At 58.7% G+C, this 57671-nt stretch carries 51 protein-coding genes (2 of these 51 cut by a window edge); 34 read left to right on the forward strand and 17 right to left on the reverse strand.

The annotated features are described in order from the left end of the window. From JOE65_RS05230 to JOE65_RS05240, 3 genes are all read left to right on the forward strand, one after another. Positions 1–464, forward strand: partial view of a hypothetical protein gene (locus JOE65_RS05230; RefSeq protein WP_205162231.1) — the 3' end only. The gene continues 472 nt to the left of window position 1, outside the view; the window shows 464 of its 936 coding nt (coding positions 473–936); its start codon lies off the left edge, out of view; its stop codon occupies positions 462–464. 63 nt (positions 465–527) lie between these two features. Continuing rightward, entirely contained in the window at positions 528–671 is a 144-nt protein-coding gene (locus JOE65_RS05235; protein ID WP_205162232.1) for a hypothetical protein, read from the forward strand. A 472-nt stretch (positions 672–1143) separates the two neighbouring features. Further along, complete coding sequence (locus tag JOE65_RS05240) at positions 1144–2862, forward strand: AIPR family protein (RefSeq protein ID WP_205162233.1); 1719 nt, start codon at positions 1144–1146, stop codon at positions 2860–2862. Between the two features lie 413 nt (positions 2863–3275). On the opposite strand, the gene JOE65_RS15445 is transcribed toward JOE65_RS05240, so the two are convergent. Both JOE65_RS15445 and JOE65_RS05250 read right to left on the reverse strand, forming a co-directional pair. Beyond that, a complete protein-coding gene (locus JOE65_RS15445; protein ID WP_205162234.1) occupies positions 3276–3596 on the reverse strand; it encodes an IS3 family transposase in 321 nt (106 codons plus the stop codon). Positions 3597–3721: 125 nt separating this feature from the next. Then, a complete protein-coding gene (locus JOE65_RS05250; protein WP_205162235.1) occupies positions 3722–3955 on the reverse strand; it encodes a hypothetical protein in 234 nt (77 codons plus the stop codon). A 235-nt stretch (positions 3956–4190) separates the two neighbouring features. Between JOE65_RS05250 and JOE65_RS05255 the strand changes: the two genes are divergently transcribed. From JOE65_RS05255 to JOE65_RS05305, 11 genes are all read left to right on the forward strand, one after another. Continuing rightward, complete coding sequence (locus JOE65_RS05255) at positions 4191–5480, forward strand: ISL3 family transposase (protein ID WP_205162236.1); 1290 nt, start codon at positions 4191–4193, stop codon at positions 5478–5480. A gap of 616 nt (positions 5481–6096) precedes the next feature. Beyond that, complete coding sequence (locus JOE65_RS05260) at positions 6097–7110, forward strand: DctP family TRAP transporter solute-binding subunit (RefSeq protein WP_205162237.1); 1014 nt, start codon at positions 6097–6099, stop codon at positions 7108–7110. 7 nt (positions 7111–7117) lie between these two features. Further along, complete coding sequence (locus JOE65_RS05265) at positions 7118–7618, forward strand: TRAP transporter small permease (protein ID WP_205162238.1); 501 nt, start codon at positions 7118–7120, stop codon at positions 7616–7618. 3 nt (positions 7619–7621) lie between these two features. Beyond that, positions 7622–9058: a TRAP transporter large permease subunit gene (locus JOE65_RS05270; protein ID WP_205162239.1), complete on the forward strand. Its 1437-nt coding sequence runs from the start codon at positions 7622–7624 to the stop codon at positions 9056–9058. Positions 9059–9086: 28 nt separating this feature from the next. After that, a complete protein-coding gene (locus JOE65_RS05275; protein ID WP_205162240.1) occupies positions 9087–9851 on the forward strand; it encodes an SDR family NAD(P)-dependent oxidoreductase in 765 nt (254 codons plus the stop codon). A 530-nt stretch (positions 9852–10381) separates the two neighbouring features. Continuing rightward, entirely contained in the window at positions 10382–10828 is a 447-nt protein-coding gene (locus tag JOE65_RS05280) for a PCC domain-containing protein (protein ID WP_205162241.1), read from the forward strand. Beyond that, positions 10829–11056 (forward strand): lipoyl domain-containing protein, encoded by a 228-nt coding sequence (locus JOE65_RS05285; RefSeq protein ID WP_205162242.1) that lies wholly within the window; start codon positions 10829–10831, stop codon positions 11054–11056. A gap of 10 nt (positions 11057–11066) precedes the next feature. Continuing rightward, a complete protein-coding gene (locus tag JOE65_RS05290) occupies positions 11067–12047 on the forward strand; it encodes a thiamine pyrophosphate-dependent dehydrogenase E1 component subunit alpha (protein ID WP_205162243.1) in 981 nt (326 codons plus the stop codon). Further along, positions 12044–13042, forward strand: coding sequence for an alpha-ketoacid dehydrogenase subunit beta (locus tag JOE65_RS05295; RefSeq protein WP_205162244.1), 999 nt, complete (start codon positions 12044–12046; stop codon positions 13040–13042). Before JOE65_RS05290 ends, JOE65_RS05295 begins: the two co-directional genes overlap by 4 nt. Before the next feature lie 100 nt (positions 13043–13142). Continuing rightward, complete coding sequence (locus JOE65_RS05300; protein WP_205162245.1) at positions 13143–13937, forward strand: SDR family NAD(P)-dependent oxidoreductase; 795 nt, start codon at positions 13143–13145, stop codon at positions 13935–13937. Positions 13938–14000: 63 nt separating this feature from the next. Beyond that, positions 14001–14798, forward strand: coding sequence for a FadR/GntR family transcriptional regulator (locus JOE65_RS05305; RefSeq protein WP_205162246.1), 798 nt, complete (start codon positions 14001–14003; stop codon positions 14796–14798). 251 nt (positions 14799–15049) lie between these two features. Here JOE65_RS05305 and JOE65_RS05310 read toward each other — a convergent pair whose 3' ends face one another. From JOE65_RS05310 to JOE65_RS05335, 6 genes are all read right to left on the reverse strand, one after another. After that, positions 15050–16027 (reverse strand): AEC family transporter, encoded by a 978-nt coding sequence (locus JOE65_RS05310; RefSeq protein WP_205162247.1) that lies wholly within the window; start codon positions 16025–16027, stop codon positions 15050–15052. Between the two features lie 1044 nt (positions 16028–17071). Beyond that, positions 17072–17365, reverse strand: coding sequence for a transposase (locus JOE65_RS05315; protein WP_205164030.1), 294 nt, complete (start codon positions 17363–17365; stop codon positions 17072–17074). Positions 17366–17552: 187 nt separating this feature from the next. Beyond that, positions 17553–19877, reverse strand: a complete 2325-nt coding sequence (locus JOE65_RS05320) for a putative transposase (RefSeq protein ID WP_205162248.1) — start codon at positions 19875–19877, stop codon at positions 17553–17555. Then, positions 19874–20908, reverse strand: coding sequence for an IS30 family transposase (locus JOE65_RS05325; RefSeq protein WP_205162249.1), 1035 nt, complete (start codon positions 20906–20908; stop codon positions 19874–19876). Before JOE65_RS05325 ends, JOE65_RS05320 begins: the two co-directional genes overlap by 4 nt. Positions 20909–20948: 40 nt before the next feature. Beyond that, complete coding sequence (locus JOE65_RS05330; protein WP_205162250.1) at positions 20949–21305, reverse strand: hypothetical protein; 357 nt, start codon at positions 21303–21305, stop codon at positions 20949–20951. Between the two features lie 625 nt (positions 21306–21930). After that, positions 21931–22425, reverse strand: coding sequence for a transposase family protein (locus JOE65_RS05335; protein WP_205162251.1), 495 nt, complete (start codon positions 22423–22425; stop codon positions 21931–21933). Between the two features lie 346 nt (positions 22426–22771). On the opposite strand from JOE65_RS05335, the gene JOE65_RS05340 reads away from it, so the two are divergent. From JOE65_RS05340 to JOE65_RS05360, 5 genes are all read left to right on the forward strand, one after another. Continuing rightward, positions 22772–23698: an Ltp family lipoprotein gene (locus JOE65_RS05340; protein WP_338021549.1), complete on the forward strand. Its 927-nt coding sequence runs from the start codon at positions 22772–22774 to the stop codon at positions 23696–23698. 1312 nt (positions 23699–25010) lie between these two features. Further along, positions 25011–25415: a hypothetical protein gene (locus JOE65_RS05345; protein ID WP_205162252.1), complete on the forward strand. Its 405-nt coding sequence runs from the start codon at positions 25011–25013 to the stop codon at positions 25413–25415. A 91-nt stretch (positions 25416–25506) separates the two neighbouring features. Then, a complete protein-coding gene (locus JOE65_RS05350; RefSeq protein WP_205162236.1) occupies positions 25507–26796 on the forward strand; it encodes an ISL3 family transposase in 1290 nt (429 codons plus the stop codon). Positions 26797–26883: 87 nt separating this feature from the next. Then, positions 26884–29616: a DUF3427 domain-containing protein gene (locus JOE65_RS05355; RefSeq protein WP_205162253.1), complete on the forward strand. Its 2733-nt coding sequence runs from the start codon at positions 26884–26886 to the stop codon at positions 29614–29616. 392 nt (positions 29617–30008) lie between these two features. Beyond that, the gene (locus tag JOE65_RS05360; protein ID WP_205162254.1) at positions 30009–31235 is read left to right on the forward strand and encodes an IS110 family RNA-guided transposase; all 1227 of its coding nucleotides are present in this window, start codon (positions 30009–30011) and stop codon (positions 31233–31235) included. A gap of 593 nt (positions 31236–31828) precedes the next feature. Here JOE65_RS05360 and JOE65_RS05365 read toward each other — a convergent pair. From JOE65_RS05365 to JOE65_RS05385, 5 genes are read right to left on the reverse strand one after another with little or no spacing between them, the layout of a single operon-like run. Beyond that, entirely contained in the window at positions 31829–32617 is a 789-nt protein-coding gene (locus tag JOE65_RS05365; protein ID WP_239536624.1) for an amino acid ABC transporter ATP-binding protein, read from the reverse strand. Between the two features lie 14 nt (positions 32618–32631). Then, the gene (locus JOE65_RS05370) at positions 32632–33600 is read right to left on the reverse strand and encodes an amino acid ABC transporter permease (RefSeq protein ID WP_205162255.1); all 969 of its coding nucleotides are present in this window, start codon (positions 33598–33600) and stop codon (positions 32632–32634) included. A gap of 55 nt (positions 33601–33655) precedes the next feature. Further along, positions 33656–34585 (reverse strand): ABC transporter substrate-binding protein, encoded by a 930-nt coding sequence (locus JOE65_RS05375; protein WP_205162256.1) that lies wholly within the window; start codon positions 34583–34585, stop codon positions 33656–33658. A 10-nt stretch (positions 34586–34595) separates the two neighbouring features. Further along, positions 34596–35438, reverse strand: a complete 843-nt coding sequence (locus JOE65_RS05380; protein ID WP_205162257.1) for a nitrilase-related carbon-nitrogen hydrolase — start codon at positions 35436–35438, stop codon at positions 34596–34598. Then, complete coding sequence (locus JOE65_RS05385; protein WP_205162258.1) at positions 35435–36409, reverse strand: substrate-binding domain-containing protein; 975 nt, start codon at positions 36407–36409, stop codon at positions 35435–35437. The genes JOE65_RS05380 and JOE65_RS05385 overlap by 4 nt, the downstream gene beginning before the upstream one ends. A 296-nt stretch (positions 36410–36705) precedes the next feature. Here JOE65_RS05385 and JOE65_RS05390 point away from each other — a divergent pair, with 296 nt between their 5' ends. Further along, entirely contained in the window at positions 36706–37149 is a 444-nt protein-coding gene (locus JOE65_RS05390; RefSeq protein WP_338021550.1) for an ISAzo13-like element transposase-related protein, read from the forward strand. Between the two features lie 21 nt (positions 37150–37170). Here the strand turns inward: JOE65_RS05390 and JOE65_RS05395 are convergent, their stop codons facing one another. Both JOE65_RS05395 and JOE65_RS05400 read right to left on the reverse strand, forming a co-directional pair. Then, positions 37171–38118: a carbon-nitrogen hydrolase family protein gene (locus JOE65_RS05395; protein WP_205162260.1), complete on the reverse strand. Its 948-nt coding sequence runs from the start codon at positions 38116–38118 to the stop codon at positions 37171–37173. 17 nt (positions 38119–38135) lie between these two features. Further along, positions 38136–39374, reverse strand: coding sequence for a M20 metallopeptidase family protein (locus tag JOE65_RS05400; RefSeq protein WP_205162261.1), 1239 nt, complete (start codon positions 39372–39374; stop codon positions 38136–38138). A gap of 146 nt (positions 39375–39520) precedes the next feature. Between JOE65_RS05400 and JOE65_RS05405 the strand changes: the two genes are divergently transcribed. From JOE65_RS05405 to JOE65_RS05445, 9 genes are all read left to right on the forward strand, one after another. Continuing rightward, on the forward strand, positions 39521–40879 hold the full coding sequence (locus JOE65_RS05405) for an aminotransferase class I/II-fold pyridoxal phosphate-dependent enzyme (RefSeq protein WP_205162262.1): 1359 nt from the start codon (positions 39521–39523) through the stop codon (positions 40877–40879). Between the two features lie 145 nt (positions 40880–41024). After that, a complete protein-coding gene (locus tag JOE65_RS05410; RefSeq protein WP_205162263.1) occupies positions 41025–42107 on the forward strand; it encodes an IS630 family transposase in 1083 nt (360 codons plus the stop codon). A 276-nt stretch (positions 42108–42383) separates the two neighbouring features. Further along, the gene (locus JOE65_RS05415) at positions 42384–42836 is read left to right on the forward strand and encodes an amino acid permease (RefSeq protein WP_205162264.1); all 453 of its coding nucleotides are present in this window, start codon (positions 42384–42386) and stop codon (positions 42834–42836) included. Between the two features lie 155 nt (positions 42837–42991). Further along, positions 42992–43765, forward strand: a complete 774-nt coding sequence (locus JOE65_RS05420; RefSeq protein WP_205164033.1) for a cyclase family protein — start codon at positions 42992–42994, stop codon at positions 43763–43765. Positions 43766–43823: 58 nt separating this feature from the next. Further along, a complete protein-coding gene (locus JOE65_RS05425) occupies positions 43824–45482 on the forward strand; it encodes a thiamine pyrophosphate-binding protein (RefSeq protein ID WP_205162265.1) in 1659 nt (552 codons plus the stop codon). A 244-nt stretch (positions 45483–45726) separates the two neighbouring features. Beyond that, positions 45727–46908: an aminotransferase class V-fold PLP-dependent enzyme gene (locus JOE65_RS05430; protein WP_205162266.1), complete on the forward strand. Its 1182-nt coding sequence runs from the start codon at positions 45727–45729 to the stop codon at positions 46906–46908. A 225-nt stretch (positions 46909–47133) separates the two neighbouring features. Continuing rightward, complete coding sequence (locus tag JOE65_RS05435) at positions 47134–48597, forward strand: Na+/H+ antiporter NhaC family protein (RefSeq protein WP_205162267.1); 1464 nt, start codon at positions 47134–47136, stop codon at positions 48595–48597. Positions 48598–48851: 254 nt separating this feature from the next. Continuing rightward, entirely contained in the window at positions 48852–49274 is a 423-nt protein-coding gene (locus JOE65_RS05440; RefSeq protein ID WP_205162268.1) for an acyl-CoA thioesterase, read from the forward strand. Then, on the forward strand, positions 49271–50176 hold the full coding sequence (locus JOE65_RS05445; protein WP_205162269.1) for a PaaX family transcriptional regulator: 906 nt from the start codon (positions 49271–49273) through the stop codon (positions 50174–50176). The genes JOE65_RS05440 and JOE65_RS05445 overlap by 4 nt, the downstream gene beginning before the upstream one ends. Before the next feature lie 52 nt (positions 50177–50228). Here the strand turns inward: JOE65_RS05445 and JOE65_RS05450 are convergent, their stop codons facing one another. Beyond that, positions 50229–50645 (reverse strand): RidA family protein, encoded by a 417-nt coding sequence (locus JOE65_RS05450; protein WP_205162270.1) that lies wholly within the window; start codon positions 50643–50645, stop codon positions 50229–50231. A gap of 122 nt (positions 50646–50767) precedes the next feature. Between JOE65_RS05450 and JOE65_RS05455 the strand changes: the two genes are divergently transcribed. From JOE65_RS05455 to JOE65_RS05475, 5 genes are read left to right on the forward strand one after another with little or no spacing between them, the layout of a single operon-like run. Beyond that, a complete protein-coding gene (locus JOE65_RS05455; protein ID WP_205162271.1) occupies positions 50768–51667 on the forward strand; it encodes a fumarylacetoacetate hydrolase family protein in 900 nt (299 codons plus the stop codon). Next, positions 51664–52143 (forward strand): cupin domain-containing protein, encoded by a 480-nt coding sequence (locus JOE65_RS05460; RefSeq protein ID WP_205162272.1) that lies wholly within the window; start codon positions 51664–51666, stop codon positions 52141–52143. The genes JOE65_RS05455 and JOE65_RS05460 overlap by 4 nt, the downstream gene beginning before the upstream one ends. Positions 52144–52145: 2 nt before the next feature. Further along, positions 52146–53048 (forward strand): acyl-CoA thioesterase, encoded by a 903-nt coding sequence (locus tag JOE65_RS05465; RefSeq protein WP_239536625.1) that lies wholly within the window; start codon positions 52146–52148, stop codon positions 53046–53048. A 42-nt stretch (positions 53049–53090) separates the two neighbouring features. Beyond that, positions 53091–54749 carry an AMP-binding protein gene (locus JOE65_RS05470; RefSeq protein WP_205162273.1) on the forward strand — a complete coding sequence of 553 codons (1659 nt, stop codon included), beginning with the start codon at positions 53091–53093 and terminating at the stop codon, positions 54747–54749. Positions 54750–54764: 15 nt separating this feature from the next. Further along, complete coding sequence (locus JOE65_RS05475; RefSeq protein ID WP_205162274.1) at positions 54765–57143, forward strand: bifunctional salicylyl-CoA 5-hydroxylase/oxidoreductase; 2379 nt, start codon at positions 54765–54767, stop codon at positions 57141–57143. An 89-nt stretch (positions 57144–57232) separates the two neighbouring features. Here JOE65_RS05475 and JOE65_RS05480 read toward each other — a convergent pair whose 3' ends face one another. Continuing rightward, on the reverse strand, positions 57233–57671 hold the 3' portion of the coding sequence (locus tag JOE65_RS05480) for an ABC transporter ATP-binding protein (protein ID WP_205162275.1). 272 nt of this gene lie beyond the right edge of the window; 439 of the gene's 711 nt are visible here — the last part of the coding sequence; its start codon lies off the right edge, out of view — the gene reads right to left on this strand; the stop codon is at positions 57233–57235.

The following is a 57671-nucleotide window of genomic DNA, read 5'->3' on the forward strand; positions in this document are numbered from 1 at the left end:
GCGGTGATGACCGTGGTGGCGTCGTCGATGGTGCCGGCCGCGGTGATGTGCTTCATGCCTGCTGCGTCGAGACTGTTGCGGAACATCAATGCGTCCGGCTGGAGTTCGGTGCCGAGCATGAACCCGATCACCGTTCCCAGCCGCTTCTGCACAGCAGGTTCTTGAAGCTTCTCGGCGGCAATCGTGAAGGCTTCGTGCTGGGTGTACCAAATGGTGTGCAGGGCGTCCGCTGCTGCGCGGTGGAGGCGGAGGACTTCCTGCGTCAGCTGGGGGAGGGCCTCGGCTTGCTGCGTTGTTTCTGGGTGGTTTGTTGTCGGGTATGGCTGAACGGAATCGAGGACGACGGCGGTCCGTGCGATGGCGCGGGCGGTGGCCGGTTGGTCTGCGACCGGGGCGAAGATGCCGGGTTGTTCGGTGAGTGCTTTGCTGATCGCGCCGAGTCTGATGGTTGGCGGCAGCGGTGAGCGGCCACGCATTGCTGGGTGCGCTGCGATGAGCTCGGTTGCGAGGTCGTGCAGCGTGTAGGCGTGAACGGCTGCGCTTCCCTCGCCGTCGTTCAGCGTGCGGCCGAGGTAGCGGGTGACGTCCAGACCGGAGGCGTGCGAGGGGACCATGACGGTGACCGGTGCGAGCGGGTTATTGGCCTGGGCTTCCGTGACGATGCGGGCTAGTTCTGCTAGCGCATCGCTAGTTGCAGACCAGTGCGAATCGCTCAATCAGTGCCCCCTTGTTGACGTGATCTACAACATAGCAGTTGGGAGTTCTAGAGGGCCTGGTGAGCAGTAGGAAGTCGCGCGGGATAACGCTCAAGGGAACAATAGCCCGGATACATCAAAGACGAGACCACCTCCACCGTGGGACGAATTTAGACCACTACGCAGACTGCTTCGGAGCCAGCGGACGTTCTCTCGTGCGAAGCAGGCGACGTACTCAAACTGTGATTACTGTTCGAAGATGCCCCTCCTACGTGGCGAACGCCACGTCGACCCCCTGTATAACGTAAGCGCTGTCATCGCGTAGCGTGGCAGGGACCGTTCTGGTGCTCAACGCCTTTTGCGGATCATGTTACCTCTCTGCCGTAGAATCATGCGATTGGCCTCTACAGTGAAGTGCCATTCTGAAGAACTGTGACTTGGGGAAGTAATGACAACAAATGACGTCGTCTTATTGGCAGACATGCTCGCTCGATCGAGAGGAGAAACTGTTCCGGTCCTAGAGGACGCTGAACATGAGACCTACTTCAGTGCGAAGCAGTATCTTCGTCACTTCAACACTACGCACGACGATCTTCTATCGGGCATTGTGGACGGTGCTCAAGACGGTGGCATTGACGCGCTGTATATGTTCGCCAATGGATTCTGTATCCGAGACGACATACCGCTAAAAGGGCTAGGTCGGAACGCTCAACTGGACCTCATCGTCCTCCAAGTGAAGAACACTAAGGGATTCGGCGAATCGGCGATTGACAAGCTCGTTGTCAATCTTCCGCGTCTCTTGGACTTCGGTAGGGATGAGGAGGTGCTGGCGAAAACTCTGAACCCACGAGTGATTGAAATTACTCGCAGGTTTCTCAGCGTCTATCGTACGCTTGAAATGCCAACGCTTAGAATTCTTACCTGCTTCGTCGCTCTCAAAGCGGATCAGCTGCACCCAAATACTGTCGAAAAGTCGAACTTGATCGCTGATGTTCTTCGTCATTCGTTCGCCTCCTGCAGTCCTACCATTGATTTCATCGACGCTTCAGTGCTGTCTGACATGGCTCGTGAAAAGCCGTCGGTGATGAGATCTATCGCTCTCGCGGAGAATCCCATTTCAACCGATACTGCAGGTGGTTACATAGGCGTAGTACGGCTGGACGAATACGAGAATTTTATCACCGATGACAGCGGGAACCTTGATGCTTCGCTTTTTGAGGCAAATGTGCGTGACTACGAAGGTGAAACGATAGTTAACCGAAGCATTCAAGCGACATTAGAGAAGCATGACGAGAACGTCGATTTCTGGTGGTTGAACAATGGCGTAACTATCGTCGCCAATCGCGTGCAGCCCGCTAACAAGCTACTTGAACTCGAATCACCGCAGATTGTAAATGGCCTGCAAACCTCGCACGAGATTTATAAGCGTAGTCGAGGAGCTGCCTCCGGTAGCGAGAACCGGAGTGTCCTAGTCAAGATCATCCAAGCGGAGGACGATACAGTCCGCGACCGAATAATTCGTGCAACTAATAGCCAGACCAACTTAAGCCTTAGCTCGCTTCGCGCTACCGACAAGGTGCAACGACAGATAGAAGAGTATCTACTCAAGAGTGATCTCTACTATGAGCGTCGGAAGAACCTGTACAGCAACAGGGGCATACGAGTCGATGATCTTGTATCGATTGATCAAATGGGACAAGCGCTTCTAGCAGGTCTCGTCCAGATGCCGCACGTTGCGCGCGGTCAAGTGAGCACGGTGTTTGAGGACGAGGTATACGACCTCCTATTCGCTTCTACGCACCCAATTGGTGTTTATCTGGCGGCAATTCGCATGCAGAGACGGTGTGAAGGTTTTTTGCGTGCGGAGGCCACCACTCGGGGCCAGGTTGAAGATTTCTCTTTTCACCTGTGCATGCTGGCAACAATCGCCGCGACGAGAAGAAATCGGCCTTCAGCAGCCGAAATTGCGCAGATCAGTGACGTTCCCAGTGAAGGAGTCTTGCAGGATCTCCTGCAGATGGTTCGGGAGGAGTTCGCTGAGGGTGCACGTCGGAGGCGCGAGGTTTTGTTCGACCGTGTGGCGAAAGACGGAGTCGTAACTGAACAGCTGCTACTCAGAGCGAAGAACTATCTTTCGTCGAGCTCAAAGCGAGCTGTCGTCATTTAGAGGTTCCTCGAGGTGTTCGGTCGAAGAGAAGTATACCTTGGACGAAGCGGAACGCAGTAGATCTGGCGACTTTGAAGAGTTCAGTTATTTCGGTGCTAGTGTGCTGTCCTCCCTCGTTTAGGGAGAGCAAGTGCGCTTCCTGAGACTTGCTGAGTTTAGGTTGCTTCCCGCGGAGCCTACCCTTGGCTTTGGCGCCTGAATGCCTTCTCCGGTGGGGGACGGATGAGATCAGATTCGAATTTCGCGACCATGGCCAGAACGTGGAAGAGGAGTCGGACGACGGGGTCAGTGGGGCAGGGGATATTCCCGCCGATACTGAGTCATTCTCCTTTTGGTGATGCCTTCGATGATGCCTCGGGCGTCCGGCAAGGATCGTGCCAGCCAGTCGAGCTCTGTCACGACGAGGGTAGCGACTACCCGGCAAGCAGCGAGGCTTCGCGCGGACCGGGACGTTCGCGGTTGGTGCCAGTCAGCCCATGGTCAACATTGATCGGGTTTGGCCCGTCAGCGGTGAAGATCCGATTGACAAGATCGGTGTCAACGCGTTTGTCTGCCAGCGGGTTACGGAACACGCTGGCCCGCGGAACTCCGGCGATGTTGTGCTCGACCATGATGGCCTTGATGAGTTTGCGGTTAACGATCATCTCGTACTCATCCAAGAGTCCGGCCCTGATTCGGCGCCACCCGTAGGTACCGCCGGATTGCCGGTGAATGAGGCGCACGTAGTCAGCCACGATCGCGCATCGGATCGCCCTAATAGAGGATCCCGCACGGAGGTGTTCAAAATAAGTAGACCGGTTCAGGCCTGCGGTAACGCAGGATCGGCGGGCGGAGAATCCTTGGGCGTGGTGCCCGTCGACTACTGCGGTTTTTCTTTTGGGGGCACCACCGCCGTTTGGTCATACAACGCGCTGACGGCCTTGACGATGGCCAGTTCGTCTTCGAGGGCCCGGATTCTCTTGCGAGCAGAAACGAGGTCACCGACGTCCGGACTTGGTGTCCCGTCCTTCATCCCGGCGTCCACCAGTGCTTGGTGTTTCCACCGGTAGAGAGTTCCTTGACAGATGCCAGTCTCCGCGGAGACCGAAGCCACTGACTCGCCCTGCCACAGACGGATACTGATGCCGCGCTAGATGGAACGTGGGTATTGGAAAGGCATGAGGTGACCTCCTGAAGTCACTATGCCCTACTCACATAAAAACGGACCACTAAACAGGCTCTTCACGGTTGGTGGTGAATCCGGGGTTCGTGTCGTAGCAAAGTAAGGGCCCGTGGCCCTGTTGAGATGGATGTGTCTAGCATTCTTCTCAAGTCAGGAACCACGAGCCTTGAACCAGCCTACCCAGTCGTGCCCGGATGCGGCGACGACACTGTTCAATCTGCCCGACTACCGAATCGTCACCGCCGTTACGAACGGTGACGGTATCCGTGTTGTCACCATCGCCTCGGACTTCCCGCCGGGCTGCCCTGGCTGCGGCATGATTTCCACCCGGGTGCATTCGAGACGGAGACAGCGGGTTCGCGACATCCTTGTCGCCGGGCTGGTGAGCGTGTGGTGGGCCAAGCGCCGGTTCTTCTGTGACGAACCTGCCTGCACCCGGAAGACCTTTGCCGAGTCGACCCCGCAAGTGCCCCGCTTCGCCCGGTCTACGGCCAGACTCAAGGACACGCTCAAAGACGCCGTCGTCTCCTCCGGCAGAGCGGCCAGCGAGGTCGCGGCCGCGTTCGGGGTCTCCTGGTGGCTGGTCAACACTGTTGTTGTCGCTGCCGCCCTGGCGCTGCCATCGGTGGACCTGCTGACCCCGGCACGGCTGGGGATCGATGAGCACCGCTACCGATCCGTGCGCTGGTTCAAGGACCAGCAGAGCGGGAAATGGTCCCGGTTCGAGCCATGGATGTCCACCATCGTCGATGTCGATTCCGGCCAGGTACTGGGCATCGTGAACGGCCGCGACAGCCACGGCGTCGGGGCTTGGCTCAAGTCCCGACCCGCCGCCTGGCTGGCCGGCATCGAAACGGTCGGGATCGACCCGTCGGCGGCGTTCCGCAAAGCCCTGCGCGAGCACCTGCCCGACGCCGCCGTCTCAGTGGATCACTTCCACCTCGTCTTGCTGGCCAATGACATGCTCACCGGGGTCCGCCAGCGCGTCGCCCGGGAGCAACACGGGCGCCGCGGCCTGAAAACGGACAAGGCCTGGGCCCACAGGCGGTTGCTGCTGCGCGGCTACGACACGCTCTCCGACGCCGGCAAGAAACGACTCGATGATGTCTTCGCCACCGATGATCCGACCCAGGAACTCGCCGCCGCCTGGGGAGTGAAGGAAGCACTGCGACTGATGCTTTCCAGTAGCAATCCGGCCAGCGTCCAAGAGCGAAAAGAGTTCTTTGAGCGCCAGGTCAAGTCGGCGGCGATGATGGAAACTGATCGGCTGCTGACCACCGTGACCAAGTGGTGGCCAGAGATCCAAACACTGCTCGACACCCGGGTCACCACGGCGAAAGTCGAGGCAGCCAACACGATGATCAAAAACATCAAACGGATTGCTCGAGGGTTCCGCAATCCGACCAATTACCAATCACGTATCCTATTGAGAAGTGCTGCCCGGACGGTGGCATGAAATTCATCTCAGCGGGCTGATATTCACCACGAAACGCGAAGAGCCACTAAACAGGGCCATGCCAACCGGGCTCCTACCTAGGGACCCAATCACCCTGGTCCAGGTCAAAGCGCCGGGCATCAGCGCCGGCAGATCGTTGACCCGATCGATAATCCTCCCCGGTCTGCTGGTCCGTATGGCACGCCCGGCACCCCACCGCAATGTCCGTCCGATCAGAGAACGTCGCCAATCTTCGAGCCACCAGCAACTCTCTCTGTGTAACTGAGTTTGTTGCTAGGAAGCTGTGACGCGAAGCGTGATGTGCATGGGAAATGCGGTACAGCAACAACCTTTTCCGACGTCAGAGGACCTTTCAGGACTTGAGTACGCCTTCGGACCACATACTCATGAAATTGCAAGGTTAGCCAACCCCAACAACTCTGGGCCACCAGAGTCCCATACTGGGCGTCCAAAAGTTCATCTGAGTCGTCCAGACGGTTGCGCTGGTATGACCTGGGGTACATACTGAGTGAACTGCATCACAAAGAGTTGTCAAGCAACGAACCGGTCATTACCCGTTAGTTTGTAGCTAGACGCCGGAACAGCCGGCGCCTATCCGTTCAAGGGAGTATTCAGGATGAAAGCTAAGTACATTGTCCCGTTTGCAGGGCTCGCCGTCGTGTTGGCCGGCTGCTCGGGAGACCCGGGCGCAAGTAGCGAGACGGAGGCTAAGGGCCAAACCTATGACTGGGATATGACGATTACAGTCGGCGAACAATCTTCTTGGTATGAGGGTGCGGAGAAGTTTGCGGAAGTTCTAGACAAGGAATCTGATGGCCGGATGCAGCTCAATCTCTACACTAATGAGCAACTCTCGGGTGGGGACTCGGTCGCTAGTCTCGAGCAGCTAATAAATGGGGAGAAAGCTTTCTCTTACCATTCAACTATCATTTATGCTGGCATTGACGAACCGTTTGGTGCTATCAATGCACCGTTCCTCTATGACAGCTACGAGGAGGCCGACGCGACCATAGAGGCATCGGCGCTGGAGGCGTACAAGAAGCTTGGAGATGATCTCGGAGTTGAGGTTTTGGGATTTGGCGAGAGCGGTTTCCGGCAAATCACTAACAACGTTCGGCCAATCGAATCTCCCTCTGACCTTGAAGGAATCAAGATACGAATTCCTGAAATTTCTCTCTTTCAGGACATTTATCAGGCATTGGACGCCAACCCGATCACCATGACCTTCTCGGAGGTCTTCACCGCACTGCAACAGGGCACCATTGATGGTCAGGAAAATCCACTGGACGTGACGTACTCGTCAGGACTTACTGAGGTGCTGGACTACATGACTATGTGGAATTACGTTTACGACCCACTGATTCTCGGCATGAACGACGACCTTTACGAGTCGCTTTCACCGGAAGACCAGGAGATTGTGCAGAAGGCGGCTGACGAAGCCAACACCGTCCAGAAGGCAAGCAATCGGAGCCGGGAGGATACCCAACTGGAAGAGATGAAGAAAGTCATGGAAGTTAGTACGTTGAACGCTAAGCAACGCGACGCATTCAATACGGCAATGGAACCGATATACGACAAATACGAATCGGTCTGGGGAGCGGAAGTCGCCGACGCAGTTCAACCAAAGTGATCTAGTCTTGAAACAGCTACGTTCCCTCGACATAGTTGAAAATACTCTCGCTGTAGCGACTTTTAGTGTCATCAGTATTGTCGCCTTCGCCAACGTTCTGTCGCGCTACCTACTCAACGCGTCACTGGCATTCACAACTGAGTTAACCGTCAATCTGGCTGTCCTACTGACAATGGTTGGTGCTGCCATCGGTATTCGGGAGAGCAGTCACTTGGGCTTCACTTTGCTGCGGGATAAGGCGACTGGACGAACACATCAAGCGATCGTTGTGTTGTGTGGCTTGGCCATCGTGCTTTTCTATGCGGCGTTGTTCAAATTTGGACTCGACATCTCCCTTGAGCAGTTTGGGCGGCATCAGACGACGCCAGCGCTGGGGTTGCCGAAGGGTCTGTTGTCTGCAGCGCTCCCATTGGGAGCGCTGCTCGGAGTTATCCGCGCCGTCCAAGCAACCATTGTCGGGGTCGGGAGCGCACCAAAAAACCCCACTGCCACAAGAATGGAGGCGTAGCCAGTGATTGAAGCTGTTCTTTTTGGAGCGTTCTTCATTCTTCTGTTTCTGAGCGTCCCCGTTGCCTTCGCATTAGGCTTGGCGTCCATCGTGACCCTTGTTTTCCTTGGTGGTATCGACAATTTGGCGACGACACCGAGCGTCTTCTACGCCTCGTTGTCGTCGCCCACGCTTCTGGCCATCCCGTTCTTCATCCTGGCCGGAGTGATTATGGAGTACGCCGGCATATCGAAACGCCTCATAGATCTCGCCGATGCCTGCGTTGGTCATCGCAAACATGGTCTCGCCATGGTGGTAATCATCGCAGCGTTCTTTTTCTCCGCCATCTCGGGATCCGGTCCTGCAACGGTGGCTGCAATCGGCGCCATTTTAATTCCGGCTCTGGTTCGCAACGGCTACTTCAAGCATGATGCCGCCGCCATGCTGGCAAGCGCCGGTTCGATGGGTATCATCATTCCGCCGAGCATCACTCTGATCATATTTGGCGTGGTCGCGAGTGATTACGAGCGGGTCTCTATCGCGCGGCTGTTCATGGCGGGGGTGGTCCCCGGTTTTCTCATGGCCCTCGCGTTGTACATAGCTGCACGAACGGTCCCACGTATCGCTGCCACCCGTGTCCCTGCTCCGGTTCCAGTAGGCGGGGCAGCTGGTCATGGTCTTGGTGGTAGCGGAGGGTCTGCGGGCCTTTTCATCGATGGCACCCCGCATTCTGGTGAGGCGGATGAAATCGAAAAGCTGTCGGCACACGCTACCCACCAGAGGGGGCGAGCATCGCTGCAAGACGTGGGAGCGAGATTCGTGCACGCCATTCCAGGCCTCTTGGTACCTGTCATTATTTTGGGCGGCATATATGGGGGCATCTTCACCCCTACAGAATCTGCAGTGGTGGCCGCATTCTATGCGTTGGTAGTAGGACTCTTCTTCTACCGGGAAATCAAGGTCGGCCATATTGGAAGAATATTTATCTCAGCGGCTGTGCAATCCTCTGTGGTAATGATCATTGTCGGATGCGCTTCTATCTTCGCCTACATCATCACCGCCGAACGAATCGCTCGGCGGATGTCCGATGCTATCCTCGGCATCACGGACAATGGCATCGTCATCATGTTCCTGGTCGTGGTTCTGCTGCTGATAGCCGGTGCATTTATTGATGCGATTTCCGCTCTGTTTCTATTCATACCCATCTTTGTACCAATTTTGCTGTCTGTGGGATACGACATCACCACCATCGGAATAATGATGACAGTGAACCTGGCTATTGGACTAATTACTCCGCCGGTCGGCGTAAACCTGTTCGTGGCGGCGGGGATTGCCAAGTCTCCACTAACGCAAGTCGCAAAAGGCATTGTGCCATTCCTCATCGCGTCCTTGGTCGTACTGTTGCTGATCGCATTCATCCCGGGCCTATCCAATTGGCTGCCCGATCTGTTGGGTATGTAACAGCGAAGTTGAAAGAGAGAACCGCTTTATGACTGAACAGCTAGCCGAACGGGTCTGCCTGGTAACCGGAGCAGCCCAAGGTATCGGGACAGAAATTGCGCGTACTCTCGCGAGCCGCGGCTGCGTCGTCGTGTTAGTCGATCTTTTGGAGCCGGCGGAGGCGATTGAAAAAATTCGACAGGATATATCCGGAGCACGGGTTGAGGGCCGGGCTGTCGATGTGCGTGATGCTGTCGGAGTAAAAAACACAGTCGACTGGGTAGTCGCAACTTTTGGACGCATCGACGTCATGGTCAATAATGCCGGCACCTGTGCCCGCGTAGGGTTGGGCGAAATGACAGAGGAGCTGTGGCAGCGCGATATTGACACTAATTTGAAGGGAACGTTCCTTTTCATTCAACACGCCGTCCATCCACACATGGCGGCCCAAGGTTTTGGTTCGATCGTCAACATCAGTTCCATTTCCGGCATCATGGGCGGTCCTTTCTCCTCTGGAGAGGAGGACAGCCGATCCGGCCCCGCCTATGCCGCGTCGAAGGGTGGAGTCATTGCGTTGACGAAGTGGATCGCCAAGGAGGTGGGGCACCTAGGAATCACCTGCAATTCGGTGGCCCCAGGCCCAATCGAAACACCGATGACGAGTTCCGTCGCCTACGACTTCGGCAACCAGCCGATTAAACGAATGGGGACGCCAGCTGACGTGGCAGAAGCAGTGGCATATCTGGCCTCTCCGGCATCATCTTTTGTGACCGGACAAGTACTGAAGGTCTGTGGCGGATCGGCGATCGGCTAACCGCCGGATGGGAAGGAAATATGGTGAAAATTACCCACCCAGGTCCCTTGCAAAAGGAACGGCTGCAAATGGTCAAGGGTACGTCCAAGACGACGCTCAAGCGTTTGCCAGGCGGTGGACGGCTAATAGATGGGCTTCATAATCTGTTGGCGGCCAACGGACACCATTCAGGGGTAGCCGAACTTCTGGGGGGGGTCCTATCGCCCATCAGCTACTGCGTCCCGGCTGACGGCCAATCAGGGCGGGCCGTTAGCTACAGCGAAACTCGTACCGCGGCGTACGTTAAGTTGATCTTTGGAACGGCTGTGCTGGGCCGGAGGAATGGCGATTTCTTCATGCACTGCCATTGCATCTGGTGTCTTCCTGACGGAACCTTGGCGGCAGGACATTTGTGGCCAGAGACCCACATCGGTGATCCGGGGCCGTCGGTCGCACTGATTAGCTTCGACGGTATTGAGCTGACGAGTGCTGATTGCAAGGAAACTCTCCTCCCCGTTTTCACCCCGCAAGCTAAGTTTGGAGGACAGACCATGAGTTCCGATATGGCAGGCCCCACCTGTCGGACCGTAGTAGCGAGAGTGCTGCCCAACGAGGATATCACTGACGCTGTATTACGGATTTGCAGTGACAACGGCTTCAGCACGGCGATAGTCCGTGGAGGCACCGGCAGCTTGATCGGTGCTCTTTTTGAACCGAATAGCGGCGGTCCACCACAAAAGGTCGACGGTCCTGCGACTGAAGTGGTCACCCTCGTCGGTCACCTTGAGTCAAACCAACGCGGGCGGCCAGTCGTTCACTTAAGCTGCACGCTCGTCGACAAACACGGCAACGTGCATGCTGGACGGCTGGTCAAGGGCGCGAATCCAGTCTCGGTCACGTTCGAGTTGGTTGTCCAAGAAGTCAACCCGGTTCCTTTTATAAACGAATCTCACGACCGTGCAGCGTCCACAGACGCGCTAAGACTGAAGGAGAAGTAGATGAATATTGTCCTGACCACGGAGTTCCTAGGAAACGAGACAGAGGCGGATCTTGTTGATTGGCTCGTCAGTGAGGGCCAAAGTGTCGTCAAAGGGCAGGCGTTATGCCAGATCGAGACGTCGAAAACGACCAACGAATTTAGTTCTCCTGCTGACGGACGCATTAGTCTGCGCGTTGATGAAGGCGATCTAGTTGAGCTCGACACCATCATCGCGGTTATTGAATAGAGGGAAAATTATGGCACATTTTGATTTCAACCAACAGGGTCTTGACGGGCTGAAGATGATGTCAATGATCCGTCAGTTTGAAAGCCGGATGCCGATTCTGTCTGAAGAAGGATTGATTCGCGGCTCAACTCACCCTTCGGTCGGCATGGAGGCGGTGGCTACCGGTGTTTCATTGGCTTTGGGGCCGCAGGACTCCATTGCGTCTAACCACCGGGGACATGCGCATTGTCTGGCACGGGGCGCGGATCCGGCCCGGACAATGGCCGAAATCCTAGGTAGACGTGACGGCTATGGGGGCGGGAAGGGCGGTTCGATGCATATTGGCGTCTCGGAACTCGGCATCCTTGGGACCAACGGCATCGTGGGAGCCGGCATAGGACTTGCGACTGGAGCTGCCCTCGCAGCGCAAATCCAGGGTACGGATGCTGTCTCTGTGGTGTATTTCGGCGACGGAGCCTCCAACCAGGGGGTAATGTCTGAGGCCTTCAACTTGGCGGCGATCTGGCAGCTTCCGGTGGTTTTCGTTTGCGAAAACAACCATTACGCACAATCTGCTCCAATCGAGAAGATGATTGCGCAGCCTGATCTTAAGCAACGCGGTTTGGCCTATGGAGTCCCATCCGTCGACGTTGATGGCATGAGCCTTGGTGAAACCTATACGGCCGCGGCTGAAGGCGTCGAGCGGGCGCGGCAGGGTCGGGGCCCTTCGTTCATCATCGCAGACACCTACCGCTACCTCGGACACATGGCGGGAGACACCGAGATATACCGGAAAAAAGACGAGGTAGAACAATGGAAGGCTAAGGACCCAATTGCCCGCCTTGCCGCGGAACTACTGGACGCCGGTGTCCTGACCATGCCGGACTGGGAAGAAATCCAGATTGAAGCGGTACGCATAGTACAGGAAGCGGAAGAGTTCGCACGGAATTCGGCTTTCCCCGATCCGGCTGAGGCTACCCAAGACGTCTATAAGAAGGAAGTTCCAGCATGAACACTAAAACTCTGACGACCTGGAGGGCTCTTAACTCAGCGTTGACCGATATCTTACGCGATACGCCCGAGGCCTTCATCATGGGCGAGGACATCACATCTTGGGGCACCGGTGGCGGTATTCACGGTGTGACGAGGAAATTGGCCAAAGAATTTGGCGCGGAACGTGTACGGGACACCCCGATTTCCGAGGAAGTCCTTATATCCGCCGCTGTGGGGGCAGCCATGCGTGGTAGCCGACCGATTCTCGAAATCATGTACTCAGATTTTAGCTTCCTAGGCTTCGACGGCATCATTAACCAGGCGGCGAAGAGCCGCTATATGTTCGGCGGCCAGTTTGACTGCCCACTCGTCATCCGTACCAACGGTGGTTCCGGCGTCGGCAAAGCAGGCCAGCATTCGCAATCGCTGGAGACACTGTTCGCCCATATTCCTGGTCTGGAAGTCGCGGTGCCGGGCACGCCCGCAGACGCATATGGTCTACTGCGCACTGCTGTGAAAAGCGATAATCCGACCATCTTCTTGGAACACAAAAATACCTATTACGATAAGGGTGAGCTGGATTTCCGACCAGTGCCGTTTGGCCAGGCGAGGATCGCACGGGAAGGCACTGATGTAACGGTCGTGGCAACACAGCAGTTGCTCACCCGATCTCTGGTTGCGGCGGAACGGCTCCAGGCCGAACACGGGGTCAGCGCTGAGGTTATCGACCCGCGTACCCTCTACCCGTTCGACATGGAAACTGTGCTCACGTCAGTTCGGAAAACCAGGCATCTAGTCGTGGCCCATGAAGCCGTCAGGGATTATGGGTGGGGCGCCGAAGTCGCCTCCACAGTCGTCGAACAGGCATGGGCGGAACTTGATGCGCCGCCTGTTCGCTTAGGCGGTGCACGGACGCCTATTCCTTACAGCGAACCTCTCGAGAATGCTGTGATCCCAGGAGTGGATCAGGTCTTCGATGCCCTACGCGAGGTCCGCAAAGCAGGGAAGTTATAGCAGATTGCAAGTGCGGCGACTAGCACCGCCGATGGGCGGTATTTATCGGCGCCAGCATACGAAAACAAGAAAGCGTGGAATGAAGCAAATGGGACACCGAATGACGGGCAAAACGGTGCTGATATTCGGCGGCGGATCCGGAGGTGGGGTAATCAATAATGGGATCGCGGCGGCCCTGACATACGCGAGAGAGGGCGCACGCCTTTTCATAGCCGATAACGACGCTGTCGCGCTCCAGGACGGTCTGGCCCTTCTACGGAAAGAGCAGCCGGAAGCGGTGGTAACGGGGACAGAGGCCGATGTCACAGACTCCAGAGCAGTTAAAAAGGCCGTCGATGCCTGCGTCGCCGCGATCGGTGCCCCAAATGTTCTGCACAACAACGTGGGTATTGCACCCATGGGGGGTCCATTGGAGATGACTGAGGAGGAATGGAATAAGGTCCTTGCGGTGAACCTTTCCAGTGCCTTCATTACCACTAAACACGTCCTGCCGCATCTGTTGCAGACAGGTGGAGCGATTGTGAACATCGCCTCAATTGGTGGAATGCGATATTTGGGCTACAATTACCCGGGTTACGCAGCTTCCAAGGGCGGACTGATCCAGTTCACCAAGAGCATTGCCTTGGAGTACGCAAACCGAGGTGTGCGAGCCAACTGCGTAGCACCTGGCTTCATAGAAACGCCTATGATGTACCAGCAGATAGCGGCGAACTATTCGTCGACTGAGCAGATGCTCAAAGCACGGAACGCAGTCTGCCCGACCGGCTCTATGGGCAATTCCTTCGATGTAGCAAATGCCGCATTATTTCTTGCATCGGACGAATCGAAGTACATCAACGGTGTGTGTCTGCCGGTCGATGGGGGACTGGTGCATTCAGTCCCAAGCCCGACTTAGGAGAGAGACTCTAGCCTGTTGGGTATTGGTTGAGTCCGGCACTGGAGGAAGGGTCTGAAGATAATGAGTCGAGACGAAGGCACCAGAATGATTCTGGGCAAAGACCCCATTTCCCATGCGTTGATCAGGCGTATCAGAGGCATGAAACCGGGCGACAAGTTAGCCAGCGAACGTCAGCTAGCCGAGGAGCTCGGAGTGAGCCGAACCGCTCTTCGTGATCGCGCGGGCAAACTGCAGTCCATGGGAATCTTGGAGCGGCGGGGCCGGATGGGAACTTTCGTCGTAGGCCTCCGGCCCGAAACCATCAGTGAGGTTCTGACGTTGGGATTAATGGCGTCGGATCTCACCCTTGAATCTATAGTTACCGTGCGCATGGCGCTGGAACGTCAAGCTGCCCTCGAAGCGGCTAGCAGGCATGACCACGTTAGTGTTGCGCATATGGCCGTGGCGGTTGACATGATGGACGAAACAAACGACGGCGAGCGGCTCAGACAGGCGGACATGGACTTCCATCGTGCGCTTTTCGACGCGTCCGGATCCCCGGCACTGCGTTTCTTCTCTCAGGTTCTTTCCCAAGTGTTGGCGGAAACTGTCCAGAGTCTCAGTTTGAGTGAAGACCGAGTTACTATGCGGAAAGTCCATCGCGATATCTTGGCCGCTGTGCAAGACCAAGAATACGATGCCGTCCTCTCCGCTATCGACCAGCACTTCGAATGGCTGGACGTTCTAATCAATAATCATCGATCCGACGATCGAGCTCACAAGAAGGAATCGGAAGAGCATTTGGATTTCCCGCCGGGATCGAATCAACTAACCGCTGTGGCCGGAACTTCAAAAGCCAGCGCTGAATTAGCGCCATGAAGGAGTGCAGACTCGAGGCCGCTCGAGTCAGATTCATCTGGCTGCACATATACAACCGGGGACATTACTGAGGGAAGTCGGCATAATCCTGAGATCGGCATAATTAGAGTTAATCGTTAGACCGGGAATAGTAAGATGGTGATGGCTTCGCCGTCCAGGACGGAGGGCCACACCTAGGTCCTGGATTCGATCGAACGATAGGGAAAGCTCCGGCCAATCCTTGCGAGGCTGTCGAGCCGCAGACGCCGGTTCTATGCACTAACAATGAATAACTGTGCGATTAATGGAAGAGTTATAATGGACGCGGCAGTCGTAACAACAATCGTAGCTGCCGCCGCTCTTCCATCACCGCCGTCAGCCTGTGCCAATACGAATGCCGTTGCCGACGTCGGCATTCCTGCCGCCAGTACAAGAGCGACAAACCAAGGTTCGGGAAGTTCCGGCGCTAACCACATCGCAGTCCCGGCAGTAATTGCCGGCAGCAAGAGAAGCTTTGCTCCCGCGGCAGTAAACAGAGGTAGAACATTCAATTCTCCCCCCGAAAAGTTTAGAACAGCATTTCGCAAGCTCAAGCCGATGGCAAACAACGCTCCTGGAGCCGCGGCCCCGGCGAGGATGTCAATATAACTAGTGACTGGTGCGGGTACTGTCACATCTGTCAAGCCGACTAAAACCCCCAACCCGATTCCCCAAAAAACTGGACTGGCAAATATCGCTTTCCGCATAGCTGTATTGACTATCGCCCATCGGTTCATCCCTGCTGTCGGTCTAATCAACAGCAGACCATAAAGAATGGGATATCCGAGCATGAAGAGGAAGTTGTGAAACAGCTGTGCCATCCCGGCTGGCAAACCTCCTGCCTCGCCTAAGACGCCGATAATCACGGGAATTCCGAGGTACGCAACATTCCCGTAACTTGCCGCCATTGCCACAGCTAGAGTGCTCTTCACGTTTCGCCCAACCAAAAACCAGATCAAAACGAAGACGGCACCAGCAAAGGCTGCTGTGGTCCCAAGAATAAGTATCGGGAATGCCAGGGGGAAGCCGGCAGCAAAATCTGATTCCGCTGCTATCTTAAATAGAAGCGCAGGAAGCGCAACGTAGAAAACAAAAGCACTAATGGAAGACTCAGCAGCACCGTCGCGGAACCTACCCCAATAGCTGGCCAGGTATCCGGAAAAAACGACCAAAAATAGAGGCAGTACTTTAATTAGTACTTCAGTGAACATTAGGAATCGTGCCGTCCAGTCCTGCAGTTGTGTACACAACAGGTGTGAATGTTAGTGGCGATCTTGGGCGTGCGCGTAGATGATGGAGGGCAACGAAAGCTAGCCAGAGGGTAGCGCCATGCGTGCAGGCCAACCCGGGTATGTCGAAGGGACAGCTGGCTAGGTGGCCCAATCTTCATTACTCGCCTCGTCTTTCATGTAGGTGGGCTCGGACCGGCGATTTAAAGTCTAAAAGGTGCCCTGATGTGGGAAAATGTAGTTACCACACCATATTTTCGTGATACATCAGGAGCACCCTGCAGGTGAACTACTTTAGCGGTTTCTAGCCGTCCATTCGAGTTGATGACGCCGGGTATGGGTTGGTGTCCCAAGGCGGTGGTGCGATTCTGGCGTCGATGGCAAAGAGTTCTGGTATCACAGCTGGTCTATCGGACGCCCTGGTGCCTTGGCGCCAACCGTTCACCATCCATAACTAAGAGCTTGACCGATCTGGCACTCTAGTTGGCGACGGTCGGGGACTGCATTTTGGAGGTAGACCGGCTCCGTAACTAGCCAGAGGTATACTGACGCGTGGCATCGGACCCGACTATCAGTCGGATATTCACCATCCTGTCGCAGGTGAAGCTGGTCAAGACGTTGGGAGCGATCAACTGCACACGTGCCGCAACGCGGGCCCATGTGTGGGCGCGCGCTGGGGAGGAGTCACGCCCGCACCTGAACAGTGTTGGAGAATCCTCTGACTATCGACTTAGAAGCGTCCCTTTTGAACTCCCACTCGGAGAAGTAGGACGCTCGCCTGCCTTGGAAGAAGGGTTTCGGACTCCACGCACTGATTTCGTTCCCGGACCATGGCGTCGAGGCACAGGTGAACCTCTCGCGATCTTGCTGCGGCCCGGTAATTCTGGGTCCAACTCTGTTTCCGATCATACCCGGCTCTTTTCAATTGACTCTTTTATATTTGAAGTCAAGCGGCCAGGTGCTGTAGCTGACGGTAGAGGTCTCGGGCAATATAGCGTTTCAGGACGCGTTTAATTTCCCTGGAGCTCAAGCCTTCGGCGGTACGACGTTCAGCGTATTTCCGGGTTTCTGCATCACATCGCATTCGGGTTTGGCGATCACGTCCAGGGCGTTGTTCAGTTGCCGGTCACCGTGGCGGTTGAGCCGGTGGCGCACGGTATTTCCTGAAGATGTCTGTAACGGTGCGACACCAGCCAACGCGGCGAGAGCGGCGTCGGAGCGGATCCAGCCATGGTATGAGTCGGTGATAAGGATGGCGCCGGTGGTAACTGGTCCGATTCCGGCCTGGTTCGGCAGTCTAGGGGTGAGTTCCTCTCCCAGACTTTGCCAGCTGCTCTTTGTTCCGTTTCAGCTGCTTGTCGTCTCGGCAGATGGCAGTGGTCAGCATGACAGCTTCATCACGTGCAATGCGCTGCTCCGTCGTGTTGCCGGCACGTTGGCGCCATGCACTGATTTCGTTGAGGTATCCCTCAGGGCTCCTGACATGGTGAGTTAATGCGTGTGGGTCTCAGGTATGGTTTTTGATGTTGTAGCGCAGGATGAGTTCGGTGCCGGGGTATCGGGTCTGTGTGGTGGTGAGTTGTTGGCAGAGTTCGGCGATTGCCGTTGTGGCGCGGGCTGTTGGTAAAGGGTCCAGTGTGATGGTCAGGTAGCCGGCGGTGGTGGTGTCGATGTCCCCGCTGCTGGTGAGCGCCTGCCGGGTGAGGGTGTGGGCTTCCTTGGTTGCGCGGGCGTATCCGGTGTTCGTGCGGATTTCCCGGGCGAGGGTGGTGGCGGTGTTGAAGGCTGCCATCCGGATCGCGTGGGTGATTAGTTTGACGTCGGTGTCCAGGACCTGCTGGCCGGGAGCGAGTTCCCCTAACGCCACCCTGGCGGGGATTTCCTTGTGCACGGTTTCGGCCTGGTCGAGGGCGGCACTGGCGTCTGAAAGCGGGGCGTTGACCGTGTTCTGCATGGCGTTGGTGATGAGGACTTCGCTGGTTCCCGGGTCCGGGGTTCTGATGGCGAGCATCGCGGCGTGCGTATCGGCCAGTACCTGGGCATAGTGGGTCCGGGCGGTGAGGACTTTTTGGTAGGCCTTCTTTTTGGCGGGGTTGGGTACCGAGCGGGCGGGGTCGTCATCGGTGCTGGTGTAGGCGTCGTGGGAATCGAGGTCGAAATGGATGCGGGCGTAGCGGAAGTAGTTCTCCTGCCGCCAGCGGGACCCCATCCGGTGGATCACCTCCCCGGCGGGCAGTTCGGTGTTGGTGGTGAGGATGTGGATCTGCCGGGTGCCCTCGCCGCTGGCGGCCACGATACGGCTGATCTGCCGCATCTGGAAGGCTTCCCCGGTGCTGGCCAAGGGCAGGTCAACGACCGTGTCCGCGGCTGTCCAGGTTCTGGTTTCACCGTGGGCGTCAACATGGGTGACGGGTGCGAACAGGCCCCCGGTGATGTTCTCGGTGGCGCCTTTGCGCCAGGTGAGCACGTCAAAGCCGGTTTCAGCCATGTGTTTGAATAGCGCCGGTGACCAGCCTCCGCGATCAAAGCCAACCATCACCGGCCGAGAGTCACCGATAATGGTGCGCAGCTCTGGCAGGAGCCGGCGCAGTTCCCCGGTCAGGGCGGCACCGGGTTCGGCCATCACCACCATCACCGGGGAGCCCTCCGCGTCAGCGACCCAGGTTTCCTCGGTGGCCGGAGTCGGGAACTTCAGCCTCGTGGAGTGGATCTTCCCGATTTTTCTGCTGCCCTGGTACGCGCGGACGTGCCCGTCAACGTAGAGAACGGCGGCCAGGTCCCCGCCGGGTTCACCGGTGTTGTTCAGGTGGTGGGTGGCCAGGACGGTGATCAGTTCCCCGGCTTTGCCGGTTGCGGCCAGGTGTGTGATTTTACGGCGGATGGTTTTTACTTCTGGCCCCCGGTCCAATCCCAGCACCCGCCCCAGGGCGGCAGGGTCGAAGCGGGTCGCGCCCTCAGCCCGCGGCTCGCCGGCCAAAGCCCGCAGCACCGCATCGAGAAGAATGGTTTCCAGTCCGTAAAACCCGTCCGGCAACGACCCGAAGGTTGCCATAGAGCAGGCCAGCAATCCGGTCTCTTCCAGTGCCGGCAACGCCAGAAACAGACCGGCCAGGGGTACCCGGGCCGCTGGAGCGAAGACGGGGCCCGCGGATTCGAGCAACCCGGCCCGGGCCGCTGCCCGCTCCCCGGTCCGGTCCACCGGTTCCGGCAACACCGGCAACACCGGTTCTGTTGGGACGGCTGAGACTGCGGGGGCGCCGGCCGGCGAATCCGCCATGTCCACTGCCGGTTCGGCGGGAGCCGGCTCGATGGAGGCCAGTGCACGCCTGACCGTGTCGGTGGAGACTCCGGCAGCGAGGGCCGTTGCGCGCAGGCTCGCCCCACTGGCACGGTGCCCCCGGATGTCGATGATTTTCGCCCCGGTGAGGACCGTCGGGCCCTTGGGCCCCTTTTTCACTGACGCCAGCGCCGCAACGCCTTCACCGCTAACGCTGATACGCCAGCGCCGCAAGGATTCCGGGGTGACGCCGAACCCGGCAGCAACCTCATTTACGCGCGCGGCTCCTACCTGCACCAGTTGCACGGCTGCTAGGCGGCGCAGATCATCCTGGCCGGCATCCCAGACCCAGCACAACTGGCCGTTGAGGAAGACCTTGCCACCATCGGTGGCGTTTTCCAGCAACGCCGCCGACGAACCGAGGACTTCCTGCGTCAGCTGGGGGAGGGCGTCCGCTTGCTGTGTTTCTGGATGCTCTGCTTCGGGCTGCGGCTGGACCGATTCGAGGACGACGGGGGTCCGCGCTATGGCGCGGGCAGTGGCTCTTGGTGTCAAGCGGTGGTAGCAACATTGTCGTTGAGTAGTTTGGTGAATACTTCTCGTGGCGTGAGGTAGCCCAGGGTGGCGCGTGGGCGGTCATTGATTTCATCGGCGATAGCGTCGAGGTAGGGCTGGTGGCTGGTGATCTCGATACCTTTGGGTAGATACTCCCTGATCAGTCCGTTCGTGTTCTCATTCGAGCCCCGCTCCCAAGGAGAGTGGGGGTGGGCGAAATAGACCGGCAGGTCCGTGGCGACGGTTAGCTGGGCGTGGCGGGCCATCTCGGTTCCCTGATCCCAAGTGAGGGAGCCGCGCATCAGTGCCGGCAGATCATTGACCCGATCAATGAGCACATCAGCCAGGCCAGTGGCCTTCTTGCCCTCGGGCAGGCCCAGCATGATCAGGAACCTACTGGAGCGCTCCACCAGAGTAGCCACAGCGGTCTTGCCTGCCCTGCCGACCACCAGATCCCCTTCCCACGACCCAGGAACACGACGATCCGATGCGGTTTCGGGCCGGTCATCGATACTGACCATCCCGATGATCCTCCCGCCAGTACGCTCACCAAGGGGCTTGCGACGCTTCCTAGCGGTGCGCTTGGATTGCAGCAGGATCCCTTCCCGTGCGAGCTCGCCTTTAGGCATCGCGTAAATCCACCGGTAGATCGCTTCGTGAGACACAGTCCGGCCTTGCGCGTCGGGAGATTTCACCATGGTCTCAACGCTGGAGTCAGCGGCCTCCAAAAGCAAACGCCCAGCTACTTGACGTGGTGTCCTGGAGCGGAACAAGTCCGCTTTCACCCGGGCAGCGAGGACCGGGTCCGTACCGATCTTGCGGGTCTGAGGGCGCCTCCGGCGATCCTCTGCCTTACAGTCCGCGGTCACCGGCTTGTAGCCACGAGTCTTCGTCGAGTTTCGGTTCCGTTCCCGCCACACGATCGTATGGTCCCTGCCGATCTCCACCCCGATCTGTCGGTCCGTATGACCAGCCCGGATCCCCACCGCAATGTCCGCCCGATCAGCAAACGTCAACAACCTCCGCGCCACCAGCAACTCCCTCTATGCAACTATGTTTGTTGCTACGACGCTATGACACCAAGGCTGGTTGGTCTGCGACTGGTGCGAAGATGCCGGGTTGTTCGGTGAGTGCTTTGCTGGTCGCGCCGAGTCTGATGGTCGGCGGCAGCGGGGCACGGCCACACACTGCTGGGTGCGCTGCGATGAGTTCGGTTGCGAGATCGTGCAGCCTGTAGGCGTGAATGGCTACGCTTCCCGTGCCGTTGTTGAGTGTCCTGCCGAGGTAGCGCGTGACGTCCAGGCCGGAGGCGTGCGAGGGGACCATAACGGTGACCGGTGCGAGCGGGTTGGTGGCTTGGGCTTCCGTGACGATGCGGGCTAGTTCTGCCAGCGCGTGGCTCGTTGCAGACCAGTGCGGATCGCTCAATCAGTGCCCCCTTGTTGACGTGATCTACAACATAGCAGTTGGGTGTGGTTGGGTCCCTAGGTAGGAGCCCGGTTGGCATGGATCACTAAACAGGGCCCATGCCAGCTGGGCTGCTAATAGGGACCCAACCAGGGGTTCTGTAGGGCGGGCTGAATAAGAAGTCAGTTCTACGAACGGTCGCCTTCGAATCATAGAGGCGAATCCTAGAGACACTCGGCGACGTGCCCGATTTGGTGTACCCGGTATATTCCTTCGGTGCTCGATGTGTTGTTGAAAAGATGAGGCGACGCCAACAAACTTTGGTCACTGTTCGAAGGCACTTGTCTGAGCGCGGCCGATATTACGCCGTCCGGCCAGCTTGACCTAACAGCCCCTTGTCGGCGTTTCGTTGAAGCAGGAAGAAACGTCGGCCATGTGCCTCGTCAATGTCAAAAAGCTTTGTAATGACCAAGTAACTGGCTCTTCGCGTTTCGTGGTGAATACCAGATCGCTGAGATGAACTTATGACGCCGTCGGGGAGGCACTTCTTAGTAGGATACGTAATTTATGGTTGATCGGCCGCAAGGCTTCCTATAAACCACAGACGGCAGCGACATCCTAAGTCGGTTCGTGGGTGGCGAAGACATCATCGATGTCGTTTTTTTCCGGCGTCGGAGAGCGTGTCGTAGTCGCGCAGCAGCAACCGCCTAGTCGAGTCCGCTGACGGCAGGGCCGCGGCTGCGGCGAGTACAACCGCGTTGACCAGCCACCACGGCACCCCGAGCGGGTCAGCGACCTCGCTTGCCGCTCTGCCGGAGGAGACTACGGCGTCCTTGAGTCTGGGCGTAGACCGGGCGAAGCGGGGAACCTGTGGGGTCGACTCGGCAAAGGCCTTCCGGGTGCAGGCAGGCTCGGCACAGAAGAGCCGGCGCTTGGCCCACCACACGCTAACCGGCCTGGCGATAAGAATGTGACGAACCCGCTGTCTCCGTCTCGAATGCACCCGGTCGGAAAGCATGCCGCAGCCAGGGCAATCCGTGGTGAAGATCGAAGCGACCCTGACAACACGGATACCATCACCGTCCGTAGCGGCGATGGCGATTCGGTAATCGGGCAGGTTAAGACAGTGTCGTCGCCGCATTCGGGCACGATTGGGTACGCCGGATCAATGCTCGTGGTTCCTGACTTGAGAAGAATGCTTAGACGCGCATCTCTCCAGGGCCACAGGCGCTTAATTTACTTTGATACGAATCTCGGAATCACCACCGACCGGGAAGAACCGGTTTACGTGTAGCATCCGTTGTACGGGCAATATCGCCCGTGACGCTATTGGGGGAAGCGATCATGATCATAACTGTCGGCAGGTGCAAGCGAGCGCCTCTGCGGCCCGCGCTCTTCGGCGAGTTCCCTCCATGCACGTCCATCACCGCACCCACCCCGCATGCTTCGGTTCGCACGTTGGTCGGGTGTCCTATGGAAGGACTCTTGTGAGCCAAACTCCCTATACATCCCCCTATCCTCCAGCCAATGGTTATGGACAGATACAACAAAGCAATAAGTCCTTCCTCGTAACATGGCTGCTGTCCCTCCTGCTCGGCATTTTAGGCATCGATCGGTTCTACCTGGGCAAAGTCGGAACTGGCATCCTGAAGCTGATCACCCTTGGTGGGCTGGGCGTCTGGGCCCTCATCGACCTCATCTTGGTGCTTGCCAACAAGACCAGGGACAAGCAAGGTCTTCCGCTGGAGGGCTACGACAAGAACAAGAAGGTGGCGCTGATTGTCACAGGCGTTCTGATTCTTCTGAGCATCGTCGTCAACTCAGTCCAGGCTGGCTCCTCCAACTCGGTTGCGCCCGCTGCTTCCACTCCTACGGCAACCCCGACAGCACAGATCGCGACGGCTACTCCAACGCCCACAACGGATCCTGCTGTTGCAGCGGCCGAGGCGAAAGCGTCTGCCAAAGCGAAGTCCGAGGCTGACGCTGCTGCCAAAGCTAAGGCTGACGCGGACGCCGCTGCTGCCAAAGCTAAGGCTGACGCGGACGCCGCTGCTGCTAAAGCCAAGGCAGAGGCCGATGCGGCAGCTCAGGCAAAAGCCGAGGCCGAGGCGGAGGCGAAGAGAGGGACGGTCAGCCAGCAGAACGCCACGCGGAAGGCTGCTAGCTACCTCGATTTCAGCGCCTTTTCGCGCAGCGGCTTGATCTCGCAACTGGAGTACAACAAGTTTTCAACTGAGGATGCGACGTGGGCCGTTGACCACGTGACCGTCGACTGGAACGCACAGGCAGCCAAGAAAGCCAAAAGCTACTTGGAGTTCAGCTCCTTCTCGCGCTCCGGACTGGTCGACCAGTTGCTCTACAACAGCTTCACCCCGGAGCAAGCCGAGTACGGAGTGGCTCAGACAGGTCTCTAGCGGTCTGTCTCAGTCTTATTTCTAGTCTCGCCTGGGAGCAGCCCGAGAGCCCATCCGGTGATCCTCGCGATGGGGCTCCCGCTCAAGAAGACTCGTCTGCCCTGTGCACGCTTTTCTAAACGTATCCCCTCGTGTGCGCTATTTGTGTGCACTGTGTAGATGCCAAAGAGACAGAACAACGCTCATGCGCATTACAGATGGTTCATATCATCAGGTCTACTGCGCCGCTATGCCGTCCTAGAGTGAAACCCAGCAAACGTCCCTCATCGGGCCGCCCGGGCCGGTTTGTTATCGGCTGGAGGATGCGCACGACGAGAAAAATATGGAGAGAACAAGCACGCGATTCGCGGATCCAGTTTAACGTGGGACAGGATGGCTTTCCTCTTAGAGCGTCCGCTAAACTACGACAAGGATTGAATACCGCGGGTGCGAATAGTATTTACTTTGGGGAGACGGTATCTGGCGCTTCGAGCTCTGGCATCGTCATGTTCAGGGATGGGCTCGGGGTGGAAGCAGAAGTCGAATCCGCCCTCGTTTTTCCGTTTATCATGCGAGAAAACATGAAGAAGAGGCACGGGGGAGCCTCTTCGGTTCGTGCTGGCCCCTCATGCACCGACCTCAGTAAGGCCTCTTTCAACCGATGAGCTGATTCTATTCCCGAATACTGCGCAGTACTTTGCGGCGTGGGCCGATACGCGCAGGGAAAGGCGGGGAGCGTTGATTCGCGCGCAAATAGCGTCAGAGCGCTACTAGAGCCTTTTGGGAGGTGGTCCTTACAGCTTCACCGCGGCGAAGCTGCTTTGGCTCACGGCTGGTTAGAGTACCTTCGCTCGGCAAGTGTTTTCAAACATAGATAGTCAATCTTGGCGGGCCAACCAGTCGCTCCCGGCATTCATTCCACTTGACGATGTCGCTTCCGGGGATGAAATTGCTCAGGGATTAAGACTATGTGTTGAGCAAGCGTAAGCGGAACTGCTCGGACGCCCGAAGTCACTGGGCTGGGCTCAGCCTGGACGCGTTAAGAAGGTGCTAGTTTTTGGTGATTGATATGTCCCGCAGGCGATCATCACGTGCAGGTGAAGCGGCCCGATACTGTAGCTCCGTGTTCCTCTCCACCGCGAATCCGACACTCATCCTCGTGAGCTCGCTTGGCCTGAGTAACCCTTCACTAGCTGCCCGCCATGATGAAGGAGGCATTGAGGCTTGGTGTCATAGCGTCTGCCATCCCAAGCGTGCTGACAATTCGAAACTCTCTGTCCAAGTAAACCGTCTATTGGGAAGGCTTACCGCGACAGTGGATTACCCTGGGTGAATGAGTGAACTAAATGGGGAAAAGGCTGCGGGAAAATTGCCGGAAGGTCTCTATGAATCGCTGGTTACGGAGCTTCTTAGGACTCGTCTGGCCAAGTCGCCCGAGCTGCAGCCAGGGATAGAAAGCGTCGATTTGGATTATGCGGTGGACCTATTGTCCCGGCATATCGAGAAGGCCGTCCGAGCGGGCCTGCAGTCTACTAAGCCCGAAGAACGTCTTCCGCTAGCGAACCGCATTCTGCGTGAGCTCGACTCAGGAAATCGACTCGAGGACGGCCCTAAGCAACTTCGATCGCTCTACGTTCCGGACACCCTCAAGCGCCGGAACCTGCGGAGACCCACCACCAACCTTTCCGATTCGGCACTTCTGACAAATGGTAAGGAGGCTCTTCACGGTTGGTGGTGAATCCGGGGTTCGTGTCGTAGCAAAGTAAGGGCCCGTGGCCCTGTTGAGATGGATGTGTCTAGCATTCTTCTCAAGTCAGGAACCACGAGCCTTGAACCAGCCTACCCAGTCGTGCCCGGATGCGGCGACGACACTGTTCAATCTGCCCGACTACCGAATCGTCACCGCCGTTACGAACGGTGACGGTATCCGTGTTGTCACCATCGCCTCGGACTTCCCGCCGGGCTGCCCTGGCTGCGGCATGATTTCCACCCGGGTGCATTCGAGACGGAGACAGCGGGTTCGCGACATCCTTGTCGCCGGGCTGGTGAGCGTGTGGTGGGCCAAGCGCCGGTTCTTCTGTGACGAACCTGCCTGCACCCGGAAGACCTTTGCCGAGTCGACCCCGCAAGTGCCCCGCTTCGCCCGGTCTACGGCCAGACTCAAGGACACGCTCAAAGACGCCGTCGTCTCCTCCGGCAGAGCGGCCAGCGAGGTCGCGGCCGCGTTCGGGGTCTCCTGGTGGCTGGTCAACACTGTTGTTGTCGCTGCCGCCCTGGCGCTGCCATCGGTGGACCTGCTGACCCCGGCACGGCTGGGGATCGATGAGCACCGCTACCGATCCGTGCGCTGGTTCAAGGACCAGCAGAGCGGGAAATGGTCCCGGTTCGAGCCATGGATGTCCACCATCGTCGATGTCGATTCCGGCCAGGTACTGGGCATCGTGAACGGCCGCGACAGCCACGGCGTCGGGGCTTGGCTCAAGTCCCGACCCGCCGCCTGGCTGGCCGGCATCGAAACGGTCGGGATCGACCCGTCGGCGGCGTTCCGCAAAGCCCTGCGCGAGCACCTGCCCGACGCCGCCGTCTCAGTGGATCACTTCCACCTCGTCTTGCTGGCCAATGACATGCTCACCGGGGTCCGCCAGCGCGTCGCCCGGGAGCAACACGGGCGCCGCGGCCTGAAAACGGACAAGGCCTGGGCCCACAGGCGGTTGCTGCTGCGCGGCTACGACACGCTCTCCGACGCCGGCAAGAAACGACTCGATGATGTCTTCGCCACCGATGATCCGACCCAGGAACTCGCCGCCGCCTGGGGAGTGAAGGAAGCACTGCGACTGATGCTTTCCAGTAGCAATCCGGCCAGCGTCCAAGAGCGAAAAGAGTTCTTTGAGCGCCAGGTCAAGTCGGCGGCGATGATGGAAACTGATCGGCTGCTGACCACCGTGACCAAGTGGTGGCCAGAGATCCAAACACTGCTCGACACCCGGGTCACCACGGCGAAAGTCGAGGCAGCCAACACGATGATCAAAAACATCAAACGGATTGCTCGAGGGTTCCGCAATCCGACCAATTACCAATCACGTATCCTATTGAGAAGTGCTGCCCGGACGGTGGCATGAAATTCATCTCAGCGGGCTGATATTCACCACGAAACGCGAAGAGCCGGTAAGGACGATCCCAATCTCGCTGCCGAACTGCGCATCGAGATGGGATCAGCAAACAGGGTCGACCTCCTCTGTGCATTCGTGCGTTGGACTGGGCTCCGGCTCCTCCAGCCCGCGCTTGACCAGCTTCATGACAGGGGAGTGCATCTGCGGGTAATCACCACGACCTATATGGGTGCAACAGAACGCCGCGCCATCGACGAGCTGGTCACGAGGTATCACGCTGACGTGAAAATCAGCTACGAGTCGCAAGCCACCCGTCTGCATGCCAAGGCCTGGCTCTTCCGCCGGAACTCTGGATTCGACACCGCCTATGTGGGAAGTTCCAATCTCAGCCAGGCGGCACTTCTGGATGGGTTGGAATGGAACGTAAGGCTCAGCTCGGTCGGAACACCCGCACTGCTGAAAAAGTTCGAGATAACGTTTGACAGCTACTGGGAGCAGCGAGCATTCCAAAGCTACGATCCAGAACGCGATGGCGAGAAGCTCGACGCGGCCCTAGAACGAAACGGAGGCCGCCGCACAAAGATGTCAGACGCGGCAACCGGGCTAGAAGTTCAGCCGTACCTTCACCAAGAGGAAATGCTCGAAGATTTGGAAGCGGAGCGAATTAAAGGCTTCAACCGAAATCTGGTGGTAGCAGCTACAGGGACAGGAAAGACAGTTATTGCCGCCTTGGACTATAAGCGGCTTGCCGAGTCAGCTGGCCGTGACTTGAAGCTCCTGTTCGTGGCTCACCGCCAAGAAATTCTGAAGCAATCAATGCGAACCTACCGTGACGTGATGCAGGATGGGGCCTTTGGTGAGCTGTACGTTGGTGAGCATAAACCCCAGCAGTGGAAACACCTTTTCGCCTCGGTGCAGTCCCTGGCAGGGTTGGGTGTGGAGCAGTTCGAACCGGGCTACTTCGACATCGTAGTCATCGATGAATTTCACCACGCTATGGCGCCCACCTATCGGCAGGTGCTCGACCACTTTCAGCCGCAGCAATTTCTTGGTCTCACGGCAACGCCTGAGCGTGGCGACGGCGTCGACGTCGCTAAACAATTCTTCGACGGACGCACTGCTAGCGAGCTTCGACTATGGGACGCCCTTGAAGCAGATCTTTTGGTGCCATTCCACTACTTCGGGGTGTCGGATGACGTCGACTTGAGCCAGTTGGAGTGGAACCGCGGTAATTACGACACGGCGCAGCTCGACCGGCTATACACCGGCAATGATGCGCGAGCGTCGAAGGTGATTCGCGAGCTTCGAGACAAGGTCACCAGCACCCAACACATGCGTGCACTGGGATTCTGTGTGTCCGTGCAGCACGCTCACTACATGGCCGAGGTGTTCAACCGAGCTGGGATTGCGTCCGTAGCGATTGATGGCAGTACCAATGACGACGAACGCGCTACGGCACTGGCACGGCTACGCGATGGACAGATTAATTGCATTTTCACCGTGGACCTGTTCAACGAAGGGCTGGACCTGCCACAGGTCGACACGGTACTCATGCTTCGGCCGACTCAAAGTGCGACCATTTTTCTTCAGCAGCTTGGTCGAGGGCTGCGACGGGCGGAAGGAAAATCGGTCCTGACTGTCATGGACTTTATTGGCCAACAGCGACGTGAGTTTCGCTTTGACCTGAGGTATCGCGCTCTTACCGGGTATGGACGGAAGAAACTCGAGAGGGCGGTCGAGGATGAATTTCCATTCCTGCCCTCGGGCTCGCAGATAGTTCTGGACCGCGTGGCACAGAAGGTAGTGCTGGACAACATCAAAGCGCAGCTCCGCTTCAATCGGGCGCAGCTCGTCCGGGATATCGCGTCGTATGGCGAGACAGATCTATCCATCTACCTCGAGAAGTCAGGCAGCGAACTCAAGAGCGTCTACCGCTCGACGAAGGATTCCTGGACCGGGCATCTACGCCAAGCTGGCCTCGTTGAATCAGTTGCCGAGATGGCAATCGGGCAGCGAATCGGCGAGCTCTCAACGGCGGAGGAGCAAAAACTGCTTGGACGGATGGTGCGACTTTTACAGGTAGATGACCCGGAGCGTGCGGAGGCATATTCAAAGCTCGTCTCGCCGTCTTGTCCGCCGTACGACGAGTTGGCTCCCCGCGAGCAGGTGTTCGCCAAGATGCTGTTCTACACCCTATGGGACGACGGTAAGACATTCGCATCCTATGATGACGGGTTGAACCAGCTTAGAAAATATCGCTTCGTCTGTGGCGAGATTACGCAGTTGGTCAAGCTCGGCGTGGCAGCGTCGCGTCATGCAGGCAAAAGTTTGGGTCTCGGTCTTCAGCACATACCTCTGCTCTCGCATGCGACTTACCGACGCGAGGAGATTCTCGCAGCTCTGAGTTTCGGGTCGTTTGAGTTGGGTGCCAACGCGCAACATCGTGAGGGTGTAGCTTGGTGCCCTCGGACTGCCACGGACGCTTTCTTCGTCACACTCAACAAGAACGACAAGAATCACACTGCGACAACTATGTACAAGGACTACGCAATCAGTCCGGAGCTTTTTCACTGGGAGTCGCAAAATTCAACCTCCACGTCGAGTCCTGTCGGTAGACGGTATCTGGACCGTGGGAGCCAAGGCTCCCACGTGTTGCTCTTTACGCGCCCAACCGCTGAAGACGAGACCGGTTTGACCGTCCCGTATACCTGCCTCGGCCCAGCTGACTACGTGCAGCATTCGGGGGAGAAGCCAATCGCAATTACGTGGAAGCTCCACCGGGCGATGCCGGCCGATCTCTTCGCTGAGGCGGCCGCGTTAGCACGGTGAATAAGGGGCTCTGCGCAAGTCGCCGTGGCAGAACAGGTTCGCAGAGTCATTCCACTCGAGTAACCCGCGGGAGTGACTATGGGCAGCACGGCCGAAGCACAATACTGAGCCCGCGAATGGAAAGAGATCTTCAATCATGAACGGCCCCCCCCGTTACCTTTTTAGTAGCCCCTGAATGAGCAAGAATTGGGGTTGCTGGCCTGTCGACCCCGGCATGATTTATTCCCCCTGTCATTGATGATCCGGGGGGTGCTGTCACCGGGAATCGATAGGCGCCAGGGATATCGCTAATAGGGGCCGGATGAGGGCGGGAACCACTGTCGAGATCGGCCGTAACGTGGATGCCGAGCCTTGGAGCCGCAGGACATGCCAGCACCGTTATATCCGTTGGCATGACCAAGGCTTTTGGAGGTTTGGCATTGATTAAAGAACATGAACTCATCGATGTTTTCATCGGTGTTGACGTTGGCAAGAGCGACCACCACGCCGTTGCCCTGGATCGGGCCGGGAAGAAACTTCTGGATAAGGCCCTACCGCAGGATGAGGCCAAACTCAAGGAAATTATCGCCTCCCTGACCGGGCACGGGCGTGTGCTGCTCGTGGTGGATCAGCCGGCGACCATCGGTGCACTGCCGGTCGCCGTTGCCCAGGCTGAAGGAATCTTGGGCGGATACCTTCCTGGACTAGCGATGCGCCGTATTGCTGACTTACACCCCGGTGAAGCGAAAACCGACGCTCGCGATGCGTACATAATCGCCGAAGCAGCACGCACCATGCCCCATACGCTGCGCTCAGTGGAAGTTGCTGATGAGCAGGTAGTCGAGCTGTCGATGCTTTGCGGATTCGATGATGATCTGGCTAAGCAGGCCACCGCCGCTTCCAATCGGATCCGAGGCCTGCTCACCCAAATCCATCCAGCCCTGGAGCGGGTCATCGGTGCGCACCTGAACCGTCAGGCAATGCCGGAGCTGCTGGCCAAATACCCGACCCCGGCAGCTTTGCGCAGGGCCGGCCACACGAGGGTTGAAACCCTGCTGCGCAAGCATGCCCCACGGGCTGGCAAACGTTGGGCCGCCGAGATATTCGCAGCCCTTGACGAGCAGAGCGTCGTTGTCTCAGGCACCGGCGCCGCTGGCGTCGTCCTGCCGCAGTTGGCCCGGATGCTCGCCCAGGCCCGCACTGCCCGCGCCGAAGTCCTGGAACGCGTCGAAGCCATCGTGGAGGCACACCCTCTTCACATCCTCCTGACGTCTCTACCGGCGGTCGGCCTCAGGACAGAAGCCAGGATCCTCACCGAGGTCACCGGCAAGGACTTCAAGACCGCCGGGCACTTGGGTTCCTATGCCGGGCTGGCCCCAGTCACGTGGAGATCGGGGACCTCGATCCGCGGAGATCATTCCTCGCGCAAGGGCAACAAAATCCTGAAACGCGCACTGTTCCTCTCGGCATTCGCGTCCCTGAAAGATCCTGTCTGTCGGGCCTATTACGACCGCAAACGCGCCGAAGGCAAGAGACACAACCAAGCCGTTATCGCCCTCGCCAGACGCCGCTGCAATGTCCTATTCGCGATGCTACGCGACGGGACCATATACCAGAGACCGCAGACCCAAGCAGCCTAAAACCACCCCGGTAACCCCGCAGCTCTCCGGTTCAAACCACACGACCCGGACCATATCGACATGCCCCAGACCGATCCAAAGAATATTCAAAAACCCGACCAAATAACTTGACGAACCAGATAGGGGCACCCCCAACGGATCCGTCGACGGACTGACACGGCACCGATACTGGAAACGGTGGAGCGCAGAGAACCAATTAACTATCGTCTAGCTGCTTGATAGGGCCCCGCATTTTCCGCCGCGTATAACTTTGGTTGAGGGTTGGTTGGTGGTTTACCGAAGCGTGCGGCCTGACCTAGGGGGAAGAGTGCAGCCAGGCTAGTCGTTGGACGGAGCTCAATCCTTCTGATGTTCCCGACCACGACGCACCAGCATCACCGCCTTCGATGCCTACTACTGCCGGGGTTCGCCGCTGGCTCCGGTGTCTCTGGCGGAGGAACGTTCCGAGACTTTCTAACTCCCACTGACAACAATAGGAGCATCAATCACCGCACCGAGCGGCGTGTTTTCGACTCTACGTGGTGGAGTCTTACAAACCTCGAGGGCCCCAGCGAAAAGTATGTCGCTGGGGCCCTCGAGGTTTGTATCCCTAGTTACAGGAAGCGGGACAAGAATGAGCGGGTTCGTTCTTCTCGCGGGTTACCGAGCACCTGTTCCGGCGGACCTTCTTCAACGACCACGCCGCCGTCCATGAACACCACGCGGTCGGCCGCTTCACGGGCAAAGCTGATCTCGTGCGTAACCACGACCATCGTTAGCCCCTCGGACGCCAGCTTACGCATCGTGGAGAGCACCTCACCGACCAGCTCGGGGTCCAGCGCTGACGTTGGCTCATCGAAGAGCATCAGCTTCGGCCGCATGGCCAGCGCGCGGGCAATAGCCACACGCTGCTGCTGCCCGCCGGAAAGCTCGCGAGGATAGGCGCCTTCCCGGCCTGCAAGATCAACCCGGGCCAGCAGTTCCTTCGCGTGCGCGATGGCCTTCTTGCGCGGCTCTCGCTTGACGCCCACTGGGGCCTCAATGATGTTCTGCAGGACCGTCATATGCGCGAACAGGTTGAACTGCTGGAACACCATGCCGATGTCGGCCCGGCGCTGCGCAATCTGGTTCCCTGCCAGCTCGTGCAGACGCCCATTACGGATCTCGAAGCCAACATCGGCTCCGTCGACTAGCACGCGGCCGCCGTTCAGATCCTCCAGGAGGTTGATGCACCGTAGGAAGGTCGACTTACCCGAACCGGACGGTCCTAGGATGACAACAGTCTCTCCCTGGCTAACTTCCAGATCGATACCGGAAAGCACCTCGGTATGCCCAAAGCTCTTCCGCACTCCCTGTGCCTGCAACAGCGCGGTGCCGGTGTTGCTCTTTCTGTTCTCGTTCATCGTCACCTTCTGGCTCATAGTTTCTCCCCAAGATCGTTTACCGGAGTGTCAGAACCAGCCGACTGCATAGTCTGCGCCCCTGCCGAGTTGGGATCGCGACGCGATTTGGTGCCCACCAGGAACTTCCAGAAGTTGTTCGGCTCCTTCTTGGCGCCACGTGCGTAGTGGTTCTCGATGAAGGACTGACCGATGTTCAAGATCGAGGTGATGATCAGGTACCAGATCGAGGCCACCAGCAGCAGCGGAATGGTCTCGAAGTTCCGGTTGTAGATCGACTGCACCGTGTAGAACAGGTCCGCCATGGCGATGACGCTGACCAGCGACGTCGCCTTGACCATGCTGATGACTTGGTTGCCCGTCGGCGGGATAATGAACCGCATGGCTTGGGGCAAGATAATCCGTCTCATCGCCCGAGCACCGGTCATCCCGAGAGACTGGCCGGCTTCTTTCTGACCTGTATCAACCGACAGCAGCCCGCCACGCACGATCTCGGCCATATATGCGGCTTCGTGCAAACCCAGGCCAAGGATGGCCACCAACATCGGCGTGATTACCGTGTTCGTTTCGACGGAGAAAAACTCCGGCCCAAAGGGAATGCCAATGGAGAGCTGCGGAATCAGCGCTGACAGGTTGTAGAAGAAAATCAACTGCACCAGCAGCGGGGTGCCGCGAAAGAACCAGATATAGGCGCCCGCCGCACCCTTCAGGACAGGGTTTCTAGAGATACGGCAGATCGCCAGCAGCACCCCGAGCACGATGCCGAGCAGCATCGCAATCACCGTCAGCCACAGCGTGATGCCGAGTGCTCCGACAACTTGCTTGGAGAACAGGTAGGTTGCCACAACCGGCCAGCCAAACCGTTCGTTGGTCACGAACAGCTGGATCAGTTGCGCGATCAGCACTGCAACGACGAGCACAGCAAGCAGGCGCCACGGGTGCTTTCGGCGCGAAGCGTTGGTGACGTCTAAACGCTCTTCATTCATTGCTGGTCCCTTCGAGCCGCTTTCGACCCTTTTGGTTTCTGAGCTCACGGACACGTTAGGAGCCCATGTTCAATCCGGGCGCCTCAATCATGTTGCCCTCAAGGCCGTATTCGGTCATGATCTCTTCGTACCTGCCGGAGTCAAACAGGATCTTGAAGGCTTCGAGCATAGTGTCTTCCAATGGGGATCCCTTGGGAACCAATGCGCCTTGCAGGATGTCATCGAAACCGTTGGACTTACCGGTACCGGCGAGTTCCAGCGCACCATCGGACTGCTCAACGAAGTAGGTCAGCGGTGCCTGAGAGGAGAAGAAGGCATCAGCACGGCTGGACTGAACCGCTAGGACCGAACTGGGCTGGTCCTTGTAAGACTGCACGTCGACCGGCTCTTTACCTTCCTCTACACACTTATCTGACTGCTCTTTGATGACTCGCTCTGCGGATCCGCCGGCCTGCACGGCAATGCTGGTGCCGCAGACGCTTTCAAGTCCGGTAATTGATTCCGGGTTTCCCTTTTCGACGGCGAAGACTACGTACTCCTGCACCCAGTCAATAAAGGTTGCCTGAGCGTGTCGCTCTTCGTAGTCGCCGACCGGTCCGAGGTCGAGGTCGAAACGTCCCGCGTCCATACCGGCGAGCACACTCGCGAGGCCGTCGACCGTGTTGTGCTCGATTTCGACTCCCAGGATCTGACCAATTGCTTCGCCGACCTCGGCCGTGGCGCCGCTCAGCTCGTTGTTGGAGTCAATCACGGTGTAAGGGGGGAAGGAACCGCTGTTGACGGCAACGATAGTTCCGGCGTCCTTAATGTCTTCCGGCAGCGCGTCGTGCAGTTCCTGGTTGGTCTCCAAAACAATCTCCGACTCGGCTTGCGCGCCGTCGGACGGTGCCTCTGAGCTGGCGCTTTCTGGTTCAACGGTGCAGCCGGTGAGACCGAGAGCCGCGATCATCATCGTCGCAGCGGACAGAGTGTGTAGCTTCTTCATAGGATTCCTCTTATCGGGTGGTGGTGAGTTCGGGGTAGGTTACTGGGCCCGGCGTTCGAGGGGTTGGATCGATCTCGAATCGTCGATGCTCTAGCACCGGAAGGTGCTTTCGTGCCTGATCAAGCCGTGCCTTGGTCAACGTGGCATAAATGGTCTCCGGGCCTTCCAGTGCTTGGGAAATAGGCATGCCCAGTGGGTCCACGATCATGCTGCGGCCAATGCAGCTTGCCCCGGCTTCACCGGACGCGACCATATACACGGTGTTGTCCAACGCCCGGGCGCTGACCAGGGTGCTCCAGTGAAATTCCTTCGACGGGCCCTTCGCCCAAGCGGTCGGCAGGAGGATTGCGTCCGCACCGCGCAGCGTCAGCAAACGCGCCAACTCAGGGAACCGCACGTCATAGCAGGTCATGAGCCCGAGTTTGAAGCCGCTAACGTCCAGGAGCTCCGGAATCACATCGTCGGCCAGAACATTATCGGATTCCGACCCGTTAAACGCATCGTACAAGTGCAGCTTGCGGTACACGTGGACGATTTTGCCGCCGCGCAGTGCAACCAGTGTGTTGTAGGGCCGAGCGGTGTCGGAGCACTCGTGGATGCCAAGGACAACCGTGACATCTCGACCAACGGTCGCGGCACGGAGTTCGCTGATGAACGGGCCGTCCAGCGGTTGAGCGGCCTCGCGGATCAGTTCCTTCTCACCCATAAACCGGGCAAGAACACCCTCTGGAAGCACCAGAACATCCACGTGGTCTGCTTCTGCCTTCTCAACCAACGGAAGGATCGTCGCAACGTTCTCTTCCCACTGCGCATTTACAGCGAACTGCGCTGCGGCTACTTTTAATTCGGTCATGCGGAAACTTTCTCTAGTGGTTGGGAGGGCTCAAGCTGATACGGGAAGAGGTCACTTGCCTCCAGCCGAGATGTGACGATGCCCTGCTCGACGAGCTCGGTCTGGAAAGCGTCAATCATCAGGGCGTTGGCGGACCACCCGTAAGGCATCCAGTCCTGGCCGAAGATACGTGTCGTCGCTGCGAGGACCTCGTTATGCCAGGGAGTGATGTCCAGCAGCTTATTGCGACGGGCAGCGCTGATTTCCTTTGACGCGGAGAACAGATCCATCAGCTCCTGCAGCTGACCGGGATTTTCTGCCAACTCGGCGCGGACGCCGATCAGATGAATCCCGGGGACAAAACCCACCCGGGCGAAGTACTCGGCTTCAGCCTGCTGCGAGTCGCGGAACAGCGGCCGGAACGGTGAGCCGATTTCGTAGAAGGCCGGCGGCATAAAGGGGGTCATGACGGCGTCGAGTGCCCCGCGCTCGAGCATGTCCATCATCGGTTCGTCATTCTCAGTTGCAGCGACATTGGCCGGCACGGAGATGGAACCTATTCGGTCCATCACCGGATGATCGGCGGTCAGCGCGCCGACGCGCCATTCGGCCTCTGTAATGCCAACGCCTGCTTCACGCAGTACTGCTCGGGTCCAGGTGTTGCCGCTGTCACCCCACCCGGTGAGACCTATTCTTTTACTGCACAGCGCTTCGGCGGAGTCCAGCGGGCTGTCCGCGCGGGTGATGATGCAGCGGTGCCGGAAACCCCGCATCACGAAGAGAGGAAGAGCGATGACACGGTCATCGCCTGCTGCCCGGGCCTGAACATACCGGCTGAATGAGGTCTCGGCGACATCCAAGTCCGTCTCGGTCCACAGATCTGGCGTCAGGTCGCGGCGATCGAGCGTGTAGGGCTCACTTCCGGTCACGTCGCGCAGTGCAATGGGATTCAGATGATCCCAGTGCCGTGCTGCCATTCGGATGGTGTCCATAGGGCTGTGCCTTTCGAGGCGATGCAGTTGCGCCGTCGCAATGGTGGTCGAATCTGTGTTTCAACCAGAGTATGTTCAGCTGGCAGTGATTTACAATACATTCTATTGTTACTGATCATAAAAGTCATTATTGGTGTTCCTGGGCATCCATTTGAGATTTCTGTTGGGAACGCGTAAGCGCACGCAGAATTGCAGCCCAGGACGGAGGGCAAAATAACCCTGAGTTCGTCTATGCGAGTCGGTCGTGGAACTTTGCTGACAAGCAGTTAACGGGGTTGGCCACAGGGCGATACACGGTGTGGCGCCCGAGGGAACCCTGTCACCGCAGATCTCGACGAGTAGATCTCTGGGCCTCGGACCGGACGGTGGCGCGGATGCCTTGGGACATGTGCTTCAGCCCTCAGGCCTGCGCCAAGGTCACCGAGGGATTCCAGCACGAGGACCGTCGTGCCCAGTTCGCCGGGCTATCCGAGAAGGTGGCCGAACACATGACGACAGGTCAGCCGGTGGTCTCTGTCAAAGCTAAACAGAAGGAACTCGTCCGCGCCTGGCGAATCGAACGTACCAAACTCATCGCAGGCTTGGTCCGGATTACCAGAACTATCGGCCCGGAGGTTCAGTCCGCCTTGGACACAGAAGTGTGCCCCGCTGGGCTCATGTACACGGCCAAAGACGGCGAGGCGCTGCGCATGACATGTAATGACTTCCACTCGGAATGGAAATACGCCATGCTGCCGTAAACTAAACCGTAACGCTCCGATTTAGTTGTTCGCCGTCCCGTGCGCGAACTTCCGTACGCCAGCCTTGCTGGACTCATCCACCAGCAGGGTAAAAACGTCCGGGCGTGAGTAATGACCAACTGAGTCGAAATCGAACTTTCCCTCTGCGATTTCGTTCATATCCAACTTGGCAACCAGGACACCCTCGCGCCCGCGCAACGGCCCGGCTAAGACCTCGCCCAGCCGAGAGGCGATGACGCTGCCACCGTTGATCAAGACGGTTTCTGGATCATCACCTTGGACGGGATGGACATCGTTGGGCAGATCATGACGGGTGAGGAACTGGTTAGCGCTGATAACAAAACACCGGCCTTCTAACGCCACGTGCGTCATTGTTGAATGCCAAGCGTCTCGATCGTCAACGGTGGGAGCGCACCAAATGTTCACACCTTTCGAATACATCGCCTGTCGGAACAGCGGCATGTAATTTTCCCAGCAGATCGCAGCTCCCAGTGTGCCGAAGCCGGCATCAACCACCGGCATCGTGGACCCGTCTCCTTGCCCCCACAAATACCGCTCGGCGGCAGTCGGCATGAGTTTGCGGTGTGTTGACACCAAACCGTCCGCAGGCGTGAAGAACAGTGCCGAACAGTAGAGTGTTCCGCCGTCGCGCTCGATGACACCTACCACTAGGTGAAGTCCGTGTTCAGCCGAAAGTTCGCTCAATCTCTCAGTTTCCGGCCCTGAAACATCAACGGCGCTTTCCCAATAGCGGCGGAACTCCTTCCGACCTTCGGCGGTGCGGGAGCCCACGGAAATGCCGAACTCCATCCCTTTCGGGTAGCCGCCGAAGAAGGCCTCGGGCAGTACGGCTAGCTCCGCACCCTGCGATGCGGCTTCGCCAATCAGCCGCTCGGCCTTGGCCAGCGTGGCCGACTTGTCGAAGAGCACGGAGCCAGCCTGGATGGCAGCGACGGTAACGGTAGTCATGTTTAGTGGGATTCCTTTCAGTGAGTCGGAGTCTGAGCGGCAAGATGAAGCCGGCGCTGAGCGAGGGTAGCCAGGAAGAGCGCATGGTCCGGCAGGATGCGGTCATCATAGACCGCTCGGGCGGAGTGCAGTGGCGCCCATTCGTTCGGGTCGATATCCGGCGACCCCGCACCGAGGTGTCCGTATGCGCCCGGCACCTCCATTAGCACCCGAGAGAAGTCTTCGGAACCAGCCTTGGGGTGGGGGAGCGTTTCAAAGCGGTTCTCGCCAAAGAGGCTCCCGGCGGTCGCTGCCCAGAAGTCGGCATGTTCGGCATTGTTGATCGTTGCAGGGAGCTTGCGCTCAAATTTAACCTCCGCCCTCAGCTGGTGAGCCTGCGCGATCCCCTCTATTAGCCGGGGTAGGTCCTTCTCCAGCTGGTCCTCAGCCGCCGGGCTGAAACAACGGATTCCGGCCTGAAAGGCGGCGTTGTCCGGAACAATATTGGCTGTGTTGCCACCGTGGAAAGAGCCCACCGTAAGCACCACGGGGTCGAACGCATTGAACCGGCGTGTGATGAATGTTTGCATCGACCCGATGAGTTCAGCGGCTAATTGGATAGGGTCCAGGGTCTGGTAAGGCCTGGAGCCATGTCCCCCGCGGCCGTGGATGGTCACATCGAGCTGACAGAAGGAAGCCATATACGACCCAGCTCGAGTCGTGAACAATCCAGCGGGAGCGTCAGATGCCATGTGGACGCCATAGGCACCGACAGGCCGTGAGCCCGCTGCGTCCAGCACTCCCTCGTCAATCATGACCTGGGCGCCATTGTGGCCTTCCTCGCCGGGCTGAAACATAAAAATCACGTCACCGTCGAGCTGCTCCCGCACTCCGGCAAGCACTTTGGCGGCTCCGACAAGGCCTGCCGTGTGCATGTCGTGTCCGCATGCGTGCATAGCCCCATTGCGGGATGCAAATGATAACCCCGTCTGTTCAACTATCGGAAGCGCATCCATGTCTCCGCGCAGGAGCACGACTGGTGGCCCCCCACGAGCCGCAGATGCGGCGCCACCGCGTAGGATGGCAACCACCGACGTCGCATTCTGACCTGTGGTGATTTCAAGATCAAGTCCCCGCAGCGCCTCAAGAACCCTTCCCTGGGTCTTCGGTAGGTCGAGACCAACTTCGGGATCCTTGTGCAGCTCTCGGCGCAGTTCCACTAGGTCGGACTTCGCACTGCTTGCTATTGATTGCTGCATAGTTGCCACGGGTTTCATTGACCATTCCTTCTGAAGTGGGCCGTCAGCTGAAGTGGAGCTCCGCGCAAACTTTGCCCTGATCTCCCCATTGAGGTTACGTTCAGTTGCGTTCAGAATACAATACTGATAAATGTTACTGACCATAATCTACAAAAGAGGTCTTCGTGAATTCTGCCACCGACGCCGTGGAACCGGCACAAGTTTCGGCAGCATGGCTGTGTGAGCAATTTACTGAAGCCTCGGCAGGCGGAATCGCGTCTACGCTGAGCCGGTTAATCCGATCCGGCGCCATTGAAGGGGGCAGTTATTTGCCGACGGTCCGGGCGTTGGCAGCCCGATTGGGCGTCAGCCCAGCGACGGTTTCAGCGGCGTGGAGTATCCTCCGGAAACAACGAATTATTGAAGGCTCTGGCCGACAAGGCACTTGGGTGCTGAATAAACCTACCCGGTTAGCGCCAGCGAGGTACGAGAATATCCGCCAATACTGGCACGGCGGGGTGCTGGACTTGACGCTTGCGGCGCCCGATCCCTCACTTTTGCCCGATGCAGTTTATGCAATGCAGCAGGCACAGCAAGATCCGGAACTAAATTACTATGAACGCCTCCGTATAGTCCCTCGACTGCAGCGCGCCGCCGAAGCTTCATGGCCCTGGGCGCCGGAAGCCTGGCTGGCAGTAAACGGCGGCTATGAAGGGCTACTCCTGCTGCTCAGCTCCTGCGTCGTGCCGGGGGACTATGTGGCGGTAGCAGATCCCTCCGCGCCGCGGATCCTCGATATTCTCGAACATGTCGGAGCTCGCGTCCTACCCGTGGCCACGGATGTCGATGGCCCGAGACCGGACAGTCTGAAACAGGCCCTGCGGATGCAGCCAGTCGCATTTATCTATGAACCTAGCGTGAGCTCGCGCACCGGTGATTCAGTCCGTGCCGAACGCCGCGACCAGCTGGCCGCCGTGTTACGCGAGCCCAAGCTGCTCATCATTGAAGACGACGGCCTCGGCGAGCTTGCGTCTGCACCATATTGCGGACTTGGCCCTGTCTACCCAGGGCAGACGGTGCTCGTGCGAAGCTATTCAAAGTCCCACGGGCCAGATCTTCGTCTGGGGATAGTCGGCGGATCCGCCGACGCCATTAAGCGCGCTTGGGACATCCGTCAGTTCGGCGCGGGCTGGACCAGCCGTCTGCTCCAGAATGCACTTGCCTGGATGCTTGAAGACCCTCAGACAAAAAGCCAGATCGCCAAGGCAAGACACAAATACGACGAACGCCGTAAGATGATGACCGACCTCTTGGCGCAGCGCGGGATCGACGCGCACAGCAACGACGGCTTGAGCCTCTGGGTACCGGTGCTCAGCGAGCAGCAGGCCCTGCTTGTGCTTGCCTCACACGGCATAGCAGCTCTCGGCGGGGCGGGCAGCACTGTCCGCTCGCACGCTCCAATGGTCCGCCTTAGCATCGGCAGAGAGCTCGAGCACCCGGAACGAATTGCAGACTTTTACTCCATGGCGGCCCGTGCGAGTTAACGTTACTGGCTGACTGCAGGACTGAAGTTCATTGCGCGTCTTAACCGGGCCCCGCGCTTTTCTGCATCGCCACGGCCGCGACGAACGCACTAGTGTAGCGTGTCGCTAATTCCATCTGGTTTGGTTGACTGGAAGAATTGGGTGCATGGCCAACCATGCAAAACCCCTGCCGTTGCGTGAGGGTGACCGGGAAATCCTTGAATCAATGACCCGCAGAAAGTCCATTGGTGCCTCGGTAGCCTTGCGGGCACGCACGGTGTTGCTGGCTGCCGGCGGGCTTTCCAATGTCCAGATCGGCGATGTCACTGGATTCAGCGATCCCACGGTCCGGCGATGGCGCAGACGCTATGAAGAAATCGGGATCGAGGGCCTGAATGATGTCCAGCGGCCGGGAAAGCCGCGGGAAATCGACGAACTCGCGCTCATTGCCGACACGCTGGCCAACGACGGCAAACCGCCGGCGGAGCTGGGGATCTTGCATTGGTCCGCCCGGATCATGGCCGAGCGCCAGGGAATTTCTTTTTCCTCCGTCGGCCGGATCTGGCGCCGGTGGAGAATCCAACCGCACCGGATCGAGACATTTAAGTTCCCCACCGACCCCGCGTTGGAGGCCAAACTGCGGGACGTGGTCGGTCTGTACCTGTCCCCACCGGAAAACGCGGTGGTGGTGAGCGTCGATGAGAAGACCCAGATTCAGGCCCTGTCCCGCACGCAGGCAGAGCAGCCGTTGTTCCCGACACACCCGCTGCAGCAAAGTCACGATTACAAGCGCAATGGCACCACCACCTTGTTCGCCGCCCTGGATGTCCTGACCGGCAAGCTCAGCGCCAATGCGTTCTACCAAAAGCGTACGAACGTCGAGTTCGTTGACTTCCTGAACCAGGTCGCTGACGCCCATCCGGACGTCGAACTGCATGTCATTTGCGATAATTACGGCACCCACAAACACCAGAATGTGAAGGACTGGTTGGCGGCGAACCCGCGGGTGTCGATGCACTTCACCCCGACCAGCTGTTCCTGGTTGAACATGGTGGAGATCTTCTTCGGGATCATCACCCGCCAATGCCTCAAGCGAGGAACCTTCTCCTCGGTGGCCGACCTCCAAGACGCGATGGAACGCTACATCGAGAACTACAACAAGGACGCAAAGCCGTTCACCTGGACCAAATCAGCGGAGTATCTACTGGGCAAGATGAAACGGAAACAAATAATTAACACGGAACACTAGGTATTTGTCCCTGGGACGTTGTGGACACGTTCGATGGGTGACTACCCTCCGATGCCGGAGCCCAAACTGGTTCCTCGGGCCGTCGGCGCCGGACTGCGTGCACCTCCCGCGGCGGATGCCGGATGACTATTGACGGCGACCGCCACTTTCGATAGCGTTCACTTTGCGATCGTCAAAAATAAGCAATATTAAATGCGATGGTCGGTCAATGCGGGAACAGCCGAATAGAACCGGAGCAAGCCGATAGCGGATAAAGCAAATCATCTGCAGGACATCATGGAGCAGGAGAAGGGGCTCAAGCGGAGCCTGACGACCGGGCAAATGGCGATGATTGCCATCGGCGGTGCGATCGGTACGGGCTTGTTCCTGGGCAGCGGACTCGCGATCGGCCTGGCGGGACCGAGCGTCATCATCAGCTACGCGGTCGGTGCCGTCATCGCCTTGATTCTGATGGGGTGTCTGTCCGAGATGACCGTTGCCCACCCGACCACTGGTTCGTTTGGCGCCTACGCCCAACGCTATATGAACCCCTGGGCCGGGTTCACCGTGCGGTACTCCTACTGGTTCGCGATCATCTGCGCCATCGGAACCGAGGTCACAGCCATCTCGGTTTACATGAAGTTCTGGTTCCCCAGCGTCCCCGCATTCGTGTGGGTGCTGCTGTTCGCCGGTGTGCTGCTCGGCGTGAATGCGACGAGCGTCCGCTTGTTTGGGACCGTCGAGTACTGATTCGAAGGTACAGGACCCAATCCGGTTCATTTTTCCCAACCTGTTGCAGAGGTGGTATCCTCAGCCAATATTGCACAAATATGACGACCGTAACATTGATCGATACTCACTCCGAGGGATCACCCTCGATTGTCATTCGAGTCATGGGAGATTTGATGAATTCTGTAGAAGAAGTTCTTGCGTCGCTTTCCACCGGTGAGGTCGAGGTCCTTGACTTGACGGCTCCACTTTCGCGCGAAACCCCGTCCTTGGTGTTGCCCGAACCGTTCGTCAATCTCATTGACTTCAGGATCGAGGAGGTCTCTGCTTACAACGAGCCGGGTCCGTTCTGGAAGCATCACAACATCCACACGGGCGAGCACGTAGGTACGCACCTTGATGCTCCTATCCACTGGATCAGTGGACGCGAAGGCAAGGATGTCTCGCAGCTGGATCTGGGCCGATTGGTTGGGCCTGTCGTGGTGTTGGACTTTAGCGCTGAAGCAACCGCTGATCCGGACTTCTTGATCGACGTGGACCACATGACGTCCTGGCAAGAAAAACATGGAAAATTCCCGGCCAATTCGTGGTTGCTCTTTCGTACAGGGTGGGAGAAGTACTCCCACGACAAACAGGCCTTCTTGAATCTGGATGATGAGGGCTCTCATACGCCTGGCTTCACGGCTGCGTGCGCCAAGTGGATTGCCGAGGAACTGGATATCTCCGGCATTGGGGTGGAAACCGTGGGCATCGACGCCGGCAACGCCGCAACGCTTGACCCGCCTTTCCCGATGCACTATTTCCTGCTGGGAGCCGATAAATACGGAATAACCTCGCTAAGAAATCTAGACAAGCTGCCTGCAAATGGCGCGATGATCGTTGTAGCGCCACTTCCCATTGTCGGGGGCACAGGCTCGCCCACCCGGGTGCTGGCCATAGTCCCAAGGTAGGTCGTGCAGTGAGGGCGGAGCCCGTCCCAAGGCAACTACAATCTGTTAGGAAATACTCATGAATGTCGCGGAGATCGTAGGGAAAACGCTCGCCACACTTGGGGCTGGTTACTGCTTTGGTGTCGTGGGGTCCGGAAATTTTGTCGTCACCAACGCGCTCGTGAAAAACGGAGTTCCCTTTACTGCGGCCCGGCACGAAGGCGGAGCGGCGAGCATGGCGGATGCATACTCACGCGTCAGCGGCAAGGTTGCGCTCGTCTCGGTTCACCAGGGCTGTGGACTGACCAATGCCGGGACGGGCATTGGAGAGGCTGCAAAGTCTCGTACCCCGATGATCGTCCTTGCGGCCGAGGCTGCGCCTTCTGCCGTGTACTCAAACTTCGCTATGGACCAGGATGGTTTCGCCGCATCCGTCTATGCTGTGCCTGAGCGTGTGCACTCGGCTGAATCCGCGATTGCGGATACGATTCGTGCCTACCGCCGCGCAACAAACGAACGCCGGACTGTGGTTTTGAATTTACCGCTGAACATTCAGGGACTGGAAGTGACTGAGGATCCGGAAGCCGCTCCTTTAGGTGTTGCCGCGGTTGAACCGATCCGGCCATCGCCCGGTTCCGTTGAAGCGCTGGCCAACTTGTTGGCAGGCGCACAACGTCCGGTATTTGTTGCCGGCCGCGGCGGCCGCGGCGCCAAGGAAGAAATCTTGGCACTAGCACGCCATACCGGCGCGCTGGTTGCCACTTCTGCTGTGGCTAAGGGGTTGTTTAACGAGGACGAATTCGACCTGGGTATTTCTGGTGGCTTCAGCTCGCCGTTGGCCGCTGAATTGATCACCGATGCGGACTTGATTGTAGGTTTCGGTTGCGCGTTGAACATGTGGACCATGCGCCAAGGGAGCTTGATCGGCCAAGACACCAAGGTCGTCCAGATTGACCTTGAAGTGCAGGCTCTCGGGGCCAACCGGGCCATTGATTTGGGAGTGGTGGGGGACTCGGCGCAGTGTGCAACGGACGTCCTTGAGGCCCTCTCCACGGAGAACGGCCAAGCTCGTGAGGGCTACCGTAATGCGTCAGTGGCCGAACGCATTAGTCAGTCCATCCATTGGCAGCAAGTTGGCTTCCAAGACCTGTCCGACGGTCGGTATATCGATCCGCGTGTTCTTACCAAGCAGCTGGACGAGATGCTGCCGACCGAACGGATTGTCAGCGTGGATTCTGGCAACTTCATGGGATACCCAAGTCAGTTCCTTTCGGTGCCTGACGAGTTCGGCTTCTGCTTTACGCAGGCCTTCCAATCGATCGGGCTTGGTCTTCCGAGCGCCATTGGAGCGGCACTGGCAAGGCCGGATAGGTTGCCGGTGTTAGGCACCGGGGACGGGGGATTCCATATGGCCATTGCGGAACTCGATACAGCAGTCCGACTGGGACTGCCATTGGTGTGCATCGTCTATAACGACGCCGCATACGGTGCTGAGGTATACCACTTTGAGGAGGACGTGCCGCAGGATGATCTCGGCATAGTGTCATTTCCCGATACCGACTTCGCGGCACTGGGACGTGGCTTCGGAGCCGATGGGATAACAGTTCGCGATGTGGCAGACCTGGAACACGTACGCGAGTGGCTTTCTACAGCACCCAGCCGGCCGCTAGTCATAGATGCCAAGATAGCTTCTGACGGCGGTTCCTGGTGGTTGGCCGAGGCATTTAGAGGCCACTAGAGTCATTCTCGGTCACCGGCTCCCAAAGGAGCGTTCGCCTCAACGTTGATGCCTAATAGGTCCGAGATGACCATCGCGAATGCTCCCTTGGGGCCATTCCGCAGCGCCCCAAGGCGTCCTGTCGGAGTGGCTGAAACAGCGAAAATGCCACCATGCCTGCCTCCCGTGAGCGTCAGAAGACGGGCGTATTTATTGGCCCTTCATAGTCATTGACCGCACTATATTCGCCGTATATGGTGTCCTTATGTCGACGATAAATTTTGCTACAGACGCTGCCCCTGACTTTGATCCAACCCAGTTCCGGCGGGACTTTCCCCCGCTGTCCAACATGACGCATCTGGCTAGCTGTAGTCAGGGGGCGTTGTCCACGCAAGTGTCTTACAGCTTGCTCGAGATCGTCGGCTCGCTACAGACCTCTGCGGCTCCTTGGGACGTGTGGGTCGGTAAGGTAGAGCAGGCACGCGCCGACTTCGCGCGGCTCATCAATGCGGACCCAAGTGAGATTGCGATTGTTAATTCTGCCTCCGAGGGGGCATACCAAGTTGTCTCTAGCTTCGCTTGGACCAGTCGGACCGGCATTGTCACTTCTGCAGTGGAATTCCCTTCCGTCGGCCATGTGCTCCGCGCCCAGCAAGCACAGGGTGCCACCATCAAGATGGTTTCCGACCGCTCCGACGCCTTGGAGGTTCCGGCGTGGGAAAAGCTGATTGACGAGTCCACGGCCTTGGTTTCCGCACCGCTGGTGAGCTACCACGACGGCGCCCGGCCGCCGCTAGCCGAGATCACCGAATTAGCACACAAAGCCGGTGCTCGCATGTTTGTTGACGCTTATCAGGGCGCGGGCGTTGTTCCCATTGATGTAAAAGCCATGGACTGTGACTATCTGGTAGCCGGCTCGCTGAAATACATGCTTGGTCTCGCGGGAGTCGCGTTCCTCTATGTGAAGGACGGCATCGATTCGGAGCGGGCGGCGGAGCTGACTGGCTGGTTTGGCCGCGTCAATCCGTTCGCGTTCGACCCGGAGCTAGTCGACTACCCGACGGATGCTCGACGGTTTGAAGTCGGAACTCCTGCCATCCCCGCCGTTTACGCTGCCATCGCCGGCATGGGGCTGTTGCTGCGGGTGGACCAGGCTGCTGGTTTTGCACACGTTCTGCGACTTGGGGACAGACTGGCTGCTGGAGCGGCCGAACATGGATTTAAGGTCAGCCGTTCCGACAATAGCGAGCGTCACGGACCGCAAGTGGCGATCTTTGCCGACGACCCGAACGAGTTGGGTGCGTGGCTGAACGAACGTGGCATCATGACGGCCCCTCGCGGTGAACTTCTGCGTATGTCCCTGCACTACTACACCACGGACGCCGACATTGACACAGCTATCGCTGCGCTTGCGGAATACCGTTCGGTTGAGGGAGGGCGCGGTTGAGTCGGATGCCGAAGCGGCAGGGCCCATCAGTGCGGAACATGAGGGTCCATAAGCCGCTCTGAGGCTTGAAGATCTCGACGAAGTCGCAGCCACACCAACTGAGGATCGCATCGTTACTGCGCTGCGTCATGACCTTCTTCGTATGTCCATGCACTACTACAACAACGGCGCCGACATCCAATAAGCGCTTAGTTGCCTTCGAAAACTGATTTAAGGATTACCACCATGGGTGAAGTGGATACCAAACTAGAGTTCTTCGGCGGGCGCGCTGCTGTGCTTATTGCGCCGATTATTTTCATCGCTATCGCTACGTACAATCTTGCGTTTTTGCATGTTTATGAAATGACGGCCCTCGTAGCTGGTGGCCTTGTAGGACTTATCATCAACGCCTTTTTTGCTCGTTCTTACGGTACGTACTGGAAGGCAGTAATGAGGGGCGTGGGGTCGCCGGGGGCGGCGAGCCTTATTCTGATTTTGCTGGTGGTGAGCCTGATCTCTTCGCTGCTGAGCGTCACAGGTGTTTCTGGAGGATTTATTTGGCTCGCCAACCTCGTAGGTATCGGAGGTGTGTGGTTCGTTCCCATCACCTTTGTGCTCGCGGGCTTGATGGCTGTATCAACGGGTACGTCGCTAGGCACTCTGTTCGCCATTTTTCCCATCTTTTACCCTGCGGGTGTGGCCCTGGGCGCTAGCCCCGTGCTGATGGCAGGCGCGATTCTGTCAGGTGCGCTATTCGGCGATAATATGGCCCCTATTTCAGACTCAACCATTGTTTCGGCGATGACTCAGCGGTATCGAAACAAAGAAGGATCGGCTCAGGTCGGCGATATTGTAAGAACCCGCTTTCGCTATGCGAGTGCTGCCGCAGTAATCGCCTTCCTGCTCTTCGCAGGATTTAGTCTCGCGTCAGGTGGAGCGAGCGGCGCGGTCGATGCTGCGGCTGCCGAAGGGAGTCCGCGTAGCCTGTTTATGCTGATCGCGATTGCCGTGCTCATCGTGGTCGCCATCTGGAAACGAGATATTTTCTTGGCCGTATCAGTTGGTCTCGTAGTGGGGGTCATAACAGGGTTGTTGTCCGGGGCCCTCACCTGGTCGCAGATTATCTCTGCAGGTGAAGCCAATAGCGCTGGTGGCTTCATGGCATCCGGAATTCTCGGCATGCTACCGCTGATCGGCATCAGTATTGTCGTGTTTGCCATCATAGGAACGTTCCAAGAATCTGGCTTGTTCGTAGTGATCATCAGATGGCTACAGGGTCATGGGCTGACTGGTTCACCGATGAAAGCGGAACTATCCATCTTCACGGGTTCGATTGTTACGACAGGCCTCTTCGCCAGCGTCAACGGTCCCGCAATGCTGCTGTTCGGGCCGGTTGTCGACGAAGTGGGCGCCGCGGCCAAACTCCACCCAAACCGGCGCTCAAATGTGATGGACTGCGGAGCGCTGGGTCTGGGGTCAGTGATGCCGGTTATCTCTACGTTCCTGCTAATTTCCAGTCAGCTGACACAAGGTTCAGGTGAGACACTTTCCGCACTCGCAGTATTCGGTGTCGCCTTCTATCCACTGGCGTTGACCGTGGTCATGTTGATCGCCATTGTTACTGGTTGGGGTCGTACCTTCGAAGGTCCAAAGGGTGAAGAGCTCCGCGGCCGAACAGCACAGGCGGCCGGAGTCACTGACCTACCATAATGGTGAAGGTGTGGTGGTCTGCGGACCACCACACCGGAGCTGTAGCCCATGGGTACTCCAGGGCTGGGCTAGCGGCCTCTTGGCATTTTCGGGCAGATCGATTGATGTGGAGGAGGAGCCCAGGGGCAGTCGAGTGTTCTTCAACGTCTCTCGACTCTTGTACGAGCGATTTGAACCGGTTCTCACCCACGCTGTTAGAACGGCTAGATTGGTTCCAGCTGATCATTGCCGATCCGTCCCTGAAGGAGTAGCCCATGGGGGAGAACCCCAGCCCATCCACGTCCATTAGCCGGCACGTGGAGTGGGTAGATACTGATGCTTCCGGCCACCATCACAATTCCGCCGTCGTGCGTTGGGTGGAGATCGCCGAAGCGCAGCTGATTCGTGAGCTCGGTGTGAGCGGCTATTTTCCGGTGTCGCCTCGAGTTCAGCATGTGGTGAACTTCCGCGATGCCCTCTGGTTTGAACAGGAAATCACGGCCACTATCTGGGTCGAGCGAATGGGCAACACCTCGCTCACCTTCGGGTTCGAAATCACGGGCCACTCCTGCGACAAGTCCGACGGCGGACTGGCGGCCGATGGCACGATCACCGTCGTCCACGTACCCGACGGGAACAAGCGTTCTGCGCCTTGGCCCCAAGCCATCAGCCATGCCCTGAGCGGCGCCAAAGAATGAACGACCAAGAAGCAGCGAGCCAAACATCCGGAGACGGCATTCCCAACCCCATCGTTCGGCACCAGCAGCTGATCGTCACGCTCTTTGGCCTGTATTGCCGGAACCCGGGCAATAGCCTGCCCGTGGCTTCCCTGGTGAGCCTGCTCGGAGACCTGGGTTATGACGCTCCGGGAGTACGCTCGGCCGTGTCCAGGCTCAAGGCCAAAGGAGTACTGCGCAGCACCCGCGTCGAGGGAATCGCGGCCTACAAGCTTTCAGAATCCCAGCAAACAGTGTTCGCCGAAGGCGACCAACGCATCTTTGCTGAACAACGTGAAGACGGAGACCATGACTGGTTGCTCGCATTGTTCTCTGTTCCCGAAGCCCAACGGCACCTGAGACACCGGCTGCGCACTATCCTCGCGGCTCTGGGCTTCGGCACAGTGACCCCTGGCGTGTGGATTGCGTCGTCGGGCATCGTCGATCGAGCCCGTGCCAGCCTTGCGGCCCACGAGCTCGATCAGTTTGTGGAATTCTTCCGCGGAGATTACCTCTTTGACGGCGATGTCCGCGCCAAGGTGGCCACCTGGTGGAACCTGGAGGCGATCGACGAGCTCATTGGGGAGTTCCTCGAGGTCTATAGCGGCGCTGACACGGCATGGGCCCAGCGGCTGGGTGGAGATCCCGAGGTGCGGGAGAGCACCGCCGACGAGGAAGCCTGTCGCGACGCTTTCCGTTACTACGTTCCCATGCTGACCCTCTGGCGCCGGCTACCGTACCGCGACCCGAACCTGCCACTCGACTATCTACCCGAGTGGTGGCGTGAGCCCGAGGCGCGGCGGGTATTTGGTCGTACCTACCAGATCATCGCACCGCTGGCCGAGCGTCACGCCTCTGACGTCATCGACCGCTACCGCTCGTAAACGACAATCTCCGGACCCGCCGCGGCTCGACGCCGGCGCCAAGGGTAGCTAGCTACGCCTCGGTGATGACGGCGACGCCCTGAATTTCAATCAAGGCTTCCTTCTGCCACAGCCGTGAGACACCAATGCCTGCCAATGATGGGTACTCGGATCCGGCCATGTCCCGCCAGAGACGACCAATTTCGCGGCCGTTGGCCATGTAGTCGTCAACATCGGTCAAGTAGATGGTCACGTTGACCAGGTCCTGCGGACGTCCGCCTGCCTCCTGCAGCGTGACCAGCACGTTCGTGAAAGCCTGCCGGAACTGCTCCACAATGCCGCCCGGAACAATGTTCATGTCCTTGTCCAGAGCAGTCTGGCCGCCGAGGTAGACGGTGTTCCCGGCGAGGATCCCGTGGGCATAGCCGGACGGCTTGGGAAGCGATGCGGGGTTGATGGTGCGGTTCTTGCTAGTGGACTGATCGGTCATGTCCCCTCCTCAGTAGAAAATTTAGAATGTGGCCTGTTGCACATCCTTACCTTCGTGCTAAATTGATCATATGTTGCGACCGCAAAAATGTCGACATATGAGTCTCGAGTGAAGGAGTTCCGATGAAGCTGGCCACCCTGCGAACTAGCAAGGGAACCACTGCCGCCGTCGTGGTTGACTCCGGGTTCCTGCCCCTGGAAGCTGACGACGCTGGGGCGTTGCTTGCTCAGGTCAATTGGCGGGAAACAGTCGAGGCCGCCCTGGACACCATGGCTGCTGGCCATGGTGCCGGGGTTGTCGCGGAAGCAGAGGCAGACCTCGCTCCTGCCGTCACTCGGCCCGGCAAAGTCGTCTGCTGTGGATTGAACTACACGGAGCACATCCTGGAAATGGGCCGCGAACTGCCGGAATATCCCACGCTGTTCGCCAAGTTCGCCGACTCCCTCACCGGAGCGAACGATCGCATTACGGTTCAGGGCAGCGACCGGGTGGACTGGGAGGCAGAGCTCGCCGTCGTCGTCGGAAAAGAACTGCACCATGCCAATGAAGCGGAGGCGGCAGAAGCCATCGCCGGCTATTGCGTGGCCAACGACGTCTCCATGCGTGACTGGCAAAACCGCACCCTGCAGTGGCTTCAGGGCAAGGCCTTCGACGACAGCACACCGCTAGGGCCAGTCATCGTCACCGCCGACGAATTTGAGGCCAACCCAAACTTCAGTCTGCGCGGCTACGTCAACGGCGAGCTGGTCCAATCCGGTGAGACATCAACCCTGGTGTTCGGCCCCGCGAGCCTGCTGGCCTATATCTCAACCTTTGCCACCCTACGTCCCGGCGACGTCGTGCTCACCGGCACGCCAGGCGGCGTCGGATCCGGCATGAAGCCCCCGCGCTTCCTGGCCGACGGCGACGTCCTCACCACCGAAATTGACGGTCTTGGCCGTCTTGAAAACACGATCACCCTGATTCCGGCAGCGGCCACCTCGTCGCAGCCAGCATCTGAACGTCAAGGAGAACCACGATGAGCACCACGCACGAGTACATCCTGGAAGGCGACAACAGCCAATACGCCAACGAGCAGGGCAAAGTTGTCCCCGTGGTGACCTATAGCGGCGAGGAAGACACCAACACCGCCCAGTCCGGTGACTGCGTCCGCGTCTCCGGTGTATCAATCCAGCACACCCCGGCCACGAAGATCTGGTTCGGCCAGGTCTCCAACGTGCCCGGCTACCGGTCCCTGCCACACCACCACGCCGAAGCCGAAACCGGCGGTTACGTTCTGCGCGGCCACGGACGCATCTACTTCGGTGAGAACTACTCCGAATACCTGGACATGAAAGCAGGGGACTGGGTCTTCGTTCCGCCCTTCATGCATCACGTGGAAGCCAACATGTCAGTCACCGAGGAACTGGTCTGGCTGACTGCCCGTACCCCGGAAAACCTTGTGGTCAACCTGGACGATGTTCCGGATGAAATCCTCGCCGACTACCGGAGGGTCTGACCTTGAACAGCACAGACGCAACCTCCATCCTTGCTCCCGACACCGCCCAGACCTTTCTGCGAGCGATCGAGCTCACCCCTGTCGATGGGCCAGCGGACAGCTCCTTTGAGGCAACCACGCAGTATGTTCCCTGGCCGAAGGCCTACGGCGGAGACATGGTTGCCCAGGCCACGGCGGCCATGCAGGCCACCGTTGGCACCGACCGGGCGCTGCACTCGATGCACAGTTACTTCATGCGCCCGGTCAATATCGGCGCTCCCGTTCGCTACGACGTCGAGGTACTGCGCGATGGCCGCGGCTACTCAACCCGCAGCGTGCGAGGCATCCAGAACGGCAAAACCGCGTTTACGGCACTGGGCTCTTTCCATGTTCCTGAGGACGGCCCGGAATTTCAGCAGCCGGCGCCTGAGGCTGTGGATCCTGAGTCACTACGCACCGCGGCGGAAGCCCTTGAGGGAGCCACCGGGGCAGCCAGCGACTATTGGGCCCACGGGCGCAGCTTCGACATGCGCCACATCCCTGATCCCCTCTACCTCACCTCTGACGCTGGATCGGTGCCCGCACAGGCTGTATGGGTCAAGGCTTTCGACGCTCTGCCGGATGCCGCCGATGCCAAGGCCACCGCTGACCTGCACCGCACCGCGCTGACCTACGTGTGCGACTACACGATCCTCGAGACGCTGCTTCGGGTGCGGGGCCTGAACTGGTCCAGCCCAGGCCTGGCCACCGCCAGCCTGGACCACGCCATGTGGTTCCACCGGGACGGCCGGGCCGACGACTGGATTCTCTACGCCCAGGACGCCGTGTCCGTGCAAAACAACCGTGGTCTGGCCATGGGGCGATTCTTCGACCGCTCCGGACGCCTGCTCGCCACCGTTGCTCAAGAAGGCATGATCCGGGGCTAGCTCGCACCCCACTACCCCCGCCCACCCGCGAAAGGAACGGCCATGCACCTCACGCCATCGGCCCACGTGGACACATTCACGCGCGACCATCTTCCCCCTGTCGAGTTATGGCCCACGCTGGAATTCACTCTGCCGGAGCTGCAATATCCGGACAGACTCAATGCCGCCACAGCGCTCATCGACAAGCCCACCGCCACGTTCGGTGGAGAGCGACCAGCTCTTCACACGCCCGACGGCGAGGTATGGAGTTACGCGCAACTGCTCGAGCGCTCCAACCAGGTGGCCCGGGTACTCACCGAGGACCACGGCATTGTCCCCGGCAACCGCGTGCTGCTGCGCGGGCCGAACAACCCCTGGCTGGTGGCTTCCTGGCTCGGTGTTCTGAAGACCGGGGCAGTTGTTGTCACCACGATGCCGATGCTACGTTCCACCGAAGTAGCCACGCTCGTGCGCCTGACCCGGCCAGTACTGGCGATCACGGACCATCGTTTCGCCGCCGAGATGGATGTGGCTGCCAATGAGTCCGACCTGCCAGTGCTGCGCTACGGCGCCGGTAACCCGGAGGATCTGGAGTCGCTGGCTGCGAACAAGCCCGGAACGTTCGACGACGTCGCAACAGCAGCCGACGACGTCGCGCTTTTGGCTCCCACCTCCGGGACCACCGGGGTTCCGAAGGTCACCATGCACTTCCACCGCGATGTGCTGGCTAACGCGGACACCTTTGCCCGCCACATTCTTACCCCGACTCCGGACGACGTTTTTGCCGGATCGCCGCCCCTGGCTTTCACCTTCGGGCTCGGCGGACTCGTGGTCTTCCCGCTCTACTTCGGGGCCTCGGCTCTATTGACCGAGCGCGCAGGCCCGGTGGAACTGGCCGAACGCGCCGCCGAAGCCGGTGCCACCGTGCTCTTCACCGCGCCTACCGCGTACCGGGCCATCATCAAAGAGGGCCGCGCCGACCTACTCTCCCGTCTGCGGCTCGGTGTCTCTGCCGGGGAGAACCTGCCCAAGGAAACCTGGGAAGCCGTCGAGAAGGCCTCCGGGCTGCGGTTGGTCAACGGCATCGGTGCCACCGAGATGCTGCACGTATTCATCTCCGCGGCTGGGGATGACATCCGGCCCGGCGCCGTCGGCGTTCCCGTTCCAGGATTCCGTGCCACCATCCTCGATTACGAGGGCGCCGAAGTCCCCGATGGAGTTGCCGGACGGCTAGCCATTATCGGCCCAGTCGGTTGCCGCTACCTCGATGACGAGCGCCAGCACAACTACGTCTGCAACGGCTGGAACGTTACCGGCGATACCTTCCTGCGCGACGCCGAGGGTTACTACGTCTACCAGGCGCGGTCGGACAACATGATCGTTTCCTCTGGTTACAACATCGGGGCGCCCGAAGTGGAGGCCGCCATTGAACAGCATGAGGATGTGCTGGAGAACGCCGTCGTCGCCCGCCCCGATGAGGAGCGCGGCAGCGTGGTCTGCGCGTTCATCGTCCTGCGCGAAGGCGTTGTAGGCGACGCAGCCAAACGCAAGGAAATCCAGGACTTTGTGAAATCCCGCATTGCACCCTACAAATATCCGCGGGACGTGCGCTTTGTCGACGAACTGCCCCGCAACCCCAGCGGCAAACTGCAGCACTTTCGCCTGCGCGAGAAGCTGCAGACCACTGCTGACACTGAACTCACCGGCGCGGACCAGGCTTAGAAAGGAAATAGTGGCATGAAGATTGCAATTGTAGGAGGGGGCCCCGGCGGGCTCTACTTCGCCGCGCTGATGAAACAACTGGACTCCTCGCACGAGATCACCCTCTGGGAACGGAACGCTGCCACAGATACGTTCGGTTTCGGCGTCGTGTTCTCTGACGAAACCCTGGGCGGGATTGGCAACGCTGACCCGGTGGTTGCCGAATACATGTCGCGGCGGTTCGCCCGCTGGGCGGACATTGACATCCACTATCGAGGTGAGATGCTGACCGTCGGTGGTCAGGGCTTTGCCGCCATGAACCGTAAAGAACTGCTCCAGCTGCTCCAGCAGCGCACCGTGGAACTCGGCGTCGACGTCCGCTTCTCCTCGATCGCCCCGCCGATTGAGGAATTGGAGGCTGAGTACGATCTGGTCCTGGCCTCCGACGGCGCCAACTCCGCGATCCGGGCCGCCTACGCCGAGGACTTCTGCCCCACCCTGGATGTACGACCCAACAAGTTCATGTGGCTGGGTACCGACCAGGTATTCGAGGCCTTCAAGTTCTTCGTCAAGGACACCGAATACGGGACCATGCAGGTCCACGGCTACCCGTACTCAGAAACCGGGTCCACATTCATCGTCGAAATGCACGAGGACGTCTGGCGGGCCGCTGGCTTTGACTCCACAGCAGACACAGCTTTCCCGCCGGGCGTATCCGATGAACAGGCCGTAGAGAAAATTCGCGGCCTCCTGTCCGAAGAGTTGGGTGGCTATGAGGTGCTGGCCAACAACTCAAAGTGGCTGAACTTCACCACCGTCCGCAATAAGAGCTGGCGCAAAGGAAATGTGGTGCTGCTAGGCGACGCCGCACACACCGCGCACTTCTCCATCGGTTCCGGGACCAAATTGGCCATGGAAGATGCGTTGGCCCTCGCCGCGTGCCTGCATGAGCACCCCAACCAGGAAACGGCACTGGAGGCGTACGAGACCGAGCGGCGCCCCGTCGTCGAATCTACCCAGCGTGCCGCCCAAGCCTCTCTGGAGTGGTTCGAATCGATCGGCCAGTACGGGGAACAGGACCCCGTGCAGTTTGCCTTCAACCTCCTGACCCGCTCGCGCCGCATCACTCAGGAGAACCTCCGTCTTCGCGACCCAGAATTTGCTCACCGGGTGGAAGAGCACTTCGCGACCAGTCAGGGCTTGGACCAGGTGATTCCTGCCATGTTCCAGCCGCACGACATCGGCGGCCTTACGCTCAAGAACCGCATTGTGGTCTCCCCGATGGACATGTACTCAGCGGTCGACGGCGTCCCCACGGACTTCCACCTGGTTCACCTCGGGTCCAAAGCCCTGGGTGGAGCTGGCCTGGTCATGACCGAAATGGTGTGCGTCTCACCCGAAGGACGGATTACTCCGGGCTGTAGCGGGCTGTATAACGATGAGCAGCGCGAGGCATGGCGCCGTGTGGCCGACTTTGTGCACACGCGTTCCGGCGCAAAGCTTGGCATGCAGCTGGGCCACTCCGGACGCAAGGGATCTACTCGGCTGATGTGGGAGGGCATTGACCAGCCCCTCCTGGAAAACAACTGGGAAACCATTGCCCCCTCGGCGATGCCCTACGCGCCGGACAACGCTGCACCCAAGGTCATCGACAGGTCCGATATGGACCAGGTGGTGGCCGACTTTGTCGACGCCGCCAAACGGGCCGACGACGCCGGGGTGGACCTACTGGAGATCCACGCAGCCCACGGCTACCTTCTTTCCTCGTTCATCTCTCCGCTGTCCAACCAGCGAACCGATGAATACGGCGGCACCCTGGAAAACCGGCTGCGCTTTCCACTCGAGGTGTTCGACGCCGTTCGCGCCGTCTGGCCCGCCAGCAAACCAATGACGGTGCGCATTTCTGCCACCGACTGGGTTGAGGGTGGAAATACTGCCGACGACGCCGTCGAAGTGTCCCGTGCTTTCATTGAGCACGGCGCAGCTGGTATTGACGTCTCCACCGGCCAGGTAGCTTCAGAGGAAAAACCGGCTTTTGGACGCAGCTACCAGACACCGTTCGCGGACCGCATCCGCCAGGAAGTCGCAGCCCCGGCGGGAGCAAGCGTCATTGCGGTGGGAGCAATTTCCACTTTCGATGACGCCAATTCGATCTTGCTGGCCGGGCGCGCTGATCTGATCGCGCTGGGCCGCACGCATCTCTACGATCCGCAGTGGACCCTACACGCAGCGGCCGAGCAGGAGTATCAGGGCGACGGCGCCGACTGGGTGGAGCAATTCCGTGCCGGCCGGCGCAAGCCACCGAGCGCGCGCACCGACGCAGTGAGACCGCGGTTGTCCTTGCTGCGCGAGGCCGATTCAGAAGACGACCCGCACCTGCGCTGGCGTCCGAAGGCCGCAGCCGAAGCCAAGTAGCGACAGACATAAAGGGATCCCCACCGCGGCGGGGATCCCTCCTTGTGTGTCAAGCGTCCGACGTCGAACGCGGCGGTTGGAGCGTGAGCTCAGCCCACGCCCAAAAGGCTATGCGCAAGCTGTTCATCCTGCCGGAATTCGGTCACAGTGCTCTCGTGGACAATCTCGCCCTTGCGCATGATCGCCAGGCGGTCCGACACCGTGAAGGCCAAGTGGAGGTTCTGCTCCACAATCAGAATGGCCATCCCGGTCTTGGCTAGGTCAAGGATGATATCTCCCACCTGTTCAACCACCCTGGGCGCAAGGCCGTCGGAGGGCTCGTCGAGGAGCATGAGCCGTGGCGAGCCCAGCAGCGCCCGGCCAATGGCGAGCATTTGCTGTTCTCCACCGGAGAGCTGTGAACCCAGGTTTGTCCGACGTTCCCTGAGCCGTGGCATCAGGTCATAGACCCGTTCAACGGTCCAATCTCCAGAACGCTTGCGCAGCGCTATCTCCAGGTTCTCCTCTACGGTCAGCGGCGCAAAAACG

The sequence above is a fragment of the Arthrobacter roseus genome, assembly GCF_016907875.1.
Classification (GTDB): Bacteria; Actinomycetota; Actinomycetes; order Actinomycetales; family Micrococcaceae; genus Arthrobacter_J; species Arthrobacter_J roseus.

Excerpts from the sequence above, each read along its gene's own strand:
- JOE65_RS05240 (WP_205162233.1), top strand. The coding sequence starts at position 1,144 with ATGACAACAAATGACGTCGTCTTATTGGCAGACATGCTCGCTCGATCG.
- JOE65_RS05260 (WP_205162237.1), top strand. The coding sequence starts at position 6,097 with ATGAAAGCTAAGTACATTGTCCCGTTTGCAGGGCTCGCCGTCGTGTTG.
- JOE65_RS05275 (WP_205162240.1), top strand. The coding sequence starts at position 9,087 with ATGACTGAACAGCTAGCCGAACGGGTCTGCCTGGTAACCGGAGCAGCC.
- JOE65_RS05280 (WP_205162241.1), top strand. The coding sequence starts at position 10,382 with ATGAGTTCCGATATGGCAGGCCCCACCTGTCGGACCGTAGTAGCGAGA.
- JOE65_RS05285 (WP_205162242.1), top strand. The coding sequence starts at position 10,829 with ATGAATATTGTCCTGACCACGGAGTTCCTAGGAAACGAGACAGAGGCG.
- JOE65_RS05290 (WP_205162243.1), top strand. The coding sequence starts at position 11,067 with ATGGCACATTTTGATTTCAACCAACAGGGTCTTGACGGGCTGAAGATG.
- JOE65_RS05295 (WP_205162244.1), top strand. The coding sequence starts at position 12,044 with ATGAACACTAAAACTCTGACGACCTGGAGGGCTCTTAACTCAGCGTTG.
- JOE65_RS05300 (WP_205162245.1), top strand. The coding sequence starts at position 13,143 with ATGACGGGCAAAACGGTGCTGATATTCGGCGGCGGATCCGGAGGTGGG.
- JOE65_RS05305 (WP_205162246.1), top strand. The coding sequence starts at position 14,001 with ATGAGTCGAGACGAAGGCACCAGAATGATTCTGGGCAAAGACCCCATT.
- JOE65_RS05310 (WP_205162247.1), bottom strand. The coding sequence starts at position 16,027 with ATGTTCACTGAAGTACTAATTAAAGTACTGCCTCTATTTTTGGTCGTT.
- JOE65_RS05335 (WP_205162251.1), bottom strand. The coding sequence starts at position 22,425 with ATGCGGCGACGACACTGTCTTAACCTGCCCGATTACCGAATCGCCATC.
- JOE65_RS05345 (WP_205162252.1), top strand. The coding sequence starts at position 25,011 with ATGAGTGAACTAAATGGGGAAAAGGCTGCGGGAAAATTGCCGGAAGGT.
- JOE65_RS05355 (WP_205162253.1), top strand. The coding sequence starts at position 26,884 with ATGGGATCAGCAAACAGGGTCGACCTCCTCTGTGCATTCGTGCGTTGG.
- JOE65_RS05360 (WP_205162254.1), top strand. The coding sequence starts at position 30,009 with ATGACCAAGGCTTTTGGAGGTTTGGCATTGATTAAAGAACATGAACTC.
- JOE65_RS05365 (WP_239536624.1), bottom strand. The coding sequence starts at position 32,617 with ATGAACGAGAACAGAAAGAGCAACACCGGCACCGCGCTGTTGCAGGCA.
- JOE65_RS05370 (WP_205162255.1), bottom strand. The coding sequence starts at position 33,600 with ATGAATGAAGAGCGTTTAGACGTCACCAACGCTTCGCGCCGAAAGCAC.
- JOE65_RS05375 (WP_205162256.1), bottom strand. The coding sequence starts at position 34,585 with ATGAAGAAGCTACACACTCTGTCCGCTGCGACGATGATGATCGCGGCT.
- JOE65_RS05380 (WP_205162257.1), bottom strand. The coding sequence starts at position 35,438 with ATGACCGAATTAAAAGTAGCCGCAGCGCAGTTCGCTGTAAATGCGCAG.
- JOE65_RS05385 (WP_205162258.1), bottom strand. The coding sequence starts at position 36,409 with ATGGACACCATCCGAATGGCAGCACGGCACTGGGATCATCTGAATCCC.
- JOE65_RS05395 (WP_205162260.1), bottom strand. The coding sequence starts at position 38,118 with ATGACTACCGTTACCGTCGCTGCCATCCAGGCTGGCTCCGTGCTCTTC.
- JOE65_RS05400 (WP_205162261.1), bottom strand. The coding sequence starts at position 39,374 with ATGAAACCCGTGGCAACTATGCAGCAATCAATAGCAAGCAGTGCGAAG.
- JOE65_RS05410 (WP_205162263.1), top strand. The coding sequence starts at position 41,025 with ATGGCCAACCATGCAAAACCCCTGCCGTTGCGTGAGGGTGACCGGGAA.
- JOE65_RS05415 (WP_205162264.1), top strand. The coding sequence starts at position 42,384 with ATGGAGCAGGAGAAGGGGCTCAAGCGGAGCCTGACGACCGGGCAAATG.
- JOE65_RS05420 (WP_205164033.1), top strand. The coding sequence starts at position 42,992 with ATGAATTCTGTAGAAGAAGTTCTTGCGTCGCTTTCCACCGGTGAGGTC.
- JOE65_RS05425 (WP_205162265.1), top strand. The coding sequence starts at position 43,824 with ATGAATGTCGCGGAGATCGTAGGGAAAACGCTCGCCACACTTGGGGCT.
- JOE65_RS05430 (WP_205162266.1), top strand. The coding sequence starts at position 45,727 with ATGTCGACGATAAATTTTGCTACAGACGCTGCCCCTGACTTTGATCCA.
- JOE65_RS05435 (WP_205162267.1), top strand. The coding sequence starts at position 47,134 with ATGGGTGAAGTGGATACCAAACTAGAGTTCTTCGGCGGGCGCGCTGCT.
- JOE65_RS05440 (WP_205162268.1), top strand. The coding sequence starts at position 48,852 with ATGGGGGAGAACCCCAGCCCATCCACGTCCATTAGCCGGCACGTGGAG.
- JOE65_RS05445 (WP_205162269.1), top strand. The coding sequence starts at position 49,271 with ATGAACGACCAAGAAGCAGCGAGCCAAACATCCGGAGACGGCATTCCC.
- JOE65_RS05450 (WP_205162270.1), bottom strand. The coding sequence starts at position 50,645 with ATGACCGATCAGTCCACTAGCAAGAACCGCACCATCAACCCCGCATCG.
- JOE65_RS05455 (WP_205162271.1), top strand. The coding sequence starts at position 50,768 with ATGAAGCTGGCCACCCTGCGAACTAGCAAGGGAACCACTGCCGCCGTC.
- JOE65_RS05460 (WP_205162272.1), top strand. The coding sequence starts at position 51,664 with ATGAGCACCACGCACGAGTACATCCTGGAAGGCGACAACAGCCAATAC.
- JOE65_RS05470 (WP_205162273.1), top strand. The coding sequence starts at position 53,091 with ATGCACCTCACGCCATCGGCCCACGTGGACACATTCACGCGCGACCAT.
- JOE65_RS05475 (WP_205162274.1), top strand. The coding sequence starts at position 54,765 with ATGAAGATTGCAATTGTAGGAGGGGGCCCCGGCGGGCTCTACTTCGCC.